The sequence below is a fragment of the Paenibacillus kyungheensis genome (assembly GCF_028606985.1).
GTDB classification, from domain to species: Bacteria; Bacillota; Bacilli; order Paenibacillales; family Paenibacillaceae; genus Saccharibacillus; species Saccharibacillus kyungheensis.
Window position 1 is genome coordinate 2,623,155 of record NZ_CP117416.1, and the last position, 57,671, is coordinate 2,680,825.

Sequence of the window (57,671 nt, forward strand, 5' to 3'; positions counted from 1 at the left end):
CGAAAGATGTCGATGATATTTTCAAGCAGTGCTTTAATCATGCAATGGGCCCGTTGGAAACTGCCGATCTTATCGGTCTCGATACAGTTGTAGATTCACTTGATGTGCTTTACGAAAGTTACCAGGATCCGAAGTATCGCGTTTGTCCACTGCTACGTAAAATGGTTGAAGCTGGTCTACACGGCCGCAAGAGCGGTCACGGTTTTTACGATTACTCGAACGAGCTGAGTTAACAGAATACTTTATCTTATTTTAGAAAGGTGTACTTCTACATGCGATTTGGGCTAAGTAAAAAGCAAGAACAGTTTCAAGAAGAATGTCGTTTGTTTGTCGATCGTGAAGTCATGCCACTGGCTAACCAAATGGATCGGCAGGAAAATACTTCCGAAGAATTGATCGCGAGAGTAGCAGAGCAGGGATATCTAGGAGCAGTGGTTCCCAGTATATACGGCGGAAGTGAACTTGATTACATGAGTCTCGGACTGATGCATGAACAAATCGGTCGCGGATGCTCTTCTATACGTAGCTTGCTAACCGTTCACGGCATGGTGACATTGGCTATCCGCAAGTGGGGAACCGAGCAACAGAAGCAACAGTGGCTTCCTGATTTGGCTACGGGGAGTCTAATCGGTGCATTCGGTCTGAGCGAGCCCAATGCTGGTGCTGATGCGAAAAGCATCGAGACGACAGCAGAACTGGTAGATGGACGCTATATTCTTAATGGTCGAAAGAAATGGATTACCTATGGTCAAATTGCCGATCTCTTTCTAATATTTGCATGCTATGAAGGACAGCCTACTGCTTTCTTGGTGGAGCGTAGCAGCAAAGGTTGCACGACTCATGCAATTGAGGGCATTTTAGGAACAAGAGCTTCGATGCTTGCAGAGCTACACATGGAACATTGCGAAGTCCCCATGGAGAATAAGTTGGGGGGAATAGGGCTCGGGCTATCGTTTGTAGCCACTCACTGTCTAGATTACGGACGATTTTCTATTGCTTTCGGTGCAGTTGGCATTGGACAAGGATGTTTGAACGATAGTCTCGAATATACATTAAAGCGCAAGCAGTTTGGCGTTGCTCTTCGTGAACATCAGCTGATTCAAAAAATGATCACTGAGATGACTGTCCATATTGAAGCGGCTCGGTTACTTTGTATGCAATTAGCTGATTTGGCCGATTCAGGAGATCCCGATTCTATAATTGCTGGCTGGAAAGCGAAGTATTTTGCAACGTCTATATTAGGTAAAATTACGAGCGATACGGTTCAAATTCAAGGAGCATACGGTTGTAGTATAGACAGTAACGCTCAACGGTATTTCCGTGATGCTAAAATTATGGAAATTATCGAAGGGACAACCCAAATGCATGAAATGATTATAGCTGCCAATGCCTATACGTCAAATGAATATGAGGTCAAATAAATATGAAGCTGTTTTGTTTCCCATACGCAGGAGGATCTGCGACCGTGTATCAGAAATGGAACAAGTATTTAGCCGGCTCAGTTGACCTTTGTCCGGTAGAATTAGCGGGAAGAGGAGTAAGATCTCGGATTCCCTTGTACAATGACTTTAAAAAGATGGTAGAGGATGTATTTATAAATATAAAACCACAAATTTTAGAAGGTTCATACGCTTTTTATGGGCACAGTATGGGAGCACGGCTTTCTTTCGAACTGGCAAATCGTATTCTAGAGAGTGGATTAAGCGGTCCTAAGTTTATGTTTATGTCGGGATGCGGTGCTCCGGACTTTGAGGCAACCCGGCGACCGTATCATTTGCTTCCATACGATGAATTTAAAGAGAAAGTCGCAGGTTTAGGTGGCATGCCTCCAGAAATATTAAATAACGATGATATATTTAACTACTATGAGCCGATCATTCGCTCAGATTTCAAAAATTTGGAGACGCTTACTTTTCGAGCTTCTTATGTTCCTCTTGCTATCGATTTTGTTCTGATGCACGGTGATCAGGACTCAATTCCATTAGCAAATGTCGAAGCGTGGCGCAACTACACTTCACGATCTTGTCGAATCGAAACATTTAAAGGGGGTCATTTTTTTATCAATTATCACGAAGAACAAGTAACAGAAGTCATTAAAAGCGTGCTTTTAGGGTATGAAGTATAGTCGCAAGGAGTGAGCAGATTGGGACATTCTACAGATAATCTTTTTAAATGGGATAGTAGTCTATTGTCTGAAGTGTTAGTTAAAGAAAAAGTATCTGGCTGTTTGATCAGCATTGACAATGATATCGTCTATCAATTTTTTAAAAATAAGAAGATGCAAAAAAAGCAACACAAAGTAAACTCATGTACAAAAAGTGTGACCTCCTGCTTAATCGGCATCGCATGGGATCAGGGATATATCCCGGACTTGAGTACGCCAATTGTCGACTACTTTCCATCGTTGTTGGAAGATCGTGATCAGAGAAAACAGCTGATTACGATCGATGACTTGCTAACAATGACCGCCGGGTTCGATTGGCCGGAAATGGGAGAATGGGGAGGGTGGCCCCATATGATTCACAGTCCGAATTGGGTAAAATATGTACTTGAAAGGCCTTTAGTTACCGAACCCGGACAGACGATGAATTATAATTCAGGTTGCAGCCAGCTTTTACTCGCTATTTTACAAAAAATGACGAAGCAAAGAGCTCGTGATTACGCTGTTAATCATTTATTTTCACGGCTCGGGTTCAATGATTTTATCTGGCATGAAGACCCTCAAGGTGTCAATATTGGTGGATTTGGACTTCATATGACCATTCACGATCTGCATAAGTTCGGCATCTTGTACTTAAACAAAGGAAAATATGGGAAAAAGCGCCTGTTAAGCGAAGAATGGATTACTCGTACAACAAAACCTGAGCATTTGACATATTCTGCTTTCGGTCATTACGGACGGCATTGGTGGGTTTCCGAAGCACCCAATATTGGTACCTATTATTTTGCCATGGGAATGGGAGGGCAGTATTGCTGTATTGTTCCATCTCTAGGGATGAATATCACCATCACAAGCGATACTTACGGCGATACTGTGAAACCGTTACAAATCATTAAAAACGTTTTATTACAGTAGACATTCAAAGACACATAAAATAAATGAATATACAAGATGCTATCAAACAAAAAAAGGCGTCGATAATAATAAATTGAACCCTACAAAATGGACGCTTTGAAAAAAGTCATATTGTAGGGTTTTATTTGTATACCCTAAAGAAAAAAATAAGTAGTGATCAAAACGCATGTTAAAAAGTTATTTTGTAAGTAAAAAATATATGAGTAACTGATTGGTCACGTATTATAAGCCTATCTAATCGGTGGGTAAAATCATAATCTCGATCTAATAAAGAGATTGTAGTCATTTAAAAATGATCAAAAATTTATTGGAATCAATAAATGAATTAATGTGATGCATATATTGTTTACATCTGTAATTTCTAATTCACCATGTTCAGATGGTTTTAATATTTTAACAATACATATGAACAAATAAAACTAACTTCAAATTTCAAATCATTAAATCATATACACAAAACTCGTATTTCTTTTAGTTAAAATAAAATCATATTTAGTCTTATTACATAAGGATATAATTATAATGTGTCATATTATAATTATATTTGAAATAATAAAACAAATTTTAATAAATAGGTATCTTAAACATGGCTAAAGTATTAAGTGTGGATTTTACCGGATATACTAGCTAGTGTACGGAAAGCTATAGTGATTAATTAACAAAAATAATATAATAAATCTCAGATGTTTACGACACTAATATAAAGAATACAACTTACAGTTACAATGTAAGTTGACTTGATATGGATACAGTTTAAAGTATCCGTACAAAAAGAGACCAGCTACTTACGTTATGTCTGAAAGAAGTTTTGGATACGTATGCACATTTTTATTGGTCTAGTCGATTGGTAACCTCACCATTGGATGGGGATAGTTGCTAAATCTGAATCCATGGCATGACATATAGCTAACCTATACAGAGCATGTTCAAATTTTTTGAAATACTTAAACCGTTTAAATGGATGTTAGTCAAATGACGGAATATACAAGATCTGGTGTGAGAAGGTCTGGTGATTACCTACAGGATTTGGTAGCTTTAGAAAACATATTTGAAATGCTGGAGCATCCAAAAAGGTTTAAATATATCAAAGTGGAAGCGGATGAAGTTGGATACCTAGATCATGTGGTTGCTCTTAATTCAAACGGAAGATATGTTGTTAAACAAGTTAAGTTTTCAACATATCCTGAACAAGATGATGATGAATATACTTAGGATAAACTCTTAGAAGAACAGCAAGGGAACAAAAGATTGCTTCCACTATTGCTCAAGAAATGGGCAACGTCTTTCTTAGACATAAAGCAAAAAGGTTTATTACATGAAGCCAGTACCAATGATATATTCTACCGTCACACGATGCGTAGCGCAGGCGCCAGAAATCGAAGCGTACGGGCAAAAGTGGGCATACGTCGACACAGTAGATATCGGCACATCGACGTTAACCAAATTCACAGAAGGAGAAGGACTCTACAAAGACCAAATGTATTACTTTCCCGGAACTCCCATTCGTCCTGCTACCTCTCCTTTTATCATATGACGCAAGGCTCCCCCCTTCCACAATCAAATCAATATGATGATCGACTGCAAATTGGATTAAAGAATGTAGTGCGATACTGCCGCTTCCGATTTCTTTACAAGACATTTGAAGATCATAGATATATATTTTTCTTTTGATCAGCAGTATTAGAAACTCGTGATTGTAGAAAAGAGCCATAATTGAGCCGGGCGACTATTATGTAAATAGGAATCGTAGAATACGTAACCGAATGACGCTGTAAGTCTAGATATGCGCAATATAATAGAAGATATTCTTCACAAAATTGTCACGTCAAACGCTGATTAATCAGTATTTGACGCTTTTTTTTAAAAGTTAGTACATTTAAAGGAAAAAAGGGTAATAGCATTAGAGAACTAATGTTAGAAACGATTCATTTCCAGTTTAAATGGTAAAAAAGTGAGGTTATCCTAATGTTCACCCATATGGCTGCAAGGTTAATTCGTCTTTTCCCCAATCAGGCGAAAAAGATGCCCATGCTCCCCTTCGAGCCAGTGAAGGAAAAAAAAGAGATGAAAGTAGAGACATCTGTAAAACTTACGGATATTTCCTTCTACTATCCCTGGGAATCCAAACTGAAAAAACTCCCATTGTATATTAATTTTCACGGGGGAGCGTTCATCATGCACGACAAGGAGATGGACGATCCGTACTGTCGTTACCTGGCTAACCGGACAGGATGCATCATTGCGAATGTGGAGTACGCAAAAGCGCCGGAGTATCCTTTTCCTAACCCACTCGAACAAGTCTATGAAGTATTTCGCTGGATCCAGAGCAAAGCCGACGATTTGAACATCGACACGGAAAAAATGATGGTTGGCGGACAAAGTTCGGGAGCCAATCTGGCTGCTGCGCTCTGTCTCTATTTGGAGGAAAAAAAGGAAAAGCAACCGCTACTTCAAGTGCTATCATGCCCGATGCTGGATTTTGCGACTCCGCATGCCAACAAGCCGGAAACGGACAAATGGCGGGCACGATATCCTCAGGTCGCTCACTTTTTGAACATGTGCTACGTCCCGGAAAAAGGTCAAGCAGAACATCCTCTTGCTTCTCCTGTTCGCGCTGTCATAAGCAAACATTTGGCACCTGCCCTTATTCTCATCGCAGAACATGATGCTTTCAGGCCGGAAGCGGAATGTTATGCAGAGAAATTAAAGGAAGCTGGGGTACATATTGAGGAAAAAGTATTCAAAGACTGCAAGCACGCTTTTACCCACCTGGGTCCAAAAGAAAAAGCGGAGGAAGCCTGGGAAATGATTGCACGTAAAATCAGAGAAATAGCGAATGAGCGTTATGCAGAATAAAGTAAGGCATATGCTGGCTTGGCGCAACAATCAACACCATTCTTGATTGATGGAAGGAGAAACAAGACAAATGAACATGACAAACAAAAACGTAGTGGTTATCGGAGGCGGACTTGGAGGACTGTCAGCTGCAATTTCGCTGGCACAGGCAGGATATGAGGTATCTTTATACGAAAAAAACGATCACATCGGAGGAAAGTTGAACCGACTGGATCAGGACGGATTCGGTTTTGATTTGGGCCCGTCTATTCTGACAATGCCTCAAGTGTTTGAGAATTTGTTTGCTGCCAGCGGCAAATCAATGAAGGACTATGTGCAGATTGAAAAGCTGAATCATCAATGGCGTTCCTTTTTTCCTGACGGAAATATCATCGACTTATATGAAAATCTACAGGACATGCAGGAGAAGAACGATTCTTTGAGCGAAAAAGACATGCGCGAGTATAAGGATCTGCTTGAATACTCCAAAAAGATCTACGACATGACAGATAAAACCTATTTTAAACATGGTGTAGATAGCACAAGAGAAATTATGAAGCATACGAGTCTGTTTGGTGCGTTAAAAAATTTCGATTTGTTTTCTACTGTTCATGGAGCAATCGACAAGCGGATCAGCAATAAACAATTGCGTGATATGCTGTCCTACTTCATCAAATACGTAGGTTCTTCGCCTTACGACGCACCGGCTGTTTTGAATATGATGATTTACATGCAACATGATCAGGGATTATGGTATGTACCCGGTGGATTGAATAAACTGGCAAACGGTTTGGTAAAGCTGGCTGAAGAAGTGGGAGTTCATTTCCATCTCGGGACACCCATCGTCAAGCTCGAAAAAAACAACAAAGAAATCACAGGAGCTTTTTTGGAAGACGGAACAAAGCTGACTGCGGATTATTACGTTTCCAATATGGAGGTCATCCCGGTTTACGAACGGTTGCTAGACGAAGACAAACGCTTTGTAGGCAAATTAAAGAAAAAATTCGAACCGGCCAGTTCTGGTCTTGTTTTGCATTTAGGCGTGAAAAAAAGCTACCCTCAGCTTCGCCATCATAATTTCTTTTTCGCGGAAAATATGAAGCAGCAAATGCAATCCATTTTCCATGAACATACCCTGCCGGAGGATCCGGTTATTTATTTGGTTAATGTTAATAAAACCGATCCATCGCAGGCTCCTGAAGGACATGAAAATATCAAAGTATTGCCCCACATTCCTTACATACGGGATCAGAAACCATTCACTCAGCAGGACTATGAGCAATTTGCCGAGCGAGTTCTCATCAAATTGGAAAAAATGGGCTTACACGATCTGCGAGCCAACATCGTGACCAGAGATATGTGGACACCAGAAGATATCAGAAAGACGTATGGCTCTGACCGCGGTGCTATTTACGGAACGGTATCCAATCGTAAAAAAAATAAAGGATTCAAGCATGCCAAACAAAGCGAACGCTATAACAATCTCTATTTTGTAGGCGGAACGGTAAACCCGGGCGGCGGAATGCCGATGGTTACGTTAAGCGGCCAGCTGGTCAGCAAAAAAATTGTGCAGAGGGATGTTTCACATGCCGGACAATGAGAATCATTTTCTGAAGACCTTGCCTGAAAAGCAGCGTGAAGATTTACTGCGCCAAGGCAGCCCTTCAAATGAGATGCGTAAAAAACAGCTTTTAAAGCTGAAAAATATTCTTGTGGAACGCGAAAAAGAATTAACGGATGCACTTTATTCCGATTTGGGTAAACCGGCATTTGAATCTTTTTCATCGGAGATTGCCGTTCTGTTGAACGAAATCGATTACGTCTGCAAGCATATCAGTAAATGGAATCGTACCCGAGGTTCCCGGTACTTGAAATTAGGCTATATCGAATCACTACGAAAAAAGAGACATCCGTACGGAAGCGTACTGGTTATCGGTTCATGGAATTATCCGGTCCAGCTTACCCTAATGCCTGTGATCGGAGCTATCGCTGGAGGGAACTCTTGTATTATCAAGCCGTCCGAATATGCGCCGGTAGTAGCCGAGCTGCTAAAAGAAATCATCAATCAGGCATTTCCGCTTGAACAACTGCACGTGGTAACAGGAGATTCGCAAACCGCTAGCCTGCTGACTGCAGCACCGTTTGATTTGATTTTTTTTACAGGCAGCGGGCAAACTGGTAAGCGAGTGGCGGATCAAGCAGCCAAGCAGCTTACGCCGGTAATTCTGGAACTCGGCGGGAAAAACCCGTGTATCCTTGACGAAACGGGCTTTTCGGCAGCCGCTGTTAAGGACATTGTGTGGGGAAAATTCATCAATGCTGGCCAAACTTGTATTGCGCCGGATACCCTTTTTGTTCAGCGCTCCGTTTACGAAAAAACGCTGGCTGAAATTTCTACGGTGCTTTCTGATTTCTATGGGGAGCAACCTCAGACAAGCAGAGATTATGGTCGAATCTGTACCGAAGCCCATTTTCAAAAAGTGATAAATTTTATCGAACAGGGCACAGTTCAGTATGGCGGTGCGTATGATCAAGCCGACCGATTTATCGCTCCAACCGTGTTAACGGATATCGAGCCGAGAAGCCCAGTCCTGGAAGAAGAAATTTTCGGTCCGGTTCTTCCGGTCATTCCCTATACCGATTTGAATTCATTATTATCCAGTGGCAGTCTGCAGCGTGATGCGCTTACCGGATACATATTCAGCACCGATAAACATCGAATTGAGCAGTTTAACGAATACATGCGTTCCTCGACGATCAGCGTCAATCAAGTAATTCATCATGCAGCGAGTCCCCATATTGCGTTTGGCGGAGTTGGCCAAAGCGGATACGGGGCTTATCATGGCAAAGCCGGGTTTCTGGCTTTTAGCTATGAAAAAACGAGCGTTCGAACGTATCATTATCTACGCTTTTCGGGCAAATTCCCGCCTTATTCGGAACGAAACATGAAAGCTTTGAAGAAGTTGAGAAAGAGGATTCTGTAAACAACCGGTATCGCAACAAAGAAAACAGGATGCGGAAATGAGGATTTTGTATGAGTAAAAAGGTAATAGTCATCGGAAGCGGGGTGGCGGGTCTTGCCTCTGCCATAAGGCTTCAGGCTGCTGGCTACCAAGTAGAAATCTATGAAAAAGGTTTGACACCCGGTGGTAAAATGAACCGGATCGAACTGGACGGAGGATACAAATTCGATTTGGGACCTAGTATCGTGATGATGCCAGAAATCTATCGGGAACTATTCGAAGTGTGCGGCCGTGACCCGGACGATTATATTCCCATGGAAAAACTAGATCCGATTTATCGGGCTTATTTTAGTGATATTCCTGATGAGCCTTTTGACATTTCCTCCGATATGACCAAGCTGACCAAAACGATCGAAGCGATCAGTGAAGAAGATACAGCAGGCTTTTTTCGGTATCTGCATGAGATTTATCAAAAATTTATCATTGCTAAAAATTATATTCTTCCCAGGCCTTTCCGTAAAAGGAGTGACTTTTATAACCTCCCAATGCTGAAAAAGGCAATAAAATTAAAACCTTACGATACTGCGGATAAATTTGTCGGTCGGTATATCAAGAACAAAAGGCTGAGACAGATGATCAGCTTTCAAACGTTATATATCGGCATTTCACCTCTGACTAGCCCTTCTTTTTATACAATGATTCCGATGCTTCAATTTTTATATGGAGTATGGTTTATTAAGGGCGGGATGTATACGATGGCTTTGTCGATGGAAAGACTCTTCAAAGAGCTTGGAGGAATCATTCATTACGGCCAAGATGTACAGCAGATATCTATTCAAAATCAAAAAGCAGAAGGGATTGTCGTGGACGGGCAAAACATTTCTTCGGATTATGTCGTTTGCAACGCAGACTTTCCTTATGCGATCAAACATCTGGTACAAGACAAGTCTGCTAAAGGACAGTATACCGACGAGAAAGTCGACAGCATGAAATATTCTTGCTCCTGTTTTTTGTTGTACCTCGGTATGAACCGCAAGTATGAAGAAACTGACCATGTGCATAATTTTATTTTCAATGAGGATCTGGACCAGAATCTCAATGATATTTTTGATGGAAAAAAACTGACGAATGCTTCTTTTTACGTGTATATCGCTTCAAAAGCAGATCCTTCCATGGCTCCTGAAGGAACAGATGGATTGTATATTCTGATGCCTGTATCAAATGCAGTCGAATCCAACTATGAGTGGGACGAAGAGACGGTTGCTTATTATCGCAGTTACATCTTAAATGAATTGAAAAAGATTCGTGGTTTTGAAAATGTGGATAATGAGATTGTGACCGAAACGCATATCACACCACTGGATTTCAGTTCCAAGTTCAATGCGTATAATGGTGCTTCGTTTGGTTTGCAGCCTATTTTAAAACAAAGCAACCACTACCGTCCCCAAAGCAAAGCGAGCGATTGCGAAAATTTGTACTTTACTGGAAGCAGTACACATCCCGGCGCTGGCGTTCCAATCGTACTTCTATCTGCCAAAATTGCCGCTCAAGAATTGATCCAAGATGATACAGGTAATCTGTTTGATTATTCGGTGAAATAAAGAAAGGGGGCGAATGTTATAACGGCTTTGGACATTATCAAACTGGCGATTGGATTTGGGACAGTGATAGTCGGCTTCCTCATGTTCTGGTCGCTACCTGTGCCCCGTGCCTCCTCCAGCGGGGCAACCAATCTACCGTTTCTGTCTATTATTATTCCTGCTAGAAATGAAGAAAGTAGGATCGTGCCTTTGCTGCAGTCCCTACAGGAACAGCGGTTTACCTCATTCGAAATTCTGGTTGTGGATGACGATTCATCGGACAAGACCGCTACTGTAGCGGAAAGTTTCGGTGCAAAGGTGTTGCAGAACGAAGGAGTAGGGAAATCCTCAGCCTGCTGGCACGGCGCCGAACAAGCTAAAGGAAGCTGGTTATTATTTTTGGACGCGGATACCAAATTCGAAAGCACAGAGGGGCTAAACAATCTGCTGCAGTTTTATCAGGAAAAGGGAGCCAGAGGTATTACAGCACTGCAACCTTTTCATACGGTAGAGCGCTTGTATGAACATCTTTCTGTTATTTTTAACATTATCGTTGTAACCGGAATGAATCTGTTTACCATTTGGGGTTCGCGTTTTAAAACGGCCGGTTCGTTCGGTCCGTGTATTTTATGCAATCGCGATGATTATTTTTTGTCTGGAGGGCATAAAAAAATCGAGGGAGCCATCATGGATGATTTGGCACTAGGAGAGGCGTTTCTTGAACAAAATCTTCCTGTACACTGCCTGGGGGGTAAAGGTATTATATCTCTGCGCATGTATCCCGAAGGCATTGGCAGTCTGATCGAGGGCTGGTGTAAAAGTTTTGCCGTCGGTTCCAAATCGACGCATCCGGTTGTCATGTTCATGGTCATCTTATGGATATCCGGTAGTTTCATTGCTGCATCCGCTCTAGTTTCTTCCCTGATAGCATGGAATCCTGCTACCATCCTGTTGAGCGGGATATTATATGTCCTGTATGCTATTCAGACAGGATGGTTTGCCGGCAGAGTCGGGGACTTCAAAAAAGCGATTTTTCTTGTTTACCCGATATGGTTTGCGTTTTTTATAGGCATTTATTTATATTCCTTTATCAGGGTGAATGTTTTCCGTTCCGTAAGCTGGAAAGGTCGCAAAATCAAAGTCTGAATACTGCGTGATATAAGCTAATTATTAAATCAAGTTTTTGGGAGACCTCTTGTACATGTTTTGAACTCACAAGAGGTCTTTTCATATCATGAACATAATCATTGAATATCAAGCTTCACCAAAGTCTAACGAGCATTACCCAAATCATACGGTGATAACTATGTTGGATTGGATGTGGAGCAGGATGGAATAATAGTAATATCCATTGAAAAGTACAAAATTGAGCGTAGAGAGCGTAATATCTCTTTAGGTACTTTACAAAAATTTCTAGTATTACAAATTAAGCCTTCACAGTTATTTGAAAACTATGATAATAAACAAACTAAGGAATTGGCAGACATGTTAAATCTCGTTCAATTTTTATTAGAATCTAGGTCTAATAAAGAGATCGCGGTCATCGAAAAAATGATCAGTAATTTGCTAGAATCAATAGACGAATTAAAATAAAGAATAAATATTCAAATATAATAATTGTACTAACGCATACAATTAAATAAATCCTATGTAGTGATTATAAAAGTAAATTGCATAGAGTTTATTTAATTAAGATATTAAAAGTATAAAATAGCGGCGCTAAGAGAATTAAGGTTGGTAATTATTAAATAATAAAAGTTATCTAAATGTATAATATATGAGTAATAATTATGGATATAAAATATAACTAAATTCAAATCTTGTATACATAATCACAAAACTCGTATTTTGTACATATGTATATAAGATTGATATGACTCTGTTTTCTTATCTATTACTGTTGTTATTTGATATAATAGTCTTCTCCTTTCATATTTGCACCACAAAATAAAAAAGTAACAGGTTTTTTAACTAGATAAATTAATTGGAGTAAACTATTATGTTGAGTAATTTTTTCTTAGATGATTTACACTCCTTATTGTGGCTAGATCGCTTACTCTTTTTGATAGTATATAATAGTGAGCAATTATTTTATATATTGGTTCAATCCTCGAATCATTATAGGTATTGACCAATATATAAAATAATCCTGCAACTCACACTATTGTTAACTATTACTTTACTACCCAAAGAAATAAAATTAGAAAGCCGATTAACTAACCTGCCAATGCATAATTAAATACCTCTAAGATAAACCAACTGCTAAATGATATAAAAATGAGATTCTCTTTCTTTATGTCATAGTTCTAATAGAAATATAATTGAATCGCGGTCAGGATAATCATATTTAATTGGTAAGTTCTGTTTATCAGTCTCTTTAAAGCCCACCTTTTTATAAAAACTGTGCGATCTTGTTGCTTTAGATGGAGTATCTAAAATGATCTTAGAAAAACCTTGTTTTTTAGCAAAATCAAGTAAAGCTTCAAAGAGCTTTTTGCCTGTCCCAAATTCTTTGCCTCGATAGTCTTTATAAACGAAAAATTTCTTTAATACAGCAATCTCTTTATTTTTCTTTTGCAAACCAATTGAACCGATAACCTCTTCTTTATCATTTAAGGCTATCCAAAAATTACCGCCGTCATTTATATAATTTGAATGAATATCTAGAATATCTGGTTGTTCTTCAACACCAATACCCACTCCATATTCGACATTTTGTACATGCAATATTAATGTAATAACTTCTTCTTTATATCTATCATTATAAACTGTAATCATTGAGTAGATCCTCCTAACGTTTTATTAAAAGAATTCTATTATATATCCTTTTTAAAATTCCTCTGCTTTACTACTCTCCAAAATACACTTAGATTAGCTTTATTTGGGTAGAGTTACTGCGCTGTTTTCATTATCTCATTAAAGCGTTCAAAATCTTGGAGGTAATTTTATTTCTCGTTAATAATTCTGAATTTATCTTCATCTTCAGGTTTCTTATATCTAGTAACCACTGAATATAACTTTGGCATGTCAATTTTGTCGAGCGTCTCTATCCACTCCACTCAATTTTCGTTATTTCTTTCTGCTGATAGATTATTGATGTCTGGCTTAAAGGTTGATCATTTCTCCAGGGTTAAGCACAATGCCTACCCCTTCTTTAAGCAGAGAAGCGAAGTAATGTGGATCTTGTTCAATAAATGGGAATGTGTTGAAATGAATCGGCACAACTTGTTTGGCTTGAAGCCAATCTGTGGCTACAGCGGCGTCTTCTGGTCCCATGGTATGGTTGTCTCCGATTGGGAGAAAAGCGATATCGATATCGTTGCGTTCCCCGATCACTTTCATATCGTAGAAAAGGCCTGTATCACCTGCATGATATATCGTTTTACCTTCAGCTGTGAATAGAATTCCGGTAGGCATTCCCGTGTAGGTGATGGTTCGGGTCTCCGGGTTAATATAACTAGAACTATGAAAAGCCTGAGTCAGTTTTACTCGTCCAAAGTCGAAGGTGTGCGCTCCACCAATACTCATAGCATGGGTTCTCACGCCTTCCCAGCCGATCACATCTGCCAGCTCTGCCGAGGCAACAACCAATGCGTTGTTGCGTTTCGCAATGTCTACAGTATCGCCTACATGATCACCATGACCGTGAGTTAACAAGATGATGTCTGCTTGTATGGTGGTTGCATCCAGATCTGTAGTAGTGTTGCCTGTAATAAATGGATCGATCAGAATAATAATTCCATTCGTTTCAATTTTTACAACGGAATGTCCATGATAGGATACTTTCATTTGTATTTCTCCTTTAATTAATTGGCTATTTCTGCATAGCGAGAGGAAAACCTGTTAACGTATACCCATTTATTTTGCTGGACAGCCGACCCGTAATTTGTCCAATGTAATCTTAAAAGGTTTTGGCGGCTATGCGTGCTTTCTCCACTCCATCAGCTTTAATCTGTAAAGCGCGGTCTCCTGCAGTGGATACTCCTTCTATAAACAAATTATCGAAGTCGGTGATACCTACGAAGTTCAATACGGTTTTCAAATGACGGCTTCCATTCTCCCGATCTGCTACAGGTCCTTCCGAGTAAATGCCGCCAGTAGCTTGGATGTGGAACGCTTTTTTATTTTTAAGCAGACCCACTGGACCATTCTCTGTATATTTAAAAGTTTTGGCTCTAACACAGAAAGAATCAATATACGCCTTCATTATAGGAGGATAAGAGAAATTCCACATCGGTGTTACAAACACATACTTGTCTGCAGCAATGAATTCATCCAGCAAAGTACTGAGCAGAGTTAATTTTTGTTGTTGTGCGGCAGACAATTGATCGAATGAACCACCATTCTGAATGGTTCCCCATGCTTCCCATACGTCAACATCAATTTGTGGAATATCGCGTTGATACAGGTCTACATGAACTACTTCATCTTCTGGATTAGTTTCTTTGTATGCTTGTATGAATTGTTCTCCGACAGAAAGGCTGTAAGATGCGTCAAGGTGACCAGGATGTGCCGTAATATAAAGTACAGTTGACATAATTAAAATTTCCCCTTTAATTGAATATATTTTTTATACAATAAACGGAGCGAATCCGTTACCATAAGACCAGTTTTCTTTATTGACTTCGACCAAATTGATGAATACATCTTCCATTCTAATATCGCACTGCTGATGTAGTTGCTGAGCTAAAGCCTCATAGAACTCTTTCTTCACTTCAGCTGAACGGCCGGCATTTAAAGTGATCTGAACGATGAGAAAACCGTCACTTCTATCCATATCCAGAAAATTCCGATCAAAGTTGAAATTCTCATGATCAAGTTCTTCTATAATCAGAAAGCGATCGTTCTGGGGAACGTGAAGCTTGTCTACAATCGTCTGTAAGACAACCTCGACAATAAGTGCTTTTTCTTCACTAAAGCGCCCTTTTAATGTGGTAATACGAGTTAATGGCATGTGTGTTATCTCCTTTTATTGTTGATATGGCTAATTATATCTGTTAGAATCCAGAACACGAATGTACATAAGTTCGTGTTTGTTCGTTTAAAGAAACGGAAACTATGGAATTCAGGTGATAGGATGGAAGACGAGAAATTGTCAAAAGATTGGCCTCATGAATGGATTAAAAAAATTCGTTCTAGACCTTCCAAGTACGGTTTGTCCAAGCGAATGCGGCAAGTGGACTTGGCACAGCGGGTCGGTGTGGATCCGCGAACTGTGCAGCAATGGGAAAATGGAGACCGACTTCCTAGTGTAGGCAGTCTCAAGCGAATAATCCAAGCGTTTTACGAAGAAGGAATTCTCTTAGAAGCAGATCCGCGTCAAGAGGCGGAAGAGCTTTGGAATACTATAAAACGCTTCTCGGAAGCACGATCAGCGACCTCAAGAGAGTTTCCAGATTTCGATAGTGCCTGGTTCGACACATTGGCTACTATAGAAGCGATCACACCGAAACCCCAAATGGCTGCGTCACGGTCTTCAATTGCGGCAGCACAACGACTGCCAAAGATCCCTACACTCTTCGTTGGACGAAGTTTAGCTATAGCTGATTTGAAAGAACAACTGAATACTCATTCTCTAGTCTCTGTCGTGGGCCCTGGAGGAATAGGCAAAACATCTCTTGCTGTTCAGGTGGCTTCGATGCTTGAGGAGCCGGATTTGCAAGGAATATGGATGTTTGAATTCGGCTCTCTCAAAGATCCACAAGACTTGGGTCAGTTGCTATTGTCCACACTAAATCTACAGAACCAAGAGAACAGAACGGAGCTTCAAACGATACTAGAGACCATATCCGATCAGAAAATGCTCTTTATTTTTGATAATTGTGAACATGTTATTGATGCAAGTGCATCTTTGGCTGAATCACTTCTTGCATCCGCTCCGGGACTGACGATCCTTGTTACCAGTCGAGAACCACTCAATATTCCTGGGGAATCTGTCTATCGGTTGCCTCCTTTATCTTTTCCTACAGATGAGCATTCGCTTGAGCAACTATCTGAAAAGGAGATTATGGCCTTTGAAGCCGTACAACTCTTTTTGGAACGGGCGCTTATGATTGCACCTCAGTTTCCACATACATTGCCTAACCTCAGGCTTGTCGGAACTATTTGCAAGAAGCTGGAAGGAATACCATTAGCTATTGAGCTAGCTGTTGCCCGAATGAATATGCTGACACTGGAACAGATCAAAGAACGTCTGGGAAATCTATTGACGTTGCTGACAGCAGGCAAGCGAACAGCTGCAAACCGACATCAAACGCTCAAATCTACAATTGATTGGAGTTATGAATTACTGAATAGCAAGGAACGTCTACTATTAAGACGGCTTAGTGTATTTACAGGTGGGTTTACTTTGGAGGCAGCAGAAGAAATCTGCATTGATGATCCTAGAATACCTGAGGGGGAAAATTGCATCACTAGCAAAGATATGCTCGACCTATTATCAGGTCTGGTGAATAAATCACTAGTATCTATCGAGATCGGTGAGGATTATCGTTTTATCCGCTACTTTTTACTGGAGACTATCAAAGAATACGCAGGCGAGAAGTTGGAGAACGATACTGATAAGCATCCAAGCAATCCGCTTTTTGAACGACATGCACGTTATTATAGTCAATATTTGGTTCGCGCGGAACCCAAGTTTAGGACTAACGAACGCGAAGTCTGTATTGAAGAAGTACGGCGTGAATATGCGAATCTGCGTTCTGCTCTAGAATGGTGTTACTCCAATCCCCACGCCTATTCATTTGGACTTCATATGGTCTCTAACCTCTACTGGTTCTGGTTGCACGAAGGCAGGTTAAAGGAAGGGTTGTTCTGGCTAGATCGCTTTTTGCATAACGAAATACAAGAACTACAGTCTAGCACCGATTTCGCAAAGGCCTTACATGGAAGTGGTGTCATTCAATTTATTCGTGGAGATATTAAAGGCGCGATGGATTCGACAATCAGAAGCGTGGAACTTACTCGTGATTTGGGAGAACGTTCTCTTCTTTCCTCCTCTCTTCGTTTGCTAGCATTTCTTCACATCAAACAGAAAAACTTTGAAGAAGCCGAACCATTGGTACAGATGAGTATTGATATCGCTAGAAAAACAGATGATTTGTGGAATTTAGCTTCTTCATTGCATGCTTACGGAAAGCTCCGATTAGAACAAAATAATTACCTTGAGGCGTCTAAACTTCTGAATGAGAGTATACATTTCTTCGAAGCGGTTCAGGATCAATGGGAAATGTCTGGTCCATATGAAAGTCTAGGCTATTCCGCCCTAAAGCTTGACCAGCTTACGACTTCTATTGAATATTTTAAAAAATGTATCGCTGTAAGCCAGATCTACAGAGGTTCTTGGATTTTATCACGCGGTATTGAAGGATTAGCCATTGCGGTATGTAACAAGAAAGCTTTTACCGAAGCTGCAATACTTCTCGGAGCTGCTGAGAAAGGGCGTCAAAACTCTGGCGGGGAGGATACACCTAATTTTCCCGCAGAGCACGAAAAGGTAATTGTTGATCTTAAGCATGTTTTTTCTGATCAGGAATTGCATCAATTGTGGAGTAAAGGTGCAACAATGACACGGTCACAAGCGCTTGCGTATTCACTAGAGATTTAGACGATAAACAGTAACAAGAGCCGACCGTTTTCGTTTTAATTTTCGGAAAACGGTCAGCCACTTTGCTTATAGTTGAGGCGAGTATTTTTAATTTAGGTACTCACCTATTTGTTTTTGGCTCACACAATGTATTTGGTCTAAACCGTTGAATTTTTTTATCTGCTTCATATTGTTTCTAAAGTTCACCTAAAATCATAATAAAACCTCCTATAAGAGCAATAATTCTAGCATGCTTCTACATAGGAGGTTTTCATTTTATAAATTGATTTAACGTTTCACGCTAGTTGCATATATTCTTTATTCAACGGTGAGGTGATGCTTTATAAGTTTCTTGCATAAAAAGAGAACAACATCGTATTAAAGTTAGAACCCACTATAAGTTGTCCCACTAAAGCAAAAAACGCAGATCGATCTAAAGTACGATCAAATAGATAGAGATTACTCCCGTATTTTAATTAAAGTCTTGCATTAAATTGTCTACCACTTCTTTTACAGTTATAATTTCTTTGATTGGTGTGATTCCGGTACCTACAGAAATATATCCATCGTCTGTATTTCCTTCTAGCATCCCGATACGCATGCCATCAAACAAAAATTTTGATGTTTCTTCACGGCTAGCACCTTGATTATCCATTTCTACTAATTTATTCGCTAATTTAGTAGGTAAAGAACGATAGTATGCTGGTAGAGTACGAAACATTAACAAATCTTCTGCTGTAGCATCTACAATCATTTGTTTGACGTTTTCTGCTGCTGGATTTTCTTTTGTTGGAATAAAGACACTACCCGCAAATACACCTTCAGCGCCTAAAGCAAATGCAGCACGCACTCCTCTAACGTCTCCTATCCCACCGGCTGCCATTACAGGAATATTTATAGCATCTGCAATCATGGGTACAATCGAAAATGTTCCAATAACTCGTTCTGGAACTGTTCCCCCTTCATCAAATCCAGTCGCAACATAAATATCGATTCCAAGTGCTTCTGCAGCTTTTGCATCTTTAATAGTAGGAGTAAGCGGTCTATAAACAATTTTAATATTGTTATCTTTTAATGGTTTGAAGATTTTTTCATACGGTAAACCCGGCAAACCGTTCACAAGAACAACAGGAACTTTCTCTTCAATAACGGTTTCTATCATTCGCCACATGTAATTCAGATCACTACCTCCAATGATAACTGTTCCAAATGGCTTTTCCGTTAATGTTTTTGTTTTTTGTATTTCAGTTCTTAATCTTTCAGCAGTTAATTCGGGTGAACGATTAGGAGTCCTATCAACCTGACCGGCAGTTGCTGCTAGAAATCCTAATCCCCCCGCATTGCTAACCGCTGCAACAAATTCCGCATTCGTAAGCCAAGACATTGGGCCCTGTATAATCGGTTTTTCTATACCTAAAATTTCACATATTCTATTGTTCATTATTGAACCCTCCAGGTTTCAAATATTTCTAACACTATCTTGTCCGTAATTACTTTGTCTGCTAAATAAATTCATTTGACTGATTAGAATATCTTGAAGTATTTTGATAATTATTTAGTATACTAAGTAATTATCAAAGAAAATAACTTAGTGCAAGTTATTTTCCATGCGTTTTAATAAATCTCGTAGTATGAGACGTTCTTCATCTGATATGGACTGAAGTAATTTATCTTGTTGTCGTTTCCATTTTAATCTAACTGGCTCTTCTAATTCTTTACCTTTGCTCGTTAGATATATTCGCATAACTCTCGCGTCTTCTTCATCACGTTTACGGTATATGACACCATTTTGCTCTAGCGTTTTAACCATATTTGTGACTGTAGGCGGTTCGCATCTTAAATGTTCACATAGTTGCATTTGCGTTATTCCATCACCCAACCATAAACGCGCAAGTAGATTATCTTGACCTACGTATAAATTAAGTTCTCTAAGACTTTCACTATAATCCCGACGCGTCTGGGAGGAAACCTTATCCAAAGATCCACGGATTTCACAGTCAATATTAACCTTCATAGATAAACCTCCTAGCCAAATATATTTAGCACGCTAAATATATCATAGTCGTTTTTAAGCTGTCAATGGTACTTCCCAGAAAGCGAACATAAACCCCATTTCATTCAAAGAAGGTACAACAACTTTTTTACTCTTCCTCCCTACGACTTCTAATCAGAAATAAATCTAACCAATGATAGAAAAAATTTACCCTGAACGGTATGAACTTGTTTTAAAACTTCATTAGGTGATGTAATCGGTCTTCGGTTCTATTCTGTACTAGCCTAAAGCCCCAAGCAGAGTCTAGGCTTAGGTTTATTCCTCCTAGTTCCATCCACTGCTATACTTTTTATAAAATACACCGATCCTTTAAAGGAGTGAAATCGTTTGGAATCTTATGGAATCAATGACAGAGTAACGAACAAGAAAGACCCGAGCATCGTTCAGAAATCTAGAAAAGGACTACTTGTTTTTTTCGCATGGCTGGTTCCTCTCACATTCCTTAGCTATGTACTTGCGATTCATGTATCGCCTATATTTGGTCTTCTACTTATGTGGTCACCAGGATTGTCCTCTTTCTTGACTCGTCTCTTGTTACGTGAAGGATTTGCAGATATTTCATTTCGCTTTCGAGGGAAATTAGCTTTTAAATCAATCCCGTTTGTATTGCTTTTTCCAGTGATTATTGGAACACTAGCGTACGGTTTAGCATGGATAACAGGATTGGTTGACTTCGTACATACTGACAGCTCATATATGTGGCCATTGGTGGTAAGTATTGTTTATCAGATGTTTGTAGGTACATTACTCGGTGTGATCAGCAGTGCGGGTGAAGAGCTAGGCTGGAGAGGTTATATGCTCAGCCGATTAATAACAGCAGGCGTGCCCAAGCCGATTTTAACAGGTGGACTGATTTGGGGCGTTTGGCATCTTCCTGCTATTCTATTAGGCAGTTATTACTCTGGCCCTTCATTAGTATTATCTATCATCTTGTTTATGATTACGATTAGTTCATTCAATTTTATTATTAGCCATCTTCGCTTAAGTACTGGAAGCATCTGGCCAGCGATCTTGCTTCATGCTTCATGGAACGCTGTGATTCAAGATTCATTTGATACAGCTACCAAAGGCGAAAATGCCTATTTATGGACAGGTGAGTCGGGCATATTGGTTACACTTGTACTGTTTTTGGCAGCATGGATGTTTTCGAGAAAATCCGATTTTATGTATCGTCCTCACTGAAATCAATATGCAATATAGTATTGTCATAACAAAATACTGTTTATTCAGCAATTAATTGCTTATTTTTCAAATCGAGTCTGTAATGCATATCCTTAGCATCTTGTTCTGATGTACCTGCTCTAACAGATGGATGAATGACTAGTGTTTCTTTCTCAACAGCTGGTATCGATGTAGTGTCAGAATAGATAAGGCTTTTAGAAACTATTCCATTTTTATTAATCTCTAAATGAAACGCATCTCCGCTCTGTTTATCAATAGTAAATAAATAACTTTCTGCTCCGTATCCTGTTTGGTATTGCGGAGTAAGAATGTAAATATCAGCAGAATGAAAGCTTATATGCTTAAATGTAAGCTTTTTTTGCGTTGGTTGAACATATTGAAAGGCTGGAAGAACTAATAAAACCTTCTCTTTTTCTTCTTGTCTGTATACAACTGAATAATTGCTTTGGAAGGTGTAATCTCCTTCTTGTCCCCATATGCTTGATACAAGTAAATGACCTTTCTCTTCTCGACCATTTGAAACCATCAATAAAGTTCCTTTATCTGTTTTTTGTTCTGCACGAATTGATTGTTCATTAACTACAAAATCAACAGCAATTGAATCACTTAGTTCAGTTTTAGGAAACGTGGTAGAGTTGTCTACAGAAACATTTTGATATTTAGCAATTGAAGTGCTGGAATCAAGCTTAATTTGCTTTATTTTCCCCTCACTATTGCAACCTATGATTATACTAAATAAACATATTGATGAAACCCATAACAATATATTTTTTTTGATAAAAATCCTCTCCCTTTTGTCATTATTTCAATTTAATCATATATAATATGGCATTTTAAGAAGATTATTGTAAGTCTATATAGTGAACAGTATACAGCAAATAAAAGAGTTGTTCTTAACAAAAGAACAACTCTCAAAGTTTTAACCTTTATTCATTATCTAAGATACTACAATCAGCTAATATTTCTGGTTTAAAACGCATACTGTCTAACTCTGTAATCGGTCTAATGACCTTGCAAGGAACGCCTGCTGCAAAAGAATTTGCTGGAATATCTTGAGTGACCACACTACCTGCACCAATAACACATCCATCTCCAATCGTCACACCACCGCATACTGTCACATTGGCAGACAGCCATACATCATTTCCAATAGTAACTGGTTTGGCATAGCATAAAGAATTTGGCACTTGATGTTGATCGATCATCTGGCGACGCTCGGAAGCTATAAAGGGATGAACAGGTGTAACGATAGTAACATTCGGTCCAAAACTAGCATGATTGCCAATCTTGACTTTCGCATCATCTTGAACCGTAAGATTATAATTAGCAAAAAAGTGATCACCTATTTCAGTATGAAGACCATAATGAAAAAAGATAGGCCCTTGCAAGAAACATCTTTCTCCTTTACCACCGATCAGTTCGCTTAGCAAGGCTTCACGTTCTTCTACTTGATCTTCATAGGTGTTGCTATACTGTTGGCTAAGTTTATGAGCATTCAGTTTAATTTTTTTTAGATCAGGATGACCTGGATTAAATAATAATCCATCAAAAATACGTTGTTCTTCGCTCATATCATACCTCCCTTTAAAAGTACTTACATCCTACTGTTGCTTGAGTTTCAATTACTAACAAATCTTATTCTAAATTAAAATTCCTTATTGATGGGAAACTTATTTATTAAATAACTTAGTATTGGAGACATTACGATCAATGGAAGCCATATGACTCATAATCATTTTAGCAGCCCGTTTATAACCACCCGCTTGTCGTAAAGATTCGCCGATGATACAAGCCTGCTGTTTATAAGATGGATTGCTTAGCACCTCTAGTAATGCTTCTCTCATAACAGCTACACTAAGCTGATATTTATTTAAAGTGATACCTGCCCCTAACTCCTGTACTCGATTAGCTACAAGCGGCTGATCCGATGTTAGCGGAATCATCACTAACGGAACATTATAATAGAGCGCTTCACTTGTACTGTTCATTCCGGCATGGGTAATAAAAACATCTGTATGCTGTAGCATCTCCAACTGTGCAATATATGGCATCACGATAAAATTAGAAGGAATTTGATCAGCCAAAGGCTCCATGTCTGTATATTTGCCAGAAGATAGCACCACATTCACCGGCAGATCGCCAAATGCTTCAAAGCAAAGCTGATAAAAATCCAAGTTTTTATTTAAAATAGTACCCATAGCAATATACACCGTTTGCGGATAACGTTCACGAAGCCGCTCGAATGAAAAAGTCTGAGCATCTTGACGAGGAATGATCGAAGGACCTGTGAAAATAAAACGATCGTCCAGTTGATCTGCTTGTGGTTGAAAATAACGACTGGTATACACAAGCTTTAACTCGCCTGCATGCACTGGAATTTCTTCTATAGCGGGAATACTCACTTGAAATTCTTGCGCTAATGCACGCGTTATCTTCATCGTAGCATCATACAATTCTTTCGTATTCGTATCCATCTCCTGCATACCTTCTCCAGCTCCTAATGGATTAACAAAAGCAAAGGAAGCGACCGAACACACTGCAGGAATTGCTAATTTTTCTGCAAGAATAGTCCCTCCCCAACCCATCAGAGAATCAAAGATCAGATAGTCGAACTTTTGATTTTCGATCACTCGTAGCACCTCGGGTATAATCCTCTGAATAATACCGCCTACCATCATATAAATGAACTGATAAGGATGAGTATACTCCTGCGGTTTCAACACAGGATCAAGAGAGAAAGCATCTTGCGGAAATGGATATGTAATCAACAGGGCGCCAGTTTGTTCGATTCGGGAACGATACTCTTCTGTGCACACATAGACAATTTCCTCACCACTGTCGATCAATTGAGTAACTAATCCTAACGACGGATTCACATGACCTTCAGCTGGAGTAATGACAACTAATACACGTGCTATTGTATCCACCTCCCTATTCAATTTTTCTGCTATCATAATTTTTTAAAGATATGATCCTTATCCGTACAAAGGAATATTATCTTGTGACTAAACAGTTGGATCATGTTCTTGAGGAACAGGCTCGGTGATGCGTAAAGATGCTAAAAAACTTAATAACACCCATAGTAATTGCAGGAGTAATACCATCATCACGCCTGTAGATATGCCCCACTGTAATGTTTCTGACAAAGCAATTAAAGCGCCACCAACTCCGATGCTTACTCCCATATAGAAAGAATCGACGAATTGCAGATTTGCAGACATTTCTCCTTCTTGTCTAGGTGCTGCATGTTGTAAAGCAATAGCAGCAGTTGTAGGATTAGCCAATCCAACACCGAAGCCAGTAATCATTTGTGAGAGCAGAATGAGTATAATTCCACCATTGGATAACATAAGGGCTAGGATTACAAGTACAGTGCCGGCGATCATAATTCCGATACCGCTCATTACTCTACGCTTTCTTCCATGACCTTGATCTCGTACATCAAGCTTGGCTTGCAACCAAGCTGCGGCAGACCAGCTTAAAGAACCTGCTGCTACAATAAGACCAGCAAGATCTGCTGATAACCCTTTTACTTCAGTTAATGCCAAGATTACAAAACTCTCTGTTGTAAAATAACAAGCTACATATAACCCTCTGGACACCAATGTAGCAGGTAATCCTTTTTTCACTGCAAAAGTTCCTTTAGGAAGAAGTTTTTGCATTTGCGGGATCATGATCAAAAAGCCAACCAAAGTAAGTACTATTCCTTTCCAATCGGTTATCATCCCAAGTCCTGTAAGCAACAACCCTGTTCCAATAGCAAGTAGAATCGCATGCAGAGTCTTGGAATCCGCTTTGGGCGCTATACCTGTCCGTACTTGCCGAAGCTGTAGATCATGGAAAGAGCGGAATGTAAGACTCAATGCTAATGCAATCAGAGGTAACACAATCCAGAAAACAAATCGCCATGATATATACGACGCCATAAGACCTGCCAGGTAAGGACCGATTAAAGAAGGTAACACAAATGCCATAGAGAACGCCGCCAAAATTTGAGTACGAAGAGCATCTGAATAATGCAAAGTTACACAGGTATATACACATGTGATCAAAGCTCCTGCCCCAAAACCTTGGAGCGCTCTTGCTACAATAAGCATATGCATATCAAAAGAAACAGCGGCAACTACAGTTCCGAGCACAAAAATACTAAACGACACAAGCATAGATGTAAAAACGCCGCGCTTATCAACTTGCTGACCCATAACAAGAGTTCCAATCAGTTGAGATAATAAAAATGCGCTAAAAATCCATCCGTATAAATGAATACCTTGCAAGTCTTGTGCCATTTTCGCTGCTATTGTCGTAATAGCCAGTCCTTCGAAAGCGACAGTTGTTAGAACTAGCATAATACCAATCGTCAACGCTCTGTGCTGCTTATCAAAAATTCCAGTCTGATTGTTATTTGTTTTCTACACCTCCCTAATAAAATATTTTTGGTAAAATTAACCTTTTTTAAGGTCTGAATACATAATACTCTTTCTACTTTATAAAGTAAAATGTTTAATAACTAATATTTAATAAATAGTAAAGCTGCAAATGATCTTTCCACTACTCATAAAAACTACTATAAGTGACTTGAAAGTAGTCGATACCTAAAAGTAGGCAATAGAAGTCACTCTCCTAAAATAATCACTTCTGTCTCCAAATTAATCTTAAATGCCTCATATACTTTTTGTTTGATCAACTGGATTAACTCCAAATAATCGTCAGCAGTTGCATGATCTGCATTAATAATAAAACCTGCATGCTTCAGAGAGATTTCCGCTCCTCCAATACGTGTGCCCTGCAAGTTGCAATCCTGAATTAATCTTCCTACAAAATGTCCTTCTGGACGTTTAAAAACACTACCACATGAAGGATATTCTAGCGGTTGTTTAGATTGTCGTTTGAACGTTAAATCCTGCATGATACTAGAGATGACATCTTTATTTCCTTGAGCAAGCTTCAGCTCGACCTCAAGTATGATATAGTCATTTGTTCTAAATATACTGTCCCGATAACCAAGCTTCATATCTGCTAGGGGTATATCCAGCACTTCTCCATTTTTGGTAATAACACTCGCACGCTCAACAACTTCAGCCATCTGACCACCATAAGCACCAGCATTCATATAGAGTGCCCCTCCCGTGCTACCCGGTATACCACATGCAAATTCTAGCCCTGTTAAGCTATGATCTAACGCCATGCTAGAGACATCCATAATATTGGCTCCACTTTGCGCAACCATGTTATTCCCACTCACCTGAATCTGATCGAAATGGCTCAAAGAAATAGTGATTCCTCTTATGCCGTTGTCTTTAATGATGACATTTGAACCTTTGCCGATAACAGTCAACGGTAATTGCTGTTTTTTTGCAATTTCAACGATGCTTTTAATTTCGTCTTTCGTGGTGGGATGAATAAGGATGTCTGCTTTACCACCTAACTGTATATACGTGTGATCTTTTAAAGGCTCATTTTGTTTTACTTTTTCCAAAGGTATATGATTCTCAAATAGATTCATGCTATTCTCTCCTTGAGTTGGCACAGAGATAATATAGGTGATACGGATAAACCTTCGAATCTAAAGGCTATTACTGACAAAATGATCCCTATAAATAGTTCAAAATAGATAATAAAAAATAACTAGACTGAAAATACGTTGCTGATCAAACCATATCAAATGTGACTTTACAACATGAGTATGTATACCTCGTATCCGGATACTTAGTAAACATTTTTGTTTATAAAGTCTAAACTACAGTTCAATTTTGACTTTGTCAACATTTTTGTTTAAAATGTAGACAGCGATATAGATTAAGTTGTTTTAAAAGGAGATGTACTATGAGCCGGGATCAAATTAAAAAGGATGTCTCCAAAAGTACTCGAAGAGGGATCATTCATCTGTTAAAAGAGCGAGGAGGAATGGATGTTGTAACACTCTCCTCTCACTTTTCGTTGTCAGGAATGGCGATTCGTCAACATTTGAATGCGCTCAAAGAAGAAGGGTTAGTCACTAATGTGGAAGAAGCTCGTCCGATGGGTCGACCCACTAAGCTATGGGTATTAACTCCAGCAGCTAATCGTTTTTTTCCAAATGGCTATTCAGACTTATCTGTCAGCTTGATTCATTCGATGAAAGAAGCGTTTGGTAATGAAGGGCTAGATAAGCTACTAGATATTCGAAATAAAAAGATGCAAGAACAATATCTTCAGCATCTTGGCGATACATCAGACATTCTAGAAAAGCTGGAAAAGCTTGCCGAGATTCGAACAATCGAAGGTTATATGGCTGAGGTGAAGATGCAGGATGATGGCAGTCTCCTATTGATTGAGAAGCATTGTCCAATCTGTGAAGCTGCTGCTGTATGTACAGGATTGTGCAAAAATGAGTTACATTTATTTCAAACGGTTCTAGGAAATAATGTTCATATTGAACGCAGTGAGTACATTTTAGCAGGAGGAAGAAACTGCATATACACCGTTAGACAACATAAGCCATAACGAAAAGAGCAACCTCATTGGAGATTGCTCTTTTTATTACTGCATATCTTTTCTTTACATACTCGTCTTATGTCTTTTCTGCTCTTGCTATCAACCTATTCCTTTTTCTTATACTCCATAAAAAAATGATTGTTGAACGTATGTACTGATAATATTATTTTTATTCATTAACAACGAGCAAAGCAGCCATATTAAAATCAGACTGCTTTGCTCGTTGTTATAATACGTTATTTAATAATTGAGATACTATTTATTTAGATGTATACTTTTTATCTTTTAGACTATTCTCTAAAAAATCTGTTTAATCAAAATCAAATATGTTGATTCTTTTCTATCTGATGTTAAATAAATTCTTCTCTCTCTTTTAAGAATTACCTTATGCATTTTCACGTTCATTTCCAAATCACTTATCAAATTTGAAAGATATACCTGTTAAATCTTCAGAAACGTTCCAAAGTTTATTAGATATATTAGAGTCATACAGTTTCTCAATGATCGTATCATTTGTTGGATAGCCTTTTTTGCCACCTTTGCTATCAGGAGCGATATATTCTCCTCCTTTTATAGTGGATGATGTTGCGCTATACAAAGCAGGCAGTGCACCCATATGTGCTGGTTGACTTATCATACTTGAAATCATTCTGAGAAATATATTGGCTTGCTTTCCTGAACCAAAAGAGCCTAAATTGGTATGCGAAATTCCGGGATGACAAGCAACGCTCACTGAATTGATATGATTTGAACGAAATTTATTTTGTAATTCTTTTGCAAACAATAGATTTGCCAGTTTACTTTGACCATAGAACTTACGACTATATCCTTTAGAACCGTCTAAATTATCAAAATTAATATGAGCATCATGAGCAACTAAGCTACTCTGCGTTATCACTCTCGAATTTGGCGTAGAAATTAAATGTGGCAACAATAATCCTGTTAATGCAAAGTGTCCTAAATGGTTCCCGCCAAATTGGGATTCAAAGCCGTCTTTCGTCAGATGAAAAGGAGGATACATAATACCTGCATTGTTAATAAGAATGGCTAAAGATTTATAATTGTTAAGAAAATTTGCTGCAAATGCTTTTACACTGGTCAAATCACTAAGATCGAGCTTCATAGCTTTGACATTTGCACTAACATAGGCAGCTTTTATTTTATTTACAGCGGCGGCTCCTTTTTCCATATTGCGAACAGCAATAACAATTGTCGCCCTCTTTTGAGCTAATGCTAGCGCTGTTTCGAAACCGATCCCGCTATTCCCACCTGTGACGATGACCACTTTCCCAGACATATCTGGAATATCATCTGTTGTCCAAATTTTACTCATTTAAAAGAGGCTCCTCTCGCTGACTTGCACAATCTGATCTGATTGAATTTATAGCATCATAAACATCATTATTTGAACAGTAGGGATATAGCTTTCTTAGGCATTCTGCCGTAGAGCTTAACTAGTTAGCTATCTATCTAAGTTCTGATAGAATACCTTTTTTTCTGATAAAGATGAAAATATTTTTCTTGCTCTAGCAGATTCTTTTAAGATCGCTGAGAAGTAGGCGTAACGATCATTTCTTTTACTGTCACAGATGATGGTTGTTCAATTGCGTATCGGATTGCTGCTGCAATATCTTCTCCTTGTAGAGGGGTTAAGTTAGCAAATTCAGACTCTAACGAAAACACATCTTGGTCTGTTATCGTGTGCGTTAACTCAGTAGCTACATTACCGGGAGAAATGATCGTTGTACGAATATTTTGATCAGGTCGCAACTCTTTTCGTAAGCCTTCTGTAATAGCACGAACTGCAAATTTTGTACCGGAGTATACTGCGGTGCTTGGATAAATTTCATGACCTGCCACTGAAGCAACGTTGATAATATGCCCTTCATTTCGTTCTTCCATATGTGGAAAGACAGCAGCGATTCCGTATAAGACACCTTTAATATTCACGTCAATCATTCGATCCCACTCTTCTACTTTCCGGTTTCTTATAAAAGAAACTTGTGCGATACCAGCATTATTAATCAAAATATCGATTTTACCGTAAGTTTCAAGGGTAGTTTGTGCAAGTGATTCCATATCTGCTTGAGAGGTTACGTCTGTAACTCGATACTCTGCCTGTCCCCCAGCGGCTTCAATTTCTTTTTTTAGTTGAATTAATCGGTCTTCCCGGCGTGCTGCAAGCATAACTTTTATTCCGTTACTCGCTAGTTCTCTTGCTGTTGCTTCCCCAATTCCACTACTTGCACCTGTTATAATAGCCACTTTGCTTTCCATATTTCGTACCTCCTGAGTTTTGTTTGATTTTATTTTTTTGAATAACACACTCAAATATGAAGAGTGTTTTGTTAACAAAGATTATATTATCATACCAAGTTAACTAAATCAACAAAAATAGTTAACTTTGTTTTTGTAGTAATTCAAATGCATATTCTGATATAATATAGGCTAGCTAAGGGGGAGGAATTATGGACGAAGATCAACGTGATAAGACAAGTAAAGAAATGATATATCGACTTGTTACGCGTACTCGTAAAGATAGCCTTATTTCGATGCGAGCTGAAGATATGGCTAAATTTATGGATGTAAGCAAAGTAACAATGTATAAATATTTTTCTTCCAAAGAGGAAATATTATCCCTGGTTATCTCAAACTACACAGATTATATCCGTAATATGGATATATCTTCTGCTGATGAGAATAAGGCGATCCTAGAACGCTATCAAAAGTCATTTGAGCAATCTTTAATGATTAATTACTATTTTCCAGAACATTTTTTCAATGATTTTAAAACGTATAATCCGCGGTTGTATGAAGAAATTGTTGATGCACAGCAATTTCGTTTTAAACAGTTAGATGAACTGTATCGTTTGGGAGCGGAACAAGGGATTTTTTATCCTGTAAATTCTGCAATTTTTATATTGGATGATGAACTGATCTTGCGCCGAATACTTGATCCATCGTTTCTTGTTCAACATGGGTTACCTTTAGAGCAGACACTGCTTGATTACTACCAGATGCAAAAGAGGAAATTAATTTGTGAAAAGCATGTAAACACAATGGATGATTCACCGATCGAAGAGCTAATACGTTCTTTTGTAGCTAAAAATTCGAGGAATTTATAAGATATAACGAACCACAATAGCCTATCATGAAGATTGAAGGCTTCTACGACTTGGTAATACCGATAGACGATGAATAAAGGATACTTGATTTTCTGGACAGTTTAGTATGAGAATCCATATTATGAAGATCAGGAATATCAGTAGCATTGTTCATCTTTGAAAAGCTTTATTTTTAAAAGCAATCGAGTATAAAAAAAAGGTGCTACACGTCATGTGCAGCACCTTTTTTCATTTGTTCAATAATCTATAAATCACCACAGCAGTTTCTTCTTTGGTAATCTTCTGCTTAGGCTTGAATTGACCATTCTCATACCCAATAAAGAGTTCTCCGCCTAATGTATTGATCGCTGTTTTTGCCCATGAAGGGATCTTAGTGTTATCAGTAAACTGATATACAGCATTTCCTTGTTGCTTTATAACACTTTGCAAAATTGTAGCTGCTTCTGCTCTTGTTATGATTCGATCCGGTTTAAAAGTTCCGTCTGGATAACCTGAAATGTAGTTCATTTCAGTTGCTTTCACTATATTTGCGGTATACCATTTTTCACTTATATCACTAAATGGATGATCATTAAATGTATTGGATGTTGGCAGAGAAGCAGTTGTAACTTCAAGCTGTTCATTTCTGGCGCGAAGTAACATACTTACAAATTCTGCTCTTGTAATACCTGCTGTAGGGTTGAACTTACCTGATTGATCACCATTTACAATACCGCGGTCAGCTAGATCATTGATAGCACTCTCTGAATACCGTGACTTCACATCAATAAATCGATTAGCTAGATCATTATCGTTAGCAATGGGGCGCACAGATAATGTATTATGATCCTCTTCTATTTTATCAGGATTATGCTGGTCTATCGTCACTGCCGGGTTCAAAATCGTCGAAGGCACATTCCCAACTGGTTTGTCTTTTGTTTTAAACGTTATAATTTGCACTTCCGATCGAATCCCAGATGAATTTTCAGTCCATACCTTTATGGTATATCGATGTGCATCTGACAAATTGTTAAGTTCAAGTGTTGGCGATGATGATCGCTGAAGTTCATTTTTATCATCTGCAAAAACAAATAGATCTAGATCACTTCCATTTAACGCATGTACAGTTGCCGAAGATGTAGTGATATCTGTTGTATCTAGTTGGAACTCTGAAAAAGGATTCGTTTCAAATGATAACTTATACAAATCTCCCATAATTCCAGATGAATTCACCGCACGAATTCCAAAATCATTATATGTTGTACTACTTGATAAATGATCTATACGTACCTTATTGTCTTCGGTAGTGTGAATCAGCTGATTACCATCGTACACAAGATAAGATGTTGCCCCTTTAAAAGACTCCCACCCGATCGTAGCAGAATCAGACTGTAGATCTAAAATATTGAGTACATTAGTTTGAGACGGAATAGGTGCTCCTTGATATTGTATCCATAAGCGCTCAGGGCTTTCGCCATTTTTGCCTACAGCCGCAATACCAAAAGAAGATAAAATGCCAGCACCCGGGCTAGACAAGTTTACATGTAATTCACTGGTTGTTTGGATCAATTTTCCATGTGTATCATAAATACGATAATACAGAGCACCTTCAGAAGGTGAAAATGCTAATTGAAGATCAACATTTGTATTGGAATGTACGTGTCCCGATTTAGGAGCAAGCGGTATAGTCTGAAATTGAAGAGATTGTACAGCAGACTTTCCACTTTCATTGACAGCATACACATGTACCGAATATATCTCACCAGCGGTTAGACCGTTTAAATCAATCGTTGAAGTTGAACTGATATATTCTTTTCCATTGATTGTCGCTATATAGCTAGAAGCTCCCTTTACAGGGCTAAACTTTAGTTGTGCAGAAGTATAAGCAATATCTTGTATGCGCAAATCTTGATGAATAGATTCAGGCAAAGTGATAAAAGTCGTATCCGCAGCTTCCCCTGTACCAAAATCGTTAAAAGGAACAACAGAAACTACATGTACACTACCTGCATTCAGTCCAGAAAATTCATAACCTGGATGCTCTGTTGTTACTGTTTTGATACCGTCTAGATAGATATCATAACCTGTAGCTCCTCGTACATCTCTCCAGACATAAGACGCAGAGTCTATAGTTACATTTTTCTTTATTAACTCCGTGGCGACAGGTAATGTCGATAATGAGATATTTTTAAAATTACTTTGTCCAGATGCATTAGTTACAGCAATAGCATAATTATAATGTGTACCTGACATAAGATTATGATCAGCAAAAAGAACATTTGAACTAGGATAAGCTACATGGTATTCGTTATAAGTATTATCTGTAACTGTTGTATACGTTTCTTTGGTAACAGTAACGATATGCTCATCATTGCGTTTGACATCATAATAAACATCTCCTGTTACGCTGTCCCATGATAGCTGTGCAAAATTAGTTCCAACTCCTGTTATATGTAGACCAGCAAGCGAAGGTATTGTCAAAAATGTATAGCGACTCTCCAGACTTTGACCGGATGCATTGACGGCATGAATACTCAATGTATAGCTATGGTTAGGAGAAAGTTGTTCGAATATATGACTTGTATTCATACTTCCGTTTGAAATGATTACTCCATTTTGATCAGCAAGTTCATACAAATAATGCGTAGCAGATGGAACAGATTCTAGCTGTACACGCATAGAAGTCTCAGATAGTGCATAGACTCCTTCTACTCTAGTAACGGCAGGAATTGTTGTATAACTGTAGCTTATAGATTCTCCTCTACCTGATACATTAATAGGTGTGATGGCATAAGTATATTTAGTGCCTGGCGTTAGATCGGTATCTATAAATGAGTTGCTACCAGCAGGTATATTTAATATATTTCCTGTTTGCTGGTTAATCACTTCATAAGATTCATCTGTTCTAGACGGTAATATCCCTTGAATACTGCCTGATGAAGAAGAACTTAACTGAATATCATCATGGACAAGTTTTTCTGGTAAAGCTTTAATCTTAATTTCTTTGGAGCGTCCATATGACTCATTGCCCGCTGAATCTAGTGCAAGCACATGAATATACCAGATTCCCTGTTTTTCAGATGGTAATGTAAGAGAAAAGTTCTCGTTACCTTCGATCCACTGCGCATTGATATCTGGACGAGTGCTCTGTTGATTTACAATATAACGAACAGATTGTAATGATCGATCAGCAGTCAGAATATCTACATCCACCTGATTAGCTTGCCAATCGGAGCCATCTGGTGTAAATGAAATTGTCGGCCCTTCTTTGTCAATATTCGCAACTGTGATTGTTTTCGAAGAGGAATTACCTATCCAGTCATACGTAGTAAATGTATAATCTCCATTCTCTGTCACATCATATGTAGTGACTCCTGTTGCTACACTATGACCATTAGGAAGGGTTGTCTTTGTAATCCAAGTGTCCGGATCATTAGCAGATACATAAATCGTATTTCCATAACGATTCAATTGATTGGATGCAAGCGATAGATTCAATTCTGGTTGGCTATTATCTTGTAAAGTGATCGTTTGTGTTGGGCCGATATTATCATTTCCATCAACTGCTGCTACATGAATAAATGGAGCAGTGACATTAGGGTTTATCGTCATACGAGTATCAGAAGTAGTTATAGATCCAGATGTGATTACTGTATTAGGATTATTATCCGGAGTTACAATGTATCCTGCGATGCCAGAAGTGACTTTCACTTGAGTAGGATCTTGAACTGAACCTAACGAGCCATCTCTTAATTGACCTTGAATAGTGTATGTATAGTCTGATCCATTATCTATTGGAGCTGCCCATGTTAGAACGACATTTTTATGTGAAGGAGCAAATGTGTAGTTCAGACTTTCAACTTTGTTAGGTTTCTCCATATCTACAGCAGCATTATCGTTATAATTTGAATCGTAACCAGCATAGATTTGTTGACCATTTCGGTAAATAATTGCTTTTTGTGCATAACCGATTTTGAACTCATCCAACTGCATAATACCGTTGGTAGATGAAGTAAAGCTAAGATTTGCTCCGTATTTACCGAGGTCAAACTGTGTCGTATCTGCCGGAATATCAAGGCTACGACTGTAAGTTGTCCAATCTGGATGATACCCTATATCAGCCATCCCAGTACCAAAATCTCCATACGGAAAAGTAACCAACGAGTCTCCCGGCTGAAATGTATATTCTCCATTGCTAGTCATACCTGATGCTCCTATCGTTGTATACCAGAACGAAGAATTCGAAGAGTCTAGCACTAGTGACTGAGTTGCAGCTTGATATTTATAATAAGCAACTGCCCAGTGCCAATCGGTATTGGCAGAACTAAGTATCGTTAGAAATTTTCCATCAGGCCAATTGGGAGTCCCTCCATCCACATATACAGGAATGATTTGAGGCGTATTTGCTGGCTTGCCCGGAACAATAGAGGTGGTATTTCTAAAGCGGACAATCTTTCCACTATCATCTGTTAATTGGAGCCCTTTTTTACCGCGAATATCACTAAATTGAACAGCGCTTTGATTGGTTGATCCAGATAAAGAACGCATATCATATTGAGCTTGAAGTCGTGCTCCTTGTTGCAGACTTGCTATAGAAGTTCGAGCCAAGCTTGTATCGCTAGATGTACTAGGATATCCATATGCATTACCTTTACGGTTAGTGATCGTATCTGCAATTTGTAATGAAGTACCTTTATCTGTAGAGACATAGGATTGATTGCCCTGGTTACCGCTACCACCGTAATAGGTAGAAAATTGGTTGGATTCAAAGTTAGTTTTATACAGCACCTCACTATCTGGCATAATTACAGAAAAATTTAATGAAACCGAGTTAGTGCTGGCTTTTGCAGATGTGATATCGGCTGTCACGTTTGCAGCATGAACACTTGGGATTGGTCCGAATACAGATGTTAAAATAAGAATACTTAACGAAGTTTGAAGTAGTTTACGATTAAATACTAAGCGATGGAATTCATTATAAATAGTTGGTATTGCTTCCTGATCAATAATTTTTTTAGAATTTTTCATAATATATGCTCCTTTATAAAACAAAAAAAAGCACCTCGCCGCAGATACAGAGTATCTACAAGCGAGGTGCTTCCTCGTAAGTTCATTTAATTGAGTATATCATAACTGCATTTTGAAGAAAAAGCAAAGAGAATTCGCAAATATATAGATAAGTTAACTTGATGTTATTCATTTTATAAAAATAATTTACTCAAGCAACTTTTTTATAAATTTTGTATGGTTACGAAAACGTTGAGTAGCAGACAATTATCATGCTCTTTTTATTACGCTTAATACGTTGATAAATTTCTTCAATACCGCTTATGAACATAGATTATATTGATATCTGCGATCAGTGTATATCACTCTTTCTGCAATCCATATTAACAATCTTTTTATTTATTATTCCTACTCTTTTAATAAACTTCTTATCAATACCAAAAAAATATAAAGTTGAGTTACTTGACTTTGTATTAAACTTGCCTTATATTTATCCATGTAAGTAATTTGCAATGGAGGTTTGAACATGAGTAGACTTAATGGTAAAAAAGCACTTATTACAGGTGGCACTAGCGGAATTGGTTTGGAAACAGCTAAGCAATTTTTAGCAGAAGGTGCTAGTTTGATTGTTACCGGAGTAACTCCGGAAAACGTAGAAAAAACGCAAAAGGAACTGGGAGATCAAGTCCTTGTGCTTCAAGCAGATTCTCGAGACCTTAACGCTCAACGTCAATTGGCTGAACGTGTTGGACAACATTTTGGCAAGCTAGATATTGCTTTCTTAAACGCAGGTGTATCCCACTGGCGTCCATTTGATCAAATCGATGAAACTAACTTTGATCGCTTGTTCTCCATCAATGTAAAAGCTCCATTTTTCTTAATGCAAGCATTAGTTCCTGTAATGGCGAATCCATCCTCTGTTGTACTTATGGGATCAAGCAGTTCTCACGCAGGGTATACAAATTCTAACGCTTATGCAGCTACCAAAGGTGCTATTTCTACTCTAACCAAAGCATGGAACTCTGACTTATTGTCGTCTCATGGTATTCGTTTCAATACAGTGAGCCCGGGACCAATTGATACACCACTTTATGATAAAAATAAACTGGGTATTACTGAAGAAGTTCGTGACATCGTTATGGACGGTATCCGTGATGGTATTCCAGCTGGACGCTTAGGTACAGCTGAAGAAATTGCGAAAGCTGTTGTCTATCTAGCTTCAGATGAGTCACGCTTCACTATTGGGGTTGACTTGATTCTGGATGGCGCTCAAACGATTCTTTAAAAAGTTAAAATTAATGCTGCTTAGAGCCCTTCATGGGCACTTAAGCAGCTTTTTCTTTTAGAATACTTTCAATTGTTGTATAGTATACAAGAGGGTTTCACCCCTCCGATAGGACTTAAATCCAACTTTGGAGTGGACATATGGGCATAAAATCAACTTACCATGAACGTATAAAAGAAGAAAAAAGAGCATGTGTTATTGCTGCAGCGCAAGAACTTTTTTTTGAAAAAGGATATGCACGCACCACATTATCTCAGATCGCAAAAGGTGCTGGTCTTTCTACCGGAACATTATTTAATCATTTTCCAACAAAGGAATTGATCTTCGAAACGATCGTCAAGCATTTTTGGGAGCTTGATCCTGAATGGGATCTTCCACCAGTACTTGGCTCTCCTTTGCAAGGATTAATAAAATTCGGACGAGACTATGCATGCGTACTGACTCGTGAGGGAATGGCTCCTTTGTTTCGAGTTGTTATTGCAGAGGCCAAGCAGTTCCCCGAACTCAGTCTTTTTCATTATGAACTGGGCGAAGGTGCTGTGCATCAGAAGTTGACGCAATATTTACTCGATGAAGTTGAGCTGGGTAATATTAGTTTGCCTGATGCGTCAAAAGCGGCTAACGAATTTATGAGTACAATTGCAGGACAAGTGCTATGGCCTAAAATGCTACTACTCGATTTCAGTATCTCTCGAGAACAGGCTTTTCAAATATCAGATGAAGCTGCTTATATGATCATCAATAAGTACGATAGCTAAAGTAGACGAATACAAGTAATCTCATAAGATGAGAGCTCTTGTATTCGTCTTTTGCATTCCAATTACTTATTATTCGTGTTGATTTGTATCATATACATTTGTTTTTTCAACAAAAAACAGCCTATCAAATGATAGACTGTTTCAGGTATCTAGCTTTTATTTTGGTTTGGGATAGTCTACTAACATCAATACTTTATTAGGAATCCAACCCTTTTCACCGTCTGTCGTATGTACCAAACTCCATTCATTCAACTCATATTCTTGCTCTACGATCATACCGGGATTTACGGTTAATTCATAAGCAGAATAATCTGTTAAAACGGTAGAAATTTGATTTTCATCAGGCGAGCTTAATATTTGCTTGGGAACCCAACCATGCTTTTGAGAATGAACATCTTCACAAAAAATCCAATTCGGAAATTTGGTATCTTCTCTTCCATATAAGACAGTATCGCCTTTAGCCAATACAATAGGATCTGGATAATTTGAAAAATGAGAGTGAACCACTTGATATCGCTTCATTCTCAGTACCTCCATACATATCATTGCAAAATATTTAAATGCCAAAGTGAAGAATAGACTTATTATTGCTATAAGCTTCAATAGCTAGATTTATTAATAATTGTAATTCGTTTTGCACAGTCTTGCGGAGAACTCGATTTCTAGTACTTTCCCAGTAGCCTTCTTCGTGCTCTGTTTCTTTCCAAACGGTCTCACCTCTCAAACTAAATATGTCTGGTGCTTCTTCTATAAAATCAAGCCATTTTTCTAAAAGCTGTTTTAACTTTCCAGACTCTGTTGCAGATATAATAGTTAAGCCATAATACGTTAATCCTCTGGTACTTTGTTGTGTTGCAGGATCATAAGTAGGTATCCAGTTCAAAAAATCCATTAGATACAAAATCATATCATCAGATATACTTGCTTTTTGTGTCCATGTATACCGATTAGAGCTGTACCATTCATACACATTGTCCATATCAAAATCGTTGTTAATTAGAAAAAATTCATGTTCTAAACTCATTGTATCCACCTGGGTTGACCCCGTGTTTATGTATTGGTATTACACATCCACTATATTATCATAGTTAGAAGCCATAAAAAAAGCCGCTATTTAGCGACTTTTAAGAATATCTTATTGTAATACTCTGTGTAGTTTTATTGAATAGAAAAGACTTCTTTCTTCAGCAAGCTTTCGGGTTTCTTCCCAATAGGATCACTGTGGAAATAATCGCGAATGACTCCATCTTGTAGATAATTAGCGATAGATATCATAATCATTCCTTGATCAAGAGCAAGATACGCTTTGGCAAGCTCACCCGTCTTCACATTCACAGAGTCATAAAAACCGTACTTTCCAGCCATCTTCAATTTCTGAAGTGCTTTGATGTTCTTTTGTGCGGCTTCAGGGGCATATTCTAAGGCTAGAAATGTTGCGTGAGCCGTTACAGTTGTACTGTCTTTGTATCCTGATATTCCAAGCGGTGTAGCTGCAAATTCACTATATCCTGTTGGTGTTGCAGCAGGTGAGAATCCCCATGCAGCATATCCTTTATCTTTGGCATATTGAATTTGTAATTGAACATGGCGTTTATTATTGAGTCCAAGTGCCCGGGTACCTAGTTCTTTTTCTTTGATGACCATGCCTGGCATCAGTGCTTCGAACATGCTACCGCCCCAGCTTGGAACAAATTTTTTATTCTTATATACATAGCTTCCTTCAAATACCTTTACTCCATCGTATTTGACTGTTTTGCCTTGAGGAACTTGAGATTGCCAATCAAATTCCGCTGGCATTGTGCGGTACATTTTCCACCAATGCTCTTTGGGAACATCGCCTTTGCCGATTGCAATATAACTTGCTACACGTGGCTCCGTATAAAAAGAACCATAATGATGTTCTGTCAGTTCTCCTTTAGCTACATCATATCCACCGCGGAATTGACCCACTTCAGGATCGTACAATGTTGTATAGTTCATTGCTTTGACTAATTGATTAGTCTGCTCATGAAGTTCTTGGTATGCCTGACCCACCACAATCAGACCTGCTGACATCCAGCCATTATCAACTTGAGAAATAAATTGCCCCCAGTCTTTTTTCAGTGATCCGTCTTCGGTATTGTACCAGTTGTAAAATAACCCGTTCCATTTATCCATCTTTTCAAGAGAATTTAGCGTTGTTTGCAGTCGTGTTACTGCTTCCTTTTTGCTAATAATACCTAATCGCTGAGCAGAAACAGTACTCATCATATACATAGAGATATTAGTAGGTGATGTCCGTTTTGCTTCTTCTGTTCCTTTTTCAGTCGTTCTAACTTCGTCGTATGTTAAGCCAGTCACCGTATCTGTATAGTCTGTAAAGTATGCATATGTTTTCTTTGCAACCGCTTTCAATTCAGTGTTGAATGCAGCCTTTTTACTTGAGGATGGTGCAGCTGAAACCATAGGAGTGAAAGTTAAACCCGTTAACAGGCAAAAAGCTACAAATAGACTCAATACTTTTACTTTGTTCATTTACTTTTCTCCTTCCAAATAAAATTTGAAACGTTTCGCCATTTATAATAACATGAATGTTTCATCACAGTAAACCATTAATTGATAACGCTTACTAAAAGGATAGAATTAGAATATCTTTTCTGCTTACGATGCGAAACGTTTCTTTTTTACTATATTGTTGATGGCTATAGCGGTTTTATTTGATTTATGTACTTGGTATTACTTTGATGTACGCTAATCATATATCTGCAAATACCAAAAAGAGAACGATCTATAATAGACCGCCCTCTTCTTAATCAGAATCGATATGTTAGTGATCCAGAAATACAAGCTGAATTAAGAATAACACTGCAAAAATATAGAAAATCGGATGAACTTCTTTACCTTTACCACGAAGAAGCTTGAGCAACGGATAGAAAATAAAACCAAAACCAATCCCTGTTGCAATACTGTGTGTTAATGGCATTAAAATAATAATTAAGAAAGCTGGAAATGCTACTTCGAGATCTTTCCAGTCAATTTTGTTAATTACGCTGATCATAAAGTAACCCACAATAATCAATGCCGGTGAAGTGATTGCTGAAATGCCGGATAATACACTGACAATAGGTGCAAAGAATAATGTAAGTGCAAGTAGAACACTGACTGTAATCGCCGTTAGCCCTGTTCGACCGCCAGCAGCAACACCTGTACTAGACTCGATATAAGCAGAAGTTGGACTCGTTCCAAGTAAAGAACCTGTTGTCGTTCCTACTGCATCTGCTAGTAGCGCACCACGAGACCGCGGGAATTTGCCATCTTTGTTAAGTAGTCCTGCTTGTTCAGCAACACCAAGCATGGTTCCTGTAGTATCAAATAAAGTAATTAATAAGAATGTGAATATGATCGTATATAGACCATTTGAGAATACTCCGGCTAGATCCAGTTGGAAAGCCGTTGTAGAAAGTCCTTGCGGCATAGCCATAATCGATGCAGGCAATTGGAACAATCCTAAAATCCAAGCAAGAATAGCGGTAACCACCATACCTATAAATAAATACCCTTTTACATTATAAGCCATCAGAACGACAGTGATCAGTAATCCAATAATCGTTAGATACGTCATTGGCTCTGTCAAATTACCAATCGTAATTAGATTGGATTCAGAAGCGATAATAATACCAGAGTTCTGTAAACCCACTGTGGTAATAAAAAGCCCGATCCCTGCGGTGATCGCATGCTTCAAACTTGCCGGAATTGCATCCAGCAACATATAACGGAATGAAGTCACCGATAAAATAATAAACAAAATCCCTGCGATAAATACTGCGCCTAAAGCAACTTGCCAGGTTACACCATACCCACCGACAACACTATAGGCAAAAAATGCATTCAGACCCATACCCGGTGCTAACACAATCGGATAATTAGACCATAATCCCATAATCAGAGTTGCTACAATACTTGCTAGAATCGTAGCAATAAATACCCCGTTAAAATCCATACCCGTACTACTGAGTATTCCCGGATTTACGATAACGATATAGACCATCGTAAAAAATGTAGTTAAGCCTGCAATAATTTCTGTTGAAACGTTGGTGCCTCTTTCTTTGAGTTTGAACCAGTTATCCATGGTAAAGCCATCCTCCACTCCGTATCTATTCATAAACGCTAAAAAATCCTCATTCTTTTATAGGATGATATGAGTTGTACTCCTATAATAGTCATAAGGATTTAGCACATAGGCTCATGAATAAAATCAAGGCAATTATATTTATAATTCGTTTTAAATCTGACGTCCATTTCGAATTTTAATGAATATAACGTATATTGTCAATGAAATATTGTTCTTTATGTCTTTATTTACGAACTATCTATTTATTTTTCAGTTTTTTATTCGTTTTTACATTATACATTTTATTCAATATTTATTGCTTTATTTTACCGTATCCCTTTTGTAGCTAGAATATTTCGATCATATATGACTACAGAAATCTATATAGTGCAAAGAAGTAAAAAGACAGCCCTTTTAGGCTGTCTTTTGTTTTATTATCGTTAGTGTTAGTTGTAAAAATATTATTAATTACTTGTATATCTTACCCAATCATATTCTGCATACAATGGATTCGCTCCATTATAAGAACCTAACCAATCGTCTACTCCTTTGCCATTCCAGATATTCATCATAATTTTACCTGCATTGGTTGGAATATTGGTTGTTGCTGTATGTTTGAGTACGCCATCAACATACCATTTGATTGAATTAGGCTGCCAATCGAAAGCATACGTATGGAAACCTTGCGAAGCATCGAAACCCAGATTGATAACCTTTTCATGATTTCCTACACCATTGGTATAATAGTTCAATTGTACTTTAGTCGTATCTTTACCTAAAAATTCAATATCAATCTCATCCCAAGGGGTACCATCTGTAGGTCCTGTATAGGTGAAGAAGGAAGAAACAATACCTGTGTTTTTGGCAGGTTTCATACTAACTTCATACAAGCCGTACTTATATTTGTTGGTTGAGCGGTATTCTGCACAGTCAAATTTATTTGTCGCTGAACTGGTTAGACCCAATCTAAGCTTACCATCACTTGTAAAATTAGCATTGTTGGCACGCCATGTACAATTGAACATATCTCCATTAGAGTAACCATCTGCTTTTTGCCATGTGCTTGCATTAAAATATGTTAATGGCTCCCAAAATACAGTTCCTGCAAAAGCACTTACCGATACAAACAGCGAGATAATACCTGTAGCTACTAATGTGACCCAAGATTTCTTTTTCATAAATACCTCCATCTGAGTATGAGATAAAAGCAATACTATAAAATGATGTTTACTCTTTTACAGATCATTTCCTAGTCATTCTATCGTTACAATATTGCTTACATATTAAGAACCAAACTGCCAGTAATCCAGATTGAACAGATTAGCATTGCCTGATCCTGTAAATACAAGATATACATTATGAACACCAGTTACATTATTGATCGTTGTCTGCATTTCTTTCCAGTTCTGCATCCCTCCAGTCGAAGTTACTTTCAATGTACCTACCAATGGACCGGTATCACTATCCAGTCGCACTTCAATATTTCCACCGCTAGTAGCAGCTACATTAGCTTTGAACGACTTGGCTCCACTTGAACCAAAATCCGCTCTACCTACAGCTACCCAATCACCATTGTTAATATTTGTTACATTAAGATTGCTAATCGGCCCACCACTTGCTTGGGTTGGTTCTGTAGCAATTCCAGCTTGCCATCCAATTGTCTCTGCTTCTACTCTTGTATAAGGATTGATATTCGATAATTGAGAGACTCCAGTCATATTTGCTTGTACTTCAGCAATACTGCCATCTCCGTTATGAACTAACTTATTGATATGCGGTGAGCGATAACCTTTGCCTGTGCCAATTTGAGCTTTACTGACCGTTTGCGCATGGTACACGACATACCATTCATTTTTAAAATTAAATACAGCATGATGGTTGTTACCACCTACACCGAAGAAATTATACGGATTTTTGAGGAAATGACCTTTGTACGTAAAAGGACCCATCGGATTATCACTTACCATATAACCGATCTCACCTGCTGGATATTGTGTAGGATGTGTACCTGCAAAATTGATGCAGTAGGAATAATAATATTTTCCATTGTATTTATGAATACCCGAATCTTCAAACATATAAGGAGCATCAATAGTAGTTGCACTTCCATTCACACTAATCATATCTGCTCCCAATTTGATCACTCTGGCTGTTTTCGGATTGGCAATAGAAGCAGGGTTAGATTCATTAGGGATTCCGCCTCCGCTATACAAATATCCGTTACCATCATCATTCACAAGAACAGCTGGATCGAAAAGCCATGTGACCCCTGCCATACCCGGCGTACTTTGAGTCACCAAAGCTTTGCCGAGTGGATCTGTCCAAGGTCCAATTGGAGTATCAGCTGTTAAGACACCGATGCCTGCTCCACCATTAGCAAAATATAAAAAGAATTTATCTTTACCATTTATTTTCTTAGTCGCAACTGCTGGAGCCCATGAATTGCCAGCCCATTTAGCGATCCCTTTTCCACCATTTTTGTTATTAGCTCCGGCAACCGGTACTGTTCCATGATCAGTCCAATTCACCATATCTGCTGAAGAGATCACTTGAATACGATCGAGTGAGCTAAAATCATTTTCTTTGATTGATCCATCACTGTTATACACATAAGTATCGCTAGACATGTAAATATACACTCTTCCGTTATAAACCAATGAATACGGATCAGCTCCAAGTTTGTGATCCATCAAAGGATTCGAATTCCCCGGAAGCTTGGCTAATGGTCGATTAGCAGCATCAACACTTACTGTAGAGAAAATACTGAACAATAAAGCGAAGGAAAGAAACAAAGCCAAACATTTTCTACTCATCTGCGTACCTCCATAGTTTTATATAGTATAAAACTGAGCTATCCGTTATTTTAGAGATAGAGAATAGACTCAGATTTGTACTTACAAGAAAAATAATCATACAAAAACACAAAATGTTAACGCTTACATAATCTATTAAAAAAATAATCACCAACGTATTGTTGGTCATCAGTGATTCCGGCACAAAAGTATAAATATGTATTTAATTGAAAATAATGTTTTATTCGAAATTATCATAACATGACCTCTGTAATATAACAACATTCTGACATATAATAATAACGCTATCGCTAATAGATCAGATAGATTAACAACAGAAAGAGCCAATGAAGGAATTCATCGGCTCTTTTTTTTAAGCTTGTAGCGGTCTAGCTTCGACCATGATCATGTATTCTTTACGCTCTTTAATGAGCCATTTTCCATTTTGATGTATATAAAGATCATGATATTGAATACTGTAATCAGATAGAATATCGACTCCATGTTCTTCCCGAATGACTTTCATTTGTGAAAATACAATGCCTTCTGCTGTATCTCCATGTACTGTAACCTGATGTTGTCCATTGATTGTAAAATAACGCTTAACTTCATTCACATGAGTCGTAAATTCTTGTTGTAATTGTTCTATTCCCTTGATATCAGAAATCAAATGATCATCAATATAAATAGTAAACCGAGTATCTGGTATAAATAAATCCATTTGCTCTAAAATCTTTTTCTCGTCGGTTAAAATGGCATATGCATCAACTACTTTTCTTAATTCCGATGCTGCTTCCAACTGTTCTAGTGACATCCTGAACAGTTAATGGTTCTGATGGGACACCGACATTGACCATAGTACCATTTACAGTTAATAGTGAAAGATAATACGATTATTGGAACCAACAAAGACGGAAGCAGATTTAACGTGCTGAACTTCTTGATTCCTAGGATACTTAAGCCCGATGCCATGATCAGCCTGTGCTCTATATGAATTCTATTAAGATAATCGTTTATCTACACCATATTGATAAGGCACACCAAGATTCTCTCTTAATGTATCTCCGTTATAATCTTCATGGAATAAACCACGTTCCTGTAAGATAGGAACCACTTCTTCTACAAAACGTTTAAAGTCGGTTTCATAAGCATCTGGGAGTATCCAAAAGCCGTCTGCTGCGCCACTTTCAAACATTTCAGTTAGGTAATCTGCAGTTTCTTTTGCATCACCTAATGTTGCAGGATGGTAATCAATCACAGAATGATAAATGATATCGCGTAATGTCCAACCTTCACGCGCCACCTTTAAAACATTCTCGGCACGAGGATCAGAGTAAGCGCCGATTTTTACTTTGTCTAAAAGTTCTGGTGCGATCGGGCGTTCTAAATCTTCAGGAGTTAAGCTGATTCCTAGTACCATTCCGATATGAAATGCACGTTGTTGTACTATATTTTCATCCATAAAACTTGCGTGACGATCTATTGCTTCGCGTTTAGAATTCGCAACAACCGGCATGAGTCCTGCGATAAATTTAATCTCATCTGGATTTCGACCCGCGTCTATCGCAACCTGGCGTAGTGCATTTCTTGTAGCAATACCTTGTTCTCTCGTCCATACTTCACCAATCATTACACTCGCATAGCGTCCTGCAAATTCAATACTATTTGGAGATCCACCAGAGTGAAAGATGACCGGTTGTCCTTGTGGTGAAGGTGGAATTGGCAAGGCTCCAATTGCCTGTATATATTTACCAGATATATGGACAGGTTTTACTTGGCTATAATCCGCAAATATACCGGTTTCTTTATCAGCTTTTAGAGCATCTTTTCCCCATGTTGCCCATAAGTGCTGTACAGTTTCTACGAACTCATAATGACTTTCATAACGTGATCTACTATCCATTAGTTTTACACCAAAGTTTTCTGCTACCTTTGGACTTGATCCCGTAACTGCATTCCAAGCAATACGTCCACCACTCATTAAATCTATCCCTTTAAATTGACGTGCTAAAGTAAAAGGATTATTCCACTGAGTATGTACAGTTGACGCTACACCAATGTGTTTTGTTTGTTGTAATATTGCAGTGGCAGTAATGATAGGTTCAAGCGTCATCGCTGGCACCTCCCTGTTATCATCGGGTATTGCTCCAGGGAAATCACCTATAAATAGAAATTGAAATTTACATTTTTCAGCAAGTTGAGCATATCGAATATCTGCATTAATATCTGGATAAGTAGTCACAGTGACACCTTCACTTTTCCAAGCTTTAGCATTTGCACCGTATGCCCCTGTAAATCCTAAACCAAGCAACATTTGTTTTTTTTCAGACATAAATAAATCCTCCTAATTTATTTTCATATGGTATCTACTTGCTAAGCCCTGTAAACCTTCAAGAACCCTCTCAAATCTGTCAAATTAAAGACATGGGACGACGATACGATTTAACCGATGAAGAATGGAACGCTATCAAGCCTTTTCTGCTACCTGCCCGAAAAACACAAAGAGGACGTCTTTCGAAAGATCGTAGACATCGACTGAATGCGGTACTTTGGGTCGCGCGTACCGGAGCGGCTTGGCGGGATTTGCCCTACCTGGTATCCGCCAAGCGCTAAATTCTCCCCCATATCCTGAAACCATTTGTATCGCTCTTACAATGAAAAAAAAATTAAAAATTCGTATAAAAAATAATTTAAGAAACTCTATCATTATTTAGCCCACTAAGTATTTTCTTAAAAGTCATACACCAAAAACTGTCGATTACATTTCCTCTCTAAATTTTCTCTGTGAAAACAAAAAAATTAGCGGACTAAATATTAATTTAAAGAAAAATCAAAATAAATTTTTCTCCATTCGAATCATCAATTCTTTTAAAATAAGCGTTCTTCCTCTGTAAGATAGATTCGCATTAATCTTGCATCTTGTTCATCCCGTTTACGATGTACAAATCCATTTTGCTCCAACGATTTAACCATATTTGTCACCATAGGAGGCTCACATTTTAAATGTTCACATAGTTACTTCTGGGTAATCTCATCCCTTGAAAACAAGCGAAAAAACAAATTATCTTGACCTATATAGAGATTAAGTTCTCTCAAACTTTCGTTATAATCTCTATACATTCGAGATGAGATTTTATCTAATGATTGATGAATATCGCAAGCAATTTGATTATTCACTGCTAAACCTCTACTACCCAAAATATATTTAGCACACTAAATTTATCATGAGAGAATTTAGCTGTCAATAGAATTCCTTAGCATGCTAATAAATATTCGCCGTTTGACCGTTCCAATTGATCTAAAGTGACCGAAAAAGTGAGCATCGCGCAGGATCGAAACCTTTTGACCTGAAGCTTGGGATGGCCATTAGTTAGAAAAATTGTTTTTAGCGGAGAACTATTCACAGTGCTTCATATCCAAAGAAAGAACAACTCGTAGCTGATTTATTCTTTTAGCCATGCTTTTTTGTATGGTATAAAATTAAAAATTCATACATAATTATCATATTTCATTTTAGCTAAAAGGTTTTTCTCACGACTTAATTTTATCTACATATCTTTTTTACAAGTTAGCAACGATTGAATGGTGGATTGTCAATCAGATGCCACAATCGCCTGATGAGATTTCCAATCAATTATGGGGATTACTCAAACGAAATCAAGTCAGTCATTAGTCACAACTAAAATAACTAAAACAAAAAAACGACTCCAATGTGTAGTCGTTTTTATCTTTCTTACTACTGTATTCATCATATGGCTTACACTATACTTCTAAGATTCTACTACTCGTTCTAATAAATCTCCTAATTTTTCTGCCATTTCTTTAGGTGTGTAAGGCATCTCATTTTTGATCCACCACTCTACGACGCCTACATATGCATTAGCTACAAATTCAGCGACAACTTCTTCATTCTGCCCTTTATTTCTACCTTTAGTAATATCAATATCTTTTTTGAATTCTTTAATATTATGCTGAACAAATTGATTGCGGAAAAAAGAAGCTCCTTCACTAGCTAGCATAGTCGAAAAGAACAAATAATTTTCTTCCAAATACTCTATACAAAGTACCGTAGATTCGAACCAATCCAGTTCAGCTTCTGTCTCGCAGATCTCAGACATATTTACAATATGTTCCTCAATAATCTTATCGATCAGATCGAATTTATCTAGATAATGAAGATATACTGTTGCACGATTGATATTCGCTCGATCAGCTATATCTTGAATCGTAATACTTTCAAATTTCTTTTCTGACATTAATTCTAAAAATGCTTTTTTTATCGCTTCCTGAGTTCTTAACACTCTTCGATCTACTTTTACCATGTGGGTTCTACACATCCTTATTTATTATCAACAATATTTATAAAATTTTCGTATAAACATCATCTAGAGTGAAATTAACGATTTGCATATCTTGTAATAGATCTACTCCAGTTATAAATTATAGACAGTTGTTGTAAAAACATCAATTGTAGTATCCCCATCTAAAAATATAGCTTTTAGGATAAACGTACGGGATAAAGATAGGAGTCGGACTATGAATAAAGGAAATCGTTTACTGCTCATCATACTTACGATCGGTGTATTTGGTATCATCAATACTGAGATGGGCGTGATTGGCATACTGCCCTCTATAGCAGAGCATTTTAATGTGAGTGTGACCAAAGCAGGACTGTTGGTCAGTTTATTTGCTTTGATCGTAGCTATCTCAGGACCGACGATGCCATTACTTTTCTCAGCTATTAATCGGAAATATGTAATGTTACTGGTGTTAGGCGTGTTTGTTATAAGCAATACCATGTCGTTATTGACTACTGATTTTACAGTGCTGTTGATTGCTCGGATTTTGCCTGCTTTTTTTCATCCTATCTATTGTTCGTTAGCATTTACAGTCGCTGCTTCTTCAGTAAGTGAACAGGAAATGCCTAAAGCTGTAAGTAAAGTCTTTATAGGTGTATCTGCTGGAATGGTAGCAGGTGTACCGATAGTTAGTCTGATCAATACAGTCTTTTCGCTACAGATGGCTATGGCCTTTTTTGTTGTGATCAATGCAATCATATTTGTAGCTACTTTATTCTTTATACCTTCGATGCCTGTTGTCAAAAAGCTTTCTTATCGTAAACAATTATCTGTTATGGCCAAACCTGTATTATGGATTTCTATAATGGCTGTTATTTTTTTGAATGCATCTATTTTTGGTGTTTATAGTTATTTTGCAGACTATCTAATTACAGTTACACATATGGCTCCAAGTTTGATCAGTGCTACGTTATTTATTTTCGGTGGTGCTAATATAATCGGAAATATCGTATCAGGACGATTGCTGATATCGCGTACCACTCAGACTATATTTGGTTTTCCTTTGTTATTAGGAGTTGTCTACCTGATCATGTTTGTAGCAGGTCAATCCACCTTAGCTATAATGATGATTGCTTTAGTATGGGGAATCTTAGCCGGAGGAATGATGGCAAATATCAATCAATACCTGATTGCTACGACAGCGCCTGAAGCACCTGATTTTGCTAATGGCTTATTTATATCTGCTTGTAATTTAGGCACAACGATTGGTGCAGCCGGAGGAGGGTTATTGTTAGCAGGATTTAATACATCCTATATCGTATTTGTAGGCATTCTATCCTTAATCATTAGTCTAGTAATGCTATTATTTAGAAATGCTATTAGCAAGAATGATAAGCTAACTGCTGTTTCTTTATAAATAAGTTTGCAAATCTATCAACTTAACTATGATTAAGTAACGATTCATATAATTCATATCAAAAAGCTAGTAAAGCCCTCTGTATGAGTGACTCTACTAGCTTTTTTTAGTTTTAGTTTACTTGGATGGTAGCTGGTATCGATTGTTTTATATCAATCTTTTTTTGAAATGCGTTGTTAATATTTCATTAATATTATAAATGATCGAACCATTCATCTTCTACCGGTTCAAGCCAATCTGTTTCCCCCGGAGTCATCGCTAAATGAACGAACCAGCTGTCTTTCGTAGCGCCATGCCAGTGTTTCACATTAGCCGGAATATTGACAACATCCCCTGTCTGAAGAGCTTGAGCAGGCTGTCCTTCAGCTTGATACCATCCTTTACCACCAGTGACTAACAACACTTGACCTACATGATGAGAATGCCAGTTATTACGAGCGCCTGGAGCGAATGTCACATTACCAATCGCTGTATTTAAAGGAGTAGCATCAGTGAAGATCATTTGCAAATAAGCATCCCCTACAAAGTTAGCTTTTACTTTTTCACCTAAAGGAAAAATAGTACTGTTTTGTAATTGTTCGTTTTCCATAATATATCCCTACTTTCTTTTGATAAGCTTATCTATTAGTTACAATAAAATACCTTAAACGAATCATCGATCTGACTATTTTGATTGCTGGGCGGCTTCTTCTACACAACGCAGTGCATTCAGACTTTGCGGATACCCGATATAAGGCAGACACTGAGAAATGATCTTAATCAGAAAATGCTTATCCTGACCTAGCCTAATATTAGCGACCGCATGGCTGGTTAATTGAGGTTCACAACCGCCTTGTGCAGACAAAAAGCAAAATGTAATCATTTCTCGTTGCAAATGGTCTAGACCTGTTCGAGTATAATAATCGCCAAAGCAATTAGCCGCTAACCACTCATTTATATGTCTGGTTTCTTCTGCACCCGATTTCCAAAAATCTTGCATCTGATTACCAAAAATATCTACCTGTGCTTGAATCCCTGCTGTTAAACGGTTAGCTATAGTCGTTGTCGATTGAGAAGGTAAAGGCAATTCTACACCTTGTACAGTCAACATATCATTAGTAGCATGTAAGAAAGGTAACACACGTCCTATGCCGAGATAAGCTACAGACTGATATACGATTTCCTTCACTTCGACAGATGTTACACCAGCGTGAAGCGCTACTGGAAGTATAACTTGGAATTCATCGATGCCCTGACATCCGATTAATGTAGCGACAATAGCCATCATTCGAGTACGATCATCCAGATCATCTTGATTTGCGACTTCATGTAATACAAAATGATCAAAACGTTCAATAAAGTCAGGATCTGTTTGCGTTAATGGTAAGCGATCATTGGGAAATGTCTTGTCATGATTATACATGTATCTACATCCTTTCTTTGGAATGATGTACGTCAGGGTGTCTTGCCCTATATGACTATTATGACTCATAAGATCGTTATTCTAATATCCTGATTATCTTAAATGATTGCCTGATTCTCTTACAGCCATTAGAAGTAAACTTTAAGAACTCTATAACGTAAAAAAAAGCCGCTACATGAGCGACTTTACATCTATTTCTATATGATATTAGCTTTTTAATAAGTTTATAGAGACATCTATCGTATGTGATAATTGGGCTTTATCTACAGAAGATCTTCCCATGACTCGTATACCGATAGACACCGTATGAAGATATTTGGCTAGTTCTTTAGCGCTCTGGTTTGAAGTAAATTCTCCGTCCTGTTGACCCCATAAAATAATCTGTTCAAACATATCTTCGATGCCTTCAAATGATTCGATAGATTTGGCATTTACCTCTGCATCGCGTGCCGCCAGTTCTGTTACTGAATTGACTACTAAGCAACCGGATGGCAAATCTTCTTTATCTGAAATCATAAATTGAAAAAGAGAATACAATGCTTCTGTAGCCGTTTTGGATGGCTTGATTTCGCTCGTAAGATTCGCTTTTACTTTGTCCATATAACGAGTGATCGCCTGTAGAAATAGTGAGTGTTTATCACCAAATGTATCATATAAACTTCTACGATGAATACCCATATGTGTGACTAGATCACTCATCGATGTTTTCTCATAACCTTGATCCCAGAAAAGGATCATAGCTTTATCTAATACTTCATTCACGTCAAATTCTTTGCTTCTGGACACAAAACTCCCCCCAATACGAAAAATGTAACATATTGAGAACGTTAAGTAAAGAAAGATTCAAACGTTAAATATATCTATCAATTATGACTCTACTTTTATTGAAATAGTTGCGGGTATAGCGCAGGAATACCACCAGCAAGACCTTGTTGTACTTGTTGGCTGATCTCATCACCTAGAATCTCATAATGGTCAGCTTCGATTCCATCTATAGCGATTTTAGCGATATCTTCTGGAGCAGATTTAGGTGCATCACTACCAGCCATCATATCTGTATCCATAAAGCCTACATGTAATCCAGCTACTTTGATATTTTTAGGAGCTAATTCAAGACGTAACACATTGGTTAATCCCCATGCAGCAGCTTTGGCAGCCGTATATGCTCCTTCTTGTCCTATACTAACCCAAGACAATACAGATAAGATATTTAGAATAGAACCTCCACCATTTTTTTCAATAATCGGTGCAAATGCACGAACCATAGAAAGAGTACCGAACAGATGAGTGTTAAATTCCAAATGAATATCGTCTAAATTTCCTGTAAGTAAAGAAGCTCCTGTTGCTGTACCTGCATTATTAATCAAAACAGTGGCATCACTTGCGATTTCAGTTGCCGCCATCACAGAGTGAGGATCAGTGATATCCAATTGTACTGGAATAGCTCCCGGTAGATCGACAGATTCTGGCTTTCTTGCACCTGCATAGACTTTAGCTCCTCTTGATAAAAGCTCAAGAGCTAATTGCTTACCTAAACCTCGATTAGCACCACTAATAATAACTACTTGTTTTGAAATGTCCATGTTTTCACTACTCCTAATTTAGAATGATCGTTCTTAAATAGTCAAAAAAATAATGTCTTACTCAATAGCTTATTAATGATCTAACATGTAACCTTTCGAGAATGATCGTTCCCGATGAATAAAGTATAGTTTATTTGAGAACGATCAGTCAACTATTATTTTTAATTTGTTTTAATGACTTTCTGTTTTAGAAGTTGTACGGTGAACATGCTTGTATTCTTGCTGAATGTATATAGAAACAAATTTATACATAATCATGTCATTATAGATACATGCAAAAATATAGAAGCATAAAAAAAGACCGTAGCTTCGATAAAGAAGTTACGATCTTTCCACTTATTATATACAGATCGTTATAATGCGTGTTCAAGTCACATGCACTATTTGCTAAACCATTACAATTGTACGACACGTCCTGTTTTTTGCGATTCAAAAGCACCCAAAATTACTTTGACCGCGCGTAAACCTTCTTCGCCCGAAATTGTAGGAGGAGTGTTCGTAGTAATAGACTCTACAAATGCATCAATAACACCACTAGGAACTTGTTTTTCATTGGTAGACATCATACCTACTTCGTATGTTTCTACGGTTCCATCTGTTAGTTCTACAATGACTTCGTTACCATGAACTGTTCCGATTTTCATTACACCGTTTTCACACCACAAGATAGTACTGTTGTCTCCACCTTTGTACTGTGTCCAGCTTGCTACCAGGGTACCAATCGCACCACTCTTCATACGTAACAAACAAGTAGCGTTATCGTCTACTTCTGTACCTTCTTTGTGCAAAGTACCGATAAAGCTAGCGACATCAGCTACTTCATCATTTAACAAATAACGAATAAAGTCAGATTTGTGTACACCTAGATCGCCCATTGCACCCATAATCGCTTCTTCTTTACGGAAAAACCAGCTATCTGCTCCATCTACACTCCAAGCTTCAGGACCAGGATGTCCGAAAGATGTGCGGAATGTTAAGACTTTGCCTAGTTTACCTGAATCCAAAATTTCTTTTGCTTTTACATGAGGAGGCATTAGACGTTGATTATGACCTACCATCAAGTATACGTTATTTTTTTGAGCTGCTTCGATCATTTGCTCTGCTTCTTCAATCGAACACGCCATAGGCTTTTCAACCAATACATGTTTACCTGCATTTGCTGCTGCAATGGTCATAGGAGCATGCAAGTAGTTCGGTGTACAGACGCTTACCGCATCGATCTCTTCATTCGCTAGAATTTCTTCGTAGCTTGCATAGGCTTTACCGCCATACAGGTCAACCATTTCTTGTGCGCGTTCTAGGTTAGGATCAGCAAAAGCTACCAATTCTACATGTTCATTTTCTGCATATTCTGGAATATGTCTGCGCTGAGCAATAGCTCCGCAACCGAATACAGCTACTTTAATCTTGTTCATGAATAATAGTCTCCTTTGATTGGGTATCGATTGGATGTATGTGTATGAAATAGACGAAATTAATTTAAGTAATTTTGTTTAAGCCAGTTATAGCTGTTGGACACGCTTTCAAGTGGAGGATTCTGACACACATCTTGTTCCACGATCAGCCATTGTACGCCTGCTTTACCTGCTTGTTCGATCACTTGTGGCAAGTTAACAATCCCTTGTCCTAATTCTAATGTTTTCATTTGACCTTGCTCATCTTTGTCAAAGTCTTTGAGGTGAAGAAGTGGTAAACGTCCTGTATATTTTTGAATATATTCTAACGGATCTTGTCCTGCAAATTGTACCCAACATACGTCCATTTCAACTTGAACTGCTTCTGGAGTCGTTTCTGCAAACATACCATCAAAAGCGTTAGTATCTTTGAATGCACCGTGGAATTCAAAATCATGGTTGTGATAACCAAAAGTAAGTCCTTGTTTGCTAGCTTCTGCGCCAAATTGTTGCAACTCTGTAAATAAAGCACCCCATGCTTCACTGCTTTGCGGACGATCTTCTGGCATAATGTAAGGACAGATCATATACTGTGCACCGATCACTTTCAAGTAATCGATCTCTTTTTGCAAATTATCGCGCATAGATTGTAAAGGAACATGGCTACTAAATCCTTTGAGTCCAAGTTCGTCTAAAAGCGCCTTCATTTCTTCTGCGGGGATATCTCCATAACCTGCAAATTCTACACCTTGATAACCAAGTTCAGCCACTTTGCGTAATGTTGCCGGGAAATCTTTAGCTGTCTCATCGCGAAGTGTAAATAATTGCAGACCAATATTTAATGTTGTCATTTCAAAAGCACCTCTTTGGATTATTTTTATTCTATGTGTAAGAGTTATCTTTCATCTATTATTTTAGAACAAGACACGCTAAAATGAACATACACAATATCGTAAAAACATGAACTATTTGCTCAACTTTTGGCTAGGGGGATTATTTTGGACACATCTCTTTTGATCTGTGATCATTCATATCATTACAAAGCATTTAATCATCAAATAAAAAATGGACTACAACATTACATTTTTCGCTTACAAACAGAGGGAAGTTGTGAAGCATTCACCTGCGGAAATCGTTATGTATTAAAAAGTGGAGATTTACTGCTACTCAAACCTGGTGATGATTATCATCTTGTTGTGCAAGAACCGGCTAAAAAAGATGGATTATCTAGCGGAGATTATTATTTGTTCTGTCAGGGAACTTGGATCGATGAATGGTGGCAACGCCAGCCACGCTCTACGGTATATTCTATTGGAACAGAAAGTAAATTGATTGGCTTATGGCATAATCTGTTATTGGAAAAGCGGCGCGGTCTTCCTGAAGAAGATACTGAATTAGAGGATGTACTGTTACGTAGCCTCTGTCTGTATATCGATCGTGCGATTAGCGATACGTTACAAATGGATCGTAAAGGTTCAGCGACTCTTTTACTAAAGCGGTTTATTGAAGAACATGCTACAGTGACTTTCAAATTAGAAGAAGCCGCTAGATATGCAGGGCTTAGTCTTTCAAGAGCAGTTAAATTGTTCAAAGAACACTACGGCAAAACGATGATCCAATATGCGATTGAAATTCGTCTTAAAGCTGCGATTGAGCAAATTCAATATAGCGAAATGACGCTCGAACATATTGCAGAAACATGCGGCTTTGCAAGTTACTCCTATTTTCACCGGGTATTCCGCAATCAATTCGGTATGTCACCTGTAGAATACAGAGCGTCTAATCCGATATTGAAGCTATATGATACAGAAAATAGTATGAGATAAGGTGTATGCCTTATCTTCTTTTTTTGAAAGCGTAATCATGCTATGATCAGTCTGTCATATTACTCTAGAAAGGAAATTGTACGATGGTTATTATTATTTATCCATTTTACATAGGTGCTTATTGATGAAATATAACAACCCTATTATTAAAGGCTTTTACCCTGATCCAAGTGTCTGCAAAGTAGGCGATACTTATTATTTGGCTACCAGTACATTTCAGTATTTTCCCGGTGTGCCGATCTTTGAAAGTCATGATCTGATTAATTGGAAGCAGATTAGCCATTGTCTGACCCGTACGACTCAAGTTCAATTGGATCAGGTTCAAAGTTCTGGTGGAGTGTTTGCCCCTACTCTACGTTATCATAGAGGGCGATTCTATATGGTCACAACTAATGATACTACGCGTCAGAACTTTTTTGTCTGGACTGATGATATTTATGGAGAATGGTCAGAGCCTATAATTGTTGATCAGAGCGGTATTGATCCTGATCTGTATTTTGAAGATGACACCACTTACTTTATGAGTAAGGGACACGATGTAGATGGGAACGAAGGTGTGTTCCAATGTCAGATCGATATTGTAACAGGTCAGAAATTAACACCAAGTCGTATGATCTGGCAAGGAACAGGTGGACGTTATCTGGAAAGTCCTCATATGTACAAAATTAATAACTGGTATTATCTACTGGTTGCTGAAGGCGGTACAGAGTATGGTCATATGGCAACCTATGCACGCTCGATATCCCCTTCTGGCCCATTTGAAGCGTATGCACATAACCCGGTATTAACTAATCGCAATCTAGGTGGTTATGAATTACAAGCTGTCGGTCATGGAGATCTGATTCAGGACAATAATGGCAATTGGTGGTTATATCATCTTGGATTTCGTCAGATCGGTCAATGGCTTACATATCATCATCTAGGACGTGAAGTATTTCTTACACCAGTGACATTTGATGAAGAAGGA

Annotated in this window: 50 protein-coding genes and 2 pseudogenes (2 of these 52 cut by a window edge); 21 read left to right on the forward strand and 31 right to left on the reverse strand. The window is 38.2% G+C overall.

The features are described 5' to 3' along the window. From PQ456_RS11145 to PQ456_RS11195, 11 genes are all read left to right on the forward strand, one after another. Window positions 1–233, forward strand: partial view of a 3-hydroxyacyl-CoA dehydrogenase family protein gene (locus PQ456_RS11145; RefSeq protein WP_273616300.1) — the 3' portion only. The gene continues 631 nt to the left of window position 1, outside the view; only the last 233 of its 864 coding nucleotides appear in the window; its start codon lies beyond the left edge, outside the window; it ends in the stop codon at window positions 231–233. A gap of 39 nt (window positions 234–272) precedes the next feature. After that, window positions 273–1,421, forward strand: a complete 1,149-nt coding sequence (locus tag PQ456_RS11150) for an acyl-CoA dehydrogenase family protein (protein WP_273616199.1) — start codon at window positions 273–275, stop codon at window positions 1,419–1,421. A gap of 2 nt (window positions 1,422–1,423) precedes the next feature. After that, on the forward strand, window positions 1,424–2,125 hold the full coding sequence (locus PQ456_RS11155; RefSeq protein ID WP_273616200.1) for a thioesterase II family protein: 702 nt from the start codon (window positions 1,424–1,426) through the stop codon (window positions 2,123–2,125). An 18-nt stretch (window positions 2,126–2,143) separates the two neighbouring features. Next, window positions 2,144–3,076, forward strand: coding sequence for a serine hydrolase domain-containing protein (locus tag PQ456_RS11160; protein ID WP_273616201.1), 933 nt, complete (start codon window positions 2,144–2,146; stop codon window positions 3,074–3,076). A gap of 972 nt (window positions 3,077–4,048) precedes the next feature. Beyond that, entirely contained in the window at window positions 4,049–4,288 is a 240-nt protein-coding gene (locus tag PQ456_RS11165) for a hypothetical protein (RefSeq protein ID WP_273616202.1), read from the forward strand. Window positions 4,289–4,391: 103 nt separating this feature from the next. Beyond that, a complete protein-coding gene (locus tag PQ456_RS11170; RefSeq protein WP_273616203.1) occupies window positions 4,392–4,610 on the forward strand; it encodes a hypothetical protein in 219 nt (72 codons plus the stop codon). A gap of 431 nt (window positions 4,611–5,041) precedes the next feature. Continuing rightward, a complete protein-coding gene (locus PQ456_RS11175) occupies window positions 5,042–5,932 on the forward strand; it encodes an alpha/beta hydrolase (protein ID WP_273616204.1) in 891 nt (296 codons plus the stop codon). Window positions 5,933–6,002: 70 nt separating this feature from the next. Then, window positions 6,003–7,511 carry a phytoene desaturase family protein gene (locus tag PQ456_RS11180; RefSeq protein ID WP_273616205.1) on the forward strand — a complete coding sequence of 503 codons (1,509 nt, stop codon included), beginning with the start codon at window positions 6,003–6,005 and terminating at the stop codon, window positions 7,509–7,511. Further along, entirely contained in the window at window positions 7,498–8,895 is a 1,398-nt protein-coding gene (locus PQ456_RS11185; RefSeq protein WP_273612340.1) for an aldehyde dehydrogenase family protein, read from the forward strand. The genes PQ456_RS11180 and PQ456_RS11185 overlap by 14 nt, the downstream gene beginning before the upstream one ends. A gap of 50 nt (window positions 8,896–8,945) precedes the next feature. Next, the gene (locus PQ456_RS11190) at window positions 8,946–10,475 is read left to right on the forward strand and encodes a phytoene desaturase family protein (RefSeq protein WP_273612341.1); all 1,530 of its coding nucleotides are present in this window, start codon (window positions 8,946–8,948) and stop codon (window positions 10,473–10,475) included. Between the two features lie 27 nt (window positions 10,476–10,502). After that, a complete protein-coding gene (locus PQ456_RS11195; protein ID WP_273612342.1) occupies window positions 10,503–11,600 on the forward strand; it encodes a glycosyltransferase in 1,098 nt (365 codons plus the stop codon). A 1,152-nt stretch (window positions 11,601–12,752) separates the two neighbouring features. Here PQ456_RS11195 and PQ456_RS11200 read toward each other — a convergent pair. From PQ456_RS11200 to PQ456_RS11215, 4 genes are all read right to left on the reverse strand, one after another. After that, the gene (locus tag PQ456_RS11200) at window positions 12,753–13,232 is read right to left on the reverse strand and encodes a GNAT family N-acetyltransferase (protein WP_273612343.1); all 480 of its coding nucleotides are present in this window, start codon (window positions 13,230–13,232) and stop codon (window positions 12,753–12,755) included. Between the two features lie 327 nt (window positions 13,233–13,559). Next, complete coding sequence (locus tag PQ456_RS11205; RefSeq protein WP_273612344.1) at window positions 13,560–14,243, reverse strand: metal-dependent hydrolase; 684 nt, start codon at window positions 14,241–14,243, stop codon at window positions 13,560–13,562. 112 nt (window positions 14,244–14,355) lie between these two features. Further along, window positions 14,356–14,991, reverse strand: a complete 636-nt coding sequence (locus PQ456_RS11210; RefSeq protein ID WP_273612345.1) for an FMN-dependent NADH-azoreductase — start codon at window positions 14,989–14,991, stop codon at window positions 14,356–14,358. A gap of 33 nt (window positions 14,992–15,024) precedes the next feature. Then, window positions 15,025–15,408, reverse strand: a complete 384-nt coding sequence (locus PQ456_RS11215; protein ID WP_273612346.1) for a tautomerase family protein — start codon at window positions 15,406–15,408, stop codon at window positions 15,025–15,027. A 123-nt stretch (window positions 15,409–15,531) separates the two neighbouring features. Here PQ456_RS11215 and PQ456_RS11220 point away from each other — a divergent pair, with 123 nt between their 5' ends. Further along, window positions 15,532–18,060 (forward strand): tetratricopeptide repeat protein, encoded by a 2,529-nt coding sequence (locus PQ456_RS11220; protein ID WP_273612347.1) that lies wholly within the window; start codon window positions 15,532–15,534, stop codon window positions 18,058–18,060. Window positions 18,061–18,511: 451 nt separating this feature from the next. Here PQ456_RS11220 and PQ456_RS11225 read toward each other — a convergent pair whose 3' ends face one another. After that, window positions 18,512–19,480 (reverse strand): NAD(P)H-dependent flavin oxidoreductase, encoded by a 969-nt coding sequence (locus PQ456_RS11225; RefSeq protein WP_273612348.1) that lies wholly within the window; start codon window positions 19,478–19,480, stop codon window positions 18,512–18,514. Window positions 19,481–19,627: 147 nt separating this feature from the next. Then, on the reverse strand, window positions 19,628–20,053 hold the full coding sequence (locus PQ456_RS11230) for a MarR family winged helix-turn-helix transcriptional regulator (protein ID WP_273612349.1): 426 nt from the start codon (window positions 20,051–20,053) through the stop codon (window positions 19,628–19,630). Between the two features lie 366 nt (window positions 20,054–20,419). On the opposite strand from PQ456_RS11230, the gene PQ456_RS11235 reads away from it, so the two are divergent. Next, window positions 20,420–21,274: a CPBP family intramembrane glutamic endopeptidase gene (locus PQ456_RS11235; RefSeq protein WP_273612350.1), complete on the forward strand. Its 855-nt coding sequence runs from the start codon at window positions 20,420–20,422 to the stop codon at window positions 21,272–21,274. A 40-nt stretch (window positions 21,275–21,314) separates the two neighbouring features. On the opposite strand, the gene PQ456_RS11240 is transcribed toward PQ456_RS11235, so the two are convergent. From PQ456_RS11240 to murB, 5 genes are all read right to left on the reverse strand, one after another. Continuing rightward, complete coding sequence (locus tag PQ456_RS11240) at window positions 21,315–22,037, reverse strand: hypothetical protein (protein WP_273612351.1); 723 nt, start codon at window positions 22,035–22,037, stop codon at window positions 21,315–21,317. A gap of 163 nt (window positions 22,038–22,200) precedes the next feature. Continuing rightward, window positions 22,201–22,845, reverse strand: a complete 645-nt coding sequence (locus PQ456_RS11245) for a sugar O-acetyltransferase (protein ID WP_273612352.1) — start codon at window positions 22,843–22,845, stop codon at window positions 22,201–22,203. Window positions 22,846–22,944: 99 nt separating this feature from the next. Continuing rightward, window positions 22,945–24,192, reverse strand: a complete 1,248-nt coding sequence (locus PQ456_RS11250; RefSeq protein WP_273616301.1) for a macrolide family glycosyltransferase — start codon at window positions 24,190–24,192, stop codon at window positions 22,945–22,947. A gap of 87 nt (window positions 24,193–24,279) precedes the next feature. Next, complete coding sequence (locus PQ456_RS11255) at window positions 24,280–25,620, reverse strand: MFS transporter (RefSeq protein ID WP_273616302.1); 1,341 nt, start codon at window positions 25,618–25,620, stop codon at window positions 24,280–24,282. A 266-nt stretch (window positions 25,621–25,886) separates the two neighbouring features. Beyond that, window positions 25,887–26,777, reverse strand: coding sequence for a UDP-N-acetylmuramate dehydrogenase (gene murB / locus PQ456_RS11260; RefSeq protein ID WP_273612353.1), 891 nt, complete (start codon window positions 26,775–26,777; stop codon window positions 25,887–25,889). Between the two features lie 320 nt (window positions 26,778–27,097). Here murB and PQ456_RS11265 point away from each other — a divergent pair, with 320 nt between their 5' ends. Then, entirely contained in the window at window positions 27,098–27,757 is a 660-nt protein-coding gene (locus tag PQ456_RS11265; RefSeq protein ID WP_273612354.1) for a helix-turn-helix transcriptional regulator, read from the forward strand. Window positions 27,758–28,160: 403 nt separating this feature from the next. Here the strand turns inward: PQ456_RS11265 and PQ456_RS11270 are convergent, their stop codons facing one another. Then, entirely contained in the window at window positions 28,161–29,081 is a 921-nt protein-coding gene (locus PQ456_RS11270; protein WP_273612355.1) for an oxidoreductase, read from the reverse strand. A 206-nt stretch (window positions 29,082–29,287) separates the two neighbouring features. Continuing rightward, the gene (locus PQ456_RS11275) at window positions 29,288–30,025 is read right to left on the reverse strand and encodes an SDR family oxidoreductase (protein WP_273612356.1); all 738 of its coding nucleotides are present in this window, start codon (window positions 30,023–30,025) and stop codon (window positions 29,288–29,290) included. A gap of 191 nt (window positions 30,026–30,216) precedes the next feature. Between PQ456_RS11275 and PQ456_RS11280 the strand changes: the two genes are divergently transcribed. Further along, on the forward strand, window positions 30,217–30,873 hold the full coding sequence (locus PQ456_RS11280; RefSeq protein WP_273612357.1) for a TetR/AcrR family transcriptional regulator: 657 nt from the start codon (window positions 30,217–30,219) through the stop codon (window positions 30,871–30,873). 228 nt (window positions 30,874–31,101) lie between these two features. Here the strand turns inward: PQ456_RS11280 and PQ456_RS11285 are convergent, their stop codons facing one another. Continuing rightward, complete coding sequence (locus tag PQ456_RS11285) at window positions 31,102–35,880, reverse strand: S-layer homology domain-containing protein (protein ID WP_273612358.1); 4,779 nt, start codon at window positions 35,878–35,880, stop codon at window positions 31,102–31,104. Between the two features lie 505 nt (window positions 35,881–36,385). Here PQ456_RS11285 and PQ456_RS11290 point away from each other — a divergent pair. Next, the gene (locus tag PQ456_RS11290; RefSeq protein WP_273612359.1) at window positions 36,386–37,144 is read left to right on the forward strand and encodes an SDR family oxidoreductase; all 759 of its coding nucleotides are present in this window, start codon (window positions 36,386–36,388) and stop codon (window positions 37,142–37,144) included. A 140-nt stretch (window positions 37,145–37,284) separates the two neighbouring features. Further along, complete coding sequence (locus tag PQ456_RS11295) at window positions 37,285–37,902, forward strand: TetR/AcrR family transcriptional regulator (RefSeq protein ID WP_273612360.1); 618 nt, start codon at window positions 37,285–37,287, stop codon at window positions 37,900–37,902. Window positions 37,903–38,058: 156 nt separating this feature from the next. Here the strand turns inward: PQ456_RS11295 and PQ456_RS11300 are convergent, their stop codons facing one another. The 9 genes and pseudogenes from PQ456_RS11300 to PQ456_RS11340 form a co-directional block, all read right to left on the reverse strand. Then, window positions 38,059–38,424: an SH3 domain-containing protein gene (locus PQ456_RS11300; RefSeq protein ID WP_273612361.1), complete on the reverse strand. Its 366-nt coding sequence runs from the start codon at window positions 38,422–38,424 to the stop codon at window positions 38,059–38,061. Between the two features lie 34 nt (window positions 38,425–38,458). Further along, window positions 38,459–38,926: a hypothetical protein gene (locus PQ456_RS11305; protein ID WP_273612362.1), complete on the reverse strand. Its 468-nt coding sequence runs from the start codon at window positions 38,924–38,926 to the stop codon at window positions 38,459–38,461. A gap of 134 nt (window positions 38,927–39,060) precedes the next feature. After that, on the reverse strand, window positions 39,061–40,416 hold the full coding sequence (locus PQ456_RS11310) for a glucoamylase family protein (RefSeq protein WP_273612363.1): 1,356 nt from the start codon (window positions 40,414–40,416) through the stop codon (window positions 39,061–39,063). Window positions 40,417–40,708: 292 nt separating this feature from the next. Then, on the reverse strand, window positions 40,709–42,010 hold the full coding sequence (locus tag PQ456_RS11315; RefSeq protein WP_273612364.1) for an NCS2 family permease: 1,302 nt from the start codon (window positions 42,008–42,010) through the stop codon (window positions 40,709–40,711). Between the two features lie 446 nt (window positions 42,011–42,456). Next, window positions 42,457–43,170: a beta-glucanase gene (gene bglS, locus PQ456_RS11320; protein WP_273612365.1), complete on the reverse strand. Its 714-nt coding sequence runs from the start codon at window positions 43,168–43,170 to the stop codon at window positions 42,457–42,459. Window positions 43,171–43,275: 105 nt separating this feature from the next. Further along, on the reverse strand, window positions 43,276–44,805 hold the full coding sequence (locus PQ456_RS11325; protein WP_273612366.1) for a glycoside hydrolase family 43 protein: 1,530 nt from the start codon (window positions 44,803–44,805) through the stop codon (window positions 43,276–43,278). 352 nt (window positions 44,806–45,157) lie between these two features. Continuing rightward, window positions 45,158–45,583 (reverse strand): nuclear transport factor 2 family protein, encoded by a 426-nt coding sequence (locus PQ456_RS11330; RefSeq protein WP_273612367.1) that lies wholly within the window; start codon window positions 45,581–45,583, stop codon window positions 45,158–45,160. Window positions 45,584–45,588: 5 nt separating this feature from the next. Further along, window positions 45,589–45,795, reverse strand: a pseudogene (locus PQ456_RS11335) (hypothetical protein); the annotation flags it as partial. Next, window positions 45,785–47,116 (reverse strand): NtaA/DmoA family FMN-dependent monooxygenase, encoded by a 1,332-nt coding sequence (locus PQ456_RS11340; protein ID WP_273612369.1) that lies wholly within the window; start codon window positions 47,114–47,116, stop codon window positions 45,785–45,787. The pseudogene PQ456_RS11335 and the gene PQ456_RS11340, both read right to left, overlap by 11 nt. Before the next feature lie 92 nt (window positions 47,117–47,208). On the opposite strand from PQ456_RS11340, the gene PQ456_RS22975 reads away from it, so the two are divergent. Continuing rightward, on the forward strand, window positions 47,209–47,397 hold the full coding sequence (locus tag PQ456_RS22975; protein ID WP_420540669.1) for a transposase: 189 nt from the start codon (window positions 47,209–47,211) through the stop codon (window positions 47,395–47,397). Between the two features lie 255 nt (window positions 47,398–47,652). Here the strand turns inward: PQ456_RS22975 and PQ456_RS11345 are convergent. After that, window positions 47,653–47,784 (reverse strand): annotated as a pseudogene (locus PQ456_RS11345) (MarR family transcriptional regulator); the annotation flags it as partial. Window positions 47,785–48,554: 770 nt separating this feature from the next. Continuing rightward, on the reverse strand, window positions 48,555–49,106 hold the full coding sequence (locus PQ456_RS11350) for a TetR/AcrR family transcriptional regulator (RefSeq protein ID WP_273612371.1): 552 nt from the start codon (window positions 49,104–49,106) through the stop codon (window positions 48,555–48,557). Window positions 49,107–49,320: 214 nt separating this feature from the next. On the opposite strand from PQ456_RS11350, the gene PQ456_RS11355 reads away from it, so the two are divergent. Beyond that, a complete protein-coding gene (locus PQ456_RS11355) occupies window positions 49,321–50,499 on the forward strand; it encodes an MFS transporter (RefSeq protein ID WP_273612372.1) in 1,179 nt (392 codons plus the stop codon). Between the two features lie 193 nt (window positions 50,500–50,692). Here the strand turns inward: PQ456_RS11355 and PQ456_RS11360 are convergent, their stop codons facing one another. The 6 genes from PQ456_RS11360 to PQ456_RS11385 all read right to left on the reverse strand — a co-directional run bounded on the left by PQ456_RS11360 (window position 50,693) and on the right by PQ456_RS11385 (window position 55,729). Then, complete coding sequence (locus PQ456_RS11360) at window positions 50,693–51,088, reverse strand: cupin domain-containing protein (protein ID WP_273612373.1); 396 nt, start codon at window positions 51,086–51,088, stop codon at window positions 50,693–50,695. Window positions 51,089–51,163: 75 nt separating this feature from the next. Beyond that, the gene (locus PQ456_RS11365; RefSeq protein ID WP_273612374.1) at window positions 51,164–51,901 is read right to left on the reverse strand and encodes a carboxymuconolactone decarboxylase family protein; all 738 of its coding nucleotides are present in this window, start codon (window positions 51,899–51,901) and stop codon (window positions 51,164–51,166) included. Between the two features lie 207 nt (window positions 51,902–52,108). Next, entirely contained in the window at window positions 52,109–52,687 is a 579-nt protein-coding gene (locus PQ456_RS11370; protein ID WP_273612375.1) for a TetR/AcrR family transcriptional regulator, read from the reverse strand. Between the two features lie 95 nt (window positions 52,688–52,782). Beyond that, window positions 52,783–53,484 (reverse strand): SDR family oxidoreductase, encoded by a 702-nt coding sequence (locus tag PQ456_RS11375; protein WP_273612376.1) that lies wholly within the window; start codon window positions 53,482–53,484, stop codon window positions 52,783–52,785. A gap of 395 nt (window positions 53,485–53,879) precedes the next feature. Then, window positions 53,880–54,899, reverse strand: coding sequence for a Gfo/Idh/MocA family protein (locus PQ456_RS11380; RefSeq protein ID WP_273612377.1), 1,020 nt, complete (start codon window positions 54,897–54,899; stop codon window positions 53,880–53,882). Window positions 54,900–54,958: 59 nt separating this feature from the next. Then, on the reverse strand, window positions 54,959–55,729 hold the full coding sequence (locus PQ456_RS11385; RefSeq protein ID WP_273612378.1) for a sugar phosphate isomerase/epimerase family protein: 771 nt from the start codon (window positions 55,727–55,729) through the stop codon (window positions 54,959–54,961). A 147-nt stretch (window positions 55,730–55,876) separates the two neighbouring features. Between PQ456_RS11385 and PQ456_RS11390 the strand changes: the two genes are divergently transcribed. Both PQ456_RS11390 and PQ456_RS11395 read left to right on the forward strand, forming a co-directional pair. Continuing rightward, on the forward strand, window positions 55,877–56,704 hold the full coding sequence (locus PQ456_RS11390; protein WP_273612379.1) for an AraC family transcriptional regulator: 828 nt from the start codon (window positions 55,877–55,879) through the stop codon (window positions 56,702–56,704). A 124-nt stretch (window positions 56,705–56,828) separates the two neighbouring features. Then, window positions 56,829–57,671 carry the 5' portion of a glycoside hydrolase family 43 protein gene (locus tag PQ456_RS11395; RefSeq protein WP_273612380.1) on the forward strand. The gene runs 675 nt beyond the window's last position, so the window shows 843 of its 1,518 coding nt (coding positions 1–843); its start codon is at window positions 56,829–56,831; the stop codon falls past the right edge of the window.

What these genes read in the sequence shown, in the direction of transcription:
- PQ456_RS11150 (WP_273616199.1), top strand. Translation starts at nt 273, where the DNA reads ATGCGATTTGGGCTAAGTAAAAAGCAAGAACAGTTTCAAGAAGAATGT.
- PQ456_RS11155 (WP_273616200.1), top strand. Translation starts at nt 1,424, where the DNA reads ATGAAGCTGTTTTGTTTCCCATACGCAGGAGGATCTGCGACCGTGTAT.
- PQ456_RS11165 (WP_273616202.1), top strand. Translation starts at nt 4,049, where the DNA reads ATGACGGAATATACAAGATCTGGTGTGAGAAGGTCTGGTGATTACCTA.
- PQ456_RS11170 (WP_273616203.1), top strand. Translation starts at nt 4,392, where the DNA reads ATGAAGCCAGTACCAATGATATATTCTACCGTCACACGATGCGTAGCG.
- PQ456_RS11175 (WP_273616204.1), top strand. Translation starts at nt 5,042, where the DNA reads ATGTTCACCCATATGGCTGCAAGGTTAATTCGTCTTTTCCCCAATCAG.
- PQ456_RS11180 (WP_273616205.1), top strand. Translation starts at nt 6,003, where the DNA reads ATGAACATGACAAACAAAAACGTAGTGGTTATCGGAGGCGGACTTGGA.
- PQ456_RS11185 (WP_273612340.1), top strand. Translation starts at nt 7,498, where the DNA reads ATGCCGGACAATGAGAATCATTTTCTGAAGACCTTGCCTGAAAAGCAG.
- PQ456_RS11190 (WP_273612341.1), top strand. Translation starts at nt 8,946, where the DNA reads ATGAGTAAAAAGGTAATAGTCATCGGAAGCGGGGTGGCGGGTCTTGCC.
- PQ456_RS11200 (WP_273612343.1), bottom strand. Translation starts at nt 13,232, where the DNA reads ATGATTACAGTTTATAATGATAGATATAAAGAAGAAGTTATTACATTA.
- PQ456_RS11205 (WP_273612344.1), bottom strand. Translation starts at nt 14,243, where the DNA reads ATGAAAGTATCCTATCATGGACATTCCGTTGTAAAAATTGAAACGAAT.
- PQ456_RS11210 (WP_273612345.1), bottom strand. Translation starts at nt 14,991, where the DNA reads ATGTCAACTGTACTTTATATTACGGCACATCCTGGTCACCTTGACGCA.
- PQ456_RS11215 (WP_273612346.1), bottom strand. Translation starts at nt 15,408, where the DNA reads ATGCCATTAACTCGTATTACCACATTAAAAGGGCGCTTTAGTGAAGAA.
- PQ456_RS11220 (WP_273612347.1), top strand. Translation starts at nt 15,532, where the DNA reads ATGGAAGACGAGAAATTGTCAAAAGATTGGCCTCATGAATGGATTAAA.
- PQ456_RS11225 (WP_273612348.1), bottom strand. Translation starts at nt 19,480, where the DNA reads ATGAACAATAGAATATGTGAAATTTTAGGTATAGAAAAACCGATTATA.
- PQ456_RS11230 (WP_273612349.1), bottom strand. Translation starts at nt 20,053, where the DNA reads ATGAAGGTTAATATTGACTGTGAAATCCGTGGATCTTTGGATAAGGTT.
- PQ456_RS11245 (WP_273612352.1), bottom strand. Translation starts at nt 22,845, where the DNA reads ATGAGCGAAGAACAACGTATTTTTGATGGATTATTATTTAATCCAGGT.
- PQ456_RS11255 (WP_273616302.1), bottom strand. Translation starts at nt 25,620, where the DNA reads ATGCTAGTTCTAACAACTGTCGCTTTCGAAGGACTGGCTATTACGACA.
- murB (WP_273612353.1), bottom strand. Translation starts at nt 26,777, where the DNA reads ATGAATCTATTTGAGAATCATATACCTTTGGAAAAAGTAAAACAAAAT.
- PQ456_RS11265 (WP_273612354.1), top strand. Translation starts at nt 27,098, where the DNA reads ATGAGCCGGGATCAAATTAAAAAGGATGTCTCCAAAAGTACTCGAAGA.
- PQ456_RS11270 (WP_273612355.1), bottom strand. Translation starts at nt 29,081, where the DNA reads ATGAGTAAAATTTGGACAACAGATGATATTCCAGATATGTCTGGGAAA.
- PQ456_RS11275 (WP_273612356.1), bottom strand. Translation starts at nt 30,025, where the DNA reads ATGGAAAGCAAAGTGGCTATTATAACAGGTGCAAGTAGTGGAATTGGG.
- PQ456_RS11280 (WP_273612357.1), top strand. Translation starts at nt 30,217, where the DNA reads ATGGACGAAGATCAACGTGATAAGACAAGTAAAGAAATGATATATCGA.
- PQ456_RS11285 (WP_273612358.1), bottom strand. Translation starts at nt 35,880, where the DNA reads ATGAAAAATTCTAAAAAAATTATTGATCAGGAAGCAATACCAACTATT.
- PQ456_RS11290 (WP_273612359.1), top strand. Translation starts at nt 36,386, where the DNA reads ATGAGTAGACTTAATGGTAAAAAAGCACTTATTACAGGTGGCACTAGC.
- PQ456_RS11295 (WP_273612360.1), top strand. Translation starts at nt 37,285, where the DNA reads ATGGGCATAAAATCAACTTACCATGAACGTATAAAAGAAGAAAAAAGA.
- PQ456_RS11300 (WP_273612361.1), bottom strand. Translation starts at nt 38,424, where the DNA reads ATGAAGCGATATCAAGTGGTTCACTCTCATTTTTCAAATTATCCAGAT.
- PQ456_RS11305 (WP_273612362.1), bottom strand. Translation starts at nt 38,926, where the DNA reads ATGAGTTTAGAACATGAATTTTTTCTAATTAACAACGATTTTGATATG.
- PQ456_RS11310 (WP_273612363.1), bottom strand. Translation starts at nt 40,416, where the DNA reads ATGAACAAAGTAAAAGTATTGAGTCTATTTGTAGCTTTTTGCCTGTTA.
- PQ456_RS11315 (WP_273612364.1), bottom strand. Translation starts at nt 42,010, where the DNA reads ATGGATAACTGGTTCAAACTCAAAGAAAGAGGCACCAACGTTTCAACA.
- bglS (WP_273612365.1), bottom strand. Translation starts at nt 43,170, where the DNA reads ATGAAAAAGAAATCTTGGGTCACATTAGTAGCTACAGGTATTATCTCG.
- PQ456_RS11325 (WP_273612366.1), bottom strand. Translation starts at nt 44,805, where the DNA reads ATGAGTAGAAAATGTTTGGCTTTGTTTCTTTCCTTCGCTTTATTGTTC.
- PQ456_RS11340 (WP_273612369.1), bottom strand. Translation starts at nt 47,116, where the DNA reads ATGTCTGAAAAAAAACAAATGTTGCTTGGTTTAGGATTTACAGGGGCA.
- PQ456_RS22975 (WP_420540669.1), top strand. Translation starts at nt 47,209, where the DNA reads ATGGGACGACGATACGATTTAACCGATGAAGAATGGAACGCTATCAAG.
- PQ456_RS11350 (WP_273612371.1), bottom strand. Translation starts at nt 49,106, where the DNA reads ATGGTAAAAGTAGATCGAAGAGTGTTAAGAACTCAGGAAGCGATAAAA.
- PQ456_RS11355 (WP_273612372.1), top strand. Translation starts at nt 49,321, where the DNA reads ATGAATAAAGGAAATCGTTTACTGCTCATCATACTTACGATCGGTGTA.
- PQ456_RS11360 (WP_273612373.1), bottom strand. Translation starts at nt 51,088, where the DNA reads ATGGAAAACGAACAATTACAAAACAGTACTATTTTTCCTTTAGGTGAA.
- PQ456_RS11365 (WP_273612374.1), bottom strand. Translation starts at nt 51,901, where the DNA reads ATGTATAATCATGACAAGACATTTCCCAATGATCGCTTACCATTAACG.
- PQ456_RS11375 (WP_273612376.1), bottom strand. Translation starts at nt 53,484, where the DNA reads ATGGACATTTCAAAACAAGTAGTTATTATTAGTGGTGCTAATCGAGGT.
- PQ456_RS11380 (WP_273612377.1), bottom strand. Translation starts at nt 54,899, where the DNA reads ATGAACAAGATTAAAGTAGCTGTATTCGGTTGCGGAGCTATTGCTCAG.
- PQ456_RS11385 (WP_273612378.1), bottom strand. Translation starts at nt 55,729, where the DNA reads ATGACAACATTAAATATTGGTCTGCAATTATTTACACTTCGCGATGAG.